Annotated in this window: 41 protein-coding genes, 2 tRNA genes and 1 other RNA gene (1 of these 44 running past the window's edge); 18 read left to right on the top strand and 26 right to left on the bottom strand. The window is 69.2% G+C overall.

Translation table 11 applies throughout. From position 1 onward, the window contains the following. The 4 genes from ACYVLP_RS01595 to ACYVLP_RS01580 form a co-directional block, all read left to right on the top strand. On the top strand, positions 1 to 733 hold the 3' portion of the coding sequence (locus tag ACYVLP_RS01595) for a glycosyltransferase family 2 protein (RefSeq protein ID WP_460625587.1). It extends 158 nt beyond the left edge of the window; 733 of the gene's 891 nt are visible here — the last part of the coding sequence; its start codon lies off the left edge, out of view; its stop codon occupies positions 731 to 733. Between the two features lie 19 nt (positions 734 to 752). After that, on the top strand, positions 753 to 1,652 hold the full coding sequence (locus tag ACYVLP_RS01590; protein ID WP_460625586.1) for a glycosyltransferase family 2 protein: 900 nt from the start codon (positions 753 to 755) through the stop codon (positions 1,650 to 1,652). 151 nt (positions 1,653 to 1,803) lie between these two features. Beyond that, a complete protein-coding gene (locus ACYVLP_RS01585; protein WP_460625585.1) occupies positions 1,804 to 3,474 on the top strand; it encodes a hypothetical protein in 1,671 nt (556 codons plus the stop codon). Positions 3,475 to 3,476: 2 nt separating this feature from the next. Further along, complete coding sequence (locus ACYVLP_RS01580) at positions 3,477 to 6,218, top strand: O-antigen ligase family protein (protein WP_460625584.1); 2,742 nt, start codon at positions 3,477 to 3,479, stop codon at positions 6,216 to 6,218. Between the two features lie 93 nt (positions 6,219 to 6,311). Here the strand turns inward: ACYVLP_RS01580 and ACYVLP_RS01575 are convergent, their stop codons facing one another. The 5 genes from ACYVLP_RS01575 to ACYVLP_RS01555 all read right to left on the bottom strand — a co-directional run bounded on the left by ACYVLP_RS01575 (position 6,312) and on the right by ACYVLP_RS01555 (position 14,872). Next, entirely contained in the window at positions 6,312 to 8,114 is a 1,803-nt protein-coding gene (locus ACYVLP_RS01575) for a WecB/TagA/CpsF family glycosyltransferase (protein WP_460625583.1), read from the bottom strand. A gap of 14 nt (positions 8,115 to 8,128) precedes the next feature. Continuing rightward, complete coding sequence (locus ACYVLP_RS01570; RefSeq protein WP_460625582.1) at positions 8,129 to 9,115, bottom strand: endonuclease/exonuclease/phosphatase family protein; 987 nt, start codon at positions 9,113 to 9,115, stop codon at positions 8,129 to 8,131. Between the two features lie 130 nt (positions 9,116 to 9,245). Then, positions 9,246 to 10,679, bottom strand: coding sequence for a sugar transferase (locus ACYVLP_RS01565; protein ID WP_460625581.1), 1,434 nt, complete (start codon positions 10,677 to 10,679; stop codon positions 9,246 to 9,248). 671 nt (positions 10,680 to 11,350) lie between these two features. Then, on the bottom strand, positions 11,351 to 12,250 hold the full coding sequence (locus ACYVLP_RS01560; RefSeq protein WP_460625580.1) for an ATP-binding protein: 900 nt from the start codon (positions 12,248 to 12,250) through the stop codon (positions 11,351 to 11,353). A gap of 387 nt (positions 12,251 to 12,637) precedes the next feature. Continuing rightward, positions 12,638 to 14,872 carry an MMPL family transporter gene (locus ACYVLP_RS01555; RefSeq protein ID WP_460625579.1) on the bottom strand — a complete coding sequence of 745 codons (2,235 nt, stop codon included), beginning with the start codon at positions 14,870 to 14,872 and terminating at the stop codon, positions 12,638 to 12,640. A 275-nt stretch (positions 14,873 to 15,147) separates the two neighbouring features. On the opposite strand from ACYVLP_RS01555, the gene ACYVLP_RS01550 reads away from it, so the two are divergent. Next, complete coding sequence (locus ACYVLP_RS01550; protein WP_460625578.1) at positions 15,148 to 15,627, top strand: hypothetical protein; 480 nt, start codon at positions 15,148 to 15,150, stop codon at positions 15,625 to 15,627. A gap of 459 nt (positions 15,628 to 16,086) precedes the next feature. Here the strand turns inward: ACYVLP_RS01550 and ACYVLP_RS01545 are convergent, their stop codons facing one another. From ACYVLP_RS01545 to rnpB, 8 genes are all read right to left on the bottom strand, one after another. Next, positions 16,087 to 16,422, bottom strand: a complete 336-nt coding sequence (locus ACYVLP_RS01545) for a helix-turn-helix domain-containing protein (RefSeq protein ID WP_460625577.1) — start codon at positions 16,420 to 16,422, stop codon at positions 16,087 to 16,089. A gap of 224 nt (positions 16,423 to 16,646) precedes the next feature. Continuing rightward, positions 16,647 to 21,263: an OmpL47-type beta-barrel domain-containing protein gene (locus ACYVLP_RS01540; RefSeq protein ID WP_460625576.1), complete on the bottom strand. Its 4,617-nt coding sequence runs from the start codon at positions 21,261 to 21,263 to the stop codon at positions 16,647 to 16,649. 556 nt (positions 21,264 to 21,819) lie between these two features. Further along, positions 21,820 to 22,188, bottom strand: coding sequence for a hypothetical protein (locus tag ACYVLP_RS01535; protein ID WP_460625575.1), 369 nt, complete (start codon positions 22,186 to 22,188; stop codon positions 21,820 to 21,822). 228 nt (positions 22,189 to 22,416) lie between these two features. Continuing rightward, positions 22,417 to 22,683, bottom strand: coding sequence for a hypothetical protein (locus ACYVLP_RS01530; RefSeq protein WP_460625574.1), 267 nt, complete (start codon positions 22,681 to 22,683; stop codon positions 22,417 to 22,419). Between the two features lie 285 nt (positions 22,684 to 22,968). After that, positions 22,969 to 26,262, bottom strand: coding sequence for a S8 family serine peptidase (locus ACYVLP_RS01525; protein WP_460625573.1), 3,294 nt, complete (start codon positions 26,260 to 26,262; stop codon positions 22,969 to 22,971). 407 nt (positions 26,263 to 26,669) lie between these two features. Beyond that, positions 26,670 to 29,618 carry an ATP-binding protein gene (locus ACYVLP_RS01520; RefSeq protein WP_460625572.1) on the bottom strand — a complete coding sequence of 983 codons (2,949 nt, stop codon included), beginning with the start codon at positions 29,616 to 29,618 and terminating at the stop codon, positions 26,670 to 26,672. 381 nt (positions 29,619 to 29,999) lie between these two features. Beyond that, positions 30,000 to 31,079 carry an acyltransferase family protein gene (locus ACYVLP_RS01515; RefSeq protein ID WP_460625571.1) on the bottom strand — a complete coding sequence of 360 codons (1,080 nt, stop codon included), beginning with the start codon at positions 31,077 to 31,079 and terminating at the stop codon, positions 30,000 to 30,002. Between the two features lie 253 nt (positions 31,080 to 31,332). Further along, positions 31,333 to 31,708, bottom strand: an RNA gene (gene rnpB / locus ACYVLP_RS01510) — RNase P RNA component class A. A gap of 173 nt (positions 31,709 to 31,881) precedes the next feature. Between rnpB and ACYVLP_RS01505 the strand changes: the two genes are divergently transcribed. Further along, positions 31,882 to 32,595 (top strand): hypothetical protein, encoded by a 714-nt coding sequence (locus tag ACYVLP_RS01505; protein WP_460625570.1) that lies wholly within the window; start codon positions 31,882 to 31,884, stop codon positions 32,593 to 32,595. Between the two features lie 187 nt (positions 32,596 to 32,782). Next, positions 32,783 to 33,541 (top strand): hypothetical protein, encoded by a 759-nt coding sequence (locus tag ACYVLP_RS01500; protein WP_460625569.1) that lies wholly within the window; start codon positions 32,783 to 32,785, stop codon positions 33,539 to 33,541. 95 nt (positions 33,542 to 33,636) lie between these two features. On the opposite strand, the gene ACYVLP_RS01495 is transcribed toward ACYVLP_RS01500, so the two are convergent. Next, positions 33,637 to 35,076 (bottom strand): RNB domain-containing ribonuclease, encoded by a 1,440-nt coding sequence (locus tag ACYVLP_RS01495; RefSeq protein WP_460625568.1) that lies wholly within the window; start codon positions 35,074 to 35,076, stop codon positions 33,637 to 33,639. Positions 35,077 to 35,142: 66 nt separating this feature from the next. Between ACYVLP_RS01495 and ACYVLP_RS01490 the strand changes: the two genes are divergently transcribed. Continuing rightward, positions 35,143 to 35,892: a YaaA family protein gene (locus ACYVLP_RS01490; protein ID WP_460625567.1), complete on the top strand. Its 750-nt coding sequence runs from the start codon at positions 35,143 to 35,145 to the stop codon at positions 35,890 to 35,892. 11 nt (positions 35,893 to 35,903) lie between these two features. Next, complete coding sequence (locus tag ACYVLP_RS01485; RefSeq protein ID WP_460625566.1) at positions 35,904 to 36,995, top strand: SLC13 family permease; 1,092 nt, start codon at positions 35,904 to 35,906, stop codon at positions 36,993 to 36,995. Positions 36,996 to 37,004: 9 nt separating this feature from the next. Here the strand turns inward: ACYVLP_RS01485 and ACYVLP_RS01480 are convergent, their stop codons facing one another. The 8 genes from ACYVLP_RS01480 to ACYVLP_RS01445 all read right to left on the bottom strand — a co-directional run bounded on the left by ACYVLP_RS01480 (position 37,005) and on the right by ACYVLP_RS01445 (position 42,422). Beyond that, the gene (locus ACYVLP_RS01480; protein WP_460625565.1) at positions 37,005 to 38,273 is read right to left on the bottom strand and encodes an O-succinylhomoserine sulfhydrylase; all 1,269 of its coding nucleotides are present in this window, start codon (positions 38,271 to 38,273) and stop codon (positions 37,005 to 37,007) included. Continuing rightward, a complete protein-coding gene (locus ACYVLP_RS01475; protein ID WP_460625564.1) occupies positions 38,270 to 38,683 on the bottom strand; it encodes a rhodanese-like domain-containing protein in 414 nt (137 codons plus the stop codon). Before ACYVLP_RS01475 ends, ACYVLP_RS01480 begins: the two co-directional genes overlap by 4 nt. A 23-nt stretch (positions 38,684 to 38,706) precedes the next feature. After that, on the bottom strand, positions 38,707 to 39,663 hold the full coding sequence (locus tag ACYVLP_RS01470; protein WP_460625563.1) for a reverse transcriptase-like protein: 957 nt from the start codon (positions 39,661 to 39,663) through the stop codon (positions 38,707 to 38,709). Beyond that, positions 39,660 to 40,469 carry a zinc ribbon domain-containing protein gene (locus tag ACYVLP_RS01465; RefSeq protein WP_460625562.1) on the bottom strand — a complete coding sequence of 270 codons (810 nt, stop codon included), beginning with the start codon at positions 40,467 to 40,469 and terminating at the stop codon, positions 39,660 to 39,662. Before ACYVLP_RS01465 ends, ACYVLP_RS01470 begins: the two co-directional genes overlap by 4 nt. Next, complete coding sequence (locus ACYVLP_RS01460) at positions 40,397 to 41,278, bottom strand: Nif3-like dinuclear metal center hexameric protein (protein ID WP_460625561.1); 882 nt, start codon at positions 41,276 to 41,278, stop codon at positions 40,397 to 40,399. Before ACYVLP_RS01460 ends, ACYVLP_RS01465 begins: the two co-directional genes overlap by 73 nt. A gap of 1 nt (position 41,279) precedes the next feature. Then, a tRNA-Val gene (locus ACYVLP_RS01455) sits at positions 41,280 to 41,352 on the bottom strand. A gap of 35 nt (positions 41,353 to 41,387) precedes the next feature. After that, positions 41,388 to 41,903 carry a peroxiredoxin gene (locus ACYVLP_RS01450; protein WP_452267956.1) on the bottom strand — a complete coding sequence of 172 codons (516 nt, stop codon included), beginning with the start codon at positions 41,901 to 41,903 and terminating at the stop codon, positions 41,388 to 41,390. A 102-nt stretch (positions 41,904 to 42,005) separates the two neighbouring features. Continuing rightward, positions 42,006 to 42,422 (bottom strand): DUF3052 domain-containing protein, encoded by a 417-nt coding sequence (locus ACYVLP_RS01445; RefSeq protein ID WP_460625560.1) that lies wholly within the window; start codon positions 42,420 to 42,422, stop codon positions 42,006 to 42,008. Between the two features lie 280 nt (positions 42,423 to 42,702). Here ACYVLP_RS01445 and aceE point away from each other — a divergent pair, with 280 nt between their 5' ends. The 8 genes from aceE (at position 42,703) to fabF (ending at position 53,932) form a co-directional block, all read left to right on the top strand. Next, entirely contained in the window at positions 42,703 to 45,474 is a 2,772-nt protein-coding gene (aceE, locus tag ACYVLP_RS01440; protein WP_460625559.1) for a pyruvate dehydrogenase (acetyl-transferring), homodimeric type, read from the top strand. 171 nt (positions 45,475 to 45,645) lie between these two features. Continuing rightward, a complete protein-coding gene (gene argG / locus ACYVLP_RS01435) occupies positions 45,646 to 47,070 on the top strand; it encodes an argininosuccinate synthase (protein WP_460625558.1) in 1,425 nt (474 codons plus the stop codon). A gap of 83 nt (positions 47,071 to 47,153) precedes the next feature. After that, positions 47,154 to 48,611 carry an N-acetylmuramoyl-L-alanine amidase gene (locus ACYVLP_RS01430; protein ID WP_460625557.1) on the top strand — a complete coding sequence of 486 codons (1,458 nt, stop codon included), beginning with the start codon at positions 47,154 to 47,156 and terminating at the stop codon, positions 48,609 to 48,611. A 136-nt stretch (positions 48,612 to 48,747) separates the two neighbouring features. Further along, complete coding sequence (locus tag ACYVLP_RS01425; RefSeq protein WP_460625556.1) at positions 48,748 to 49,926, top strand: PucR family transcriptional regulator; 1,179 nt, start codon at positions 48,748 to 48,750, stop codon at positions 49,924 to 49,926. A 143-nt stretch (positions 49,927 to 50,069) separates the two neighbouring features. After that, complete coding sequence (locus tag ACYVLP_RS01420) at positions 50,070 to 51,002, top strand: ACP S-malonyltransferase (RefSeq protein WP_460625555.1); 933 nt, start codon at positions 50,070 to 50,072, stop codon at positions 51,000 to 51,002. A 217-nt stretch (positions 51,003 to 51,219) separates the two neighbouring features. Next, positions 51,220 to 52,191, top strand: a complete 972-nt coding sequence (locus ACYVLP_RS01415) for a beta-ketoacyl-ACP synthase III (RefSeq protein WP_460625919.1) — start codon at positions 51,220 to 51,222, stop codon at positions 52,189 to 52,191. A 90-nt stretch (positions 52,192 to 52,281) separates the two neighbouring features. Next, complete coding sequence (locus ACYVLP_RS01410; protein WP_452267965.1) at positions 52,282 to 52,530, top strand: acyl carrier protein; 249 nt, start codon at positions 52,282 to 52,284, stop codon at positions 52,528 to 52,530. A gap of 151 nt (positions 52,531 to 52,681) precedes the next feature. Then, positions 52,682 to 53,932, top strand: coding sequence for a beta-ketoacyl-ACP synthase II (gene fabF / locus ACYVLP_RS01405; protein ID WP_460625554.1), 1,251 nt, complete (start codon positions 52,682 to 52,684; stop codon positions 53,930 to 53,932). Positions 53,933 to 54,010: 78 nt separating this feature from the next. Here the strand turns inward: fabF and ACYVLP_RS01400 are convergent, their stop codons facing one another. The 4 genes from ACYVLP_RS01400 to ACYVLP_RS01385 form a co-directional block, all read right to left on the bottom strand. After that, positions 54,011 to 55,219, bottom strand: coding sequence for an RtcB family protein (locus tag ACYVLP_RS01400; RefSeq protein ID WP_460625553.1), 1,209 nt, complete (start codon positions 55,217 to 55,219; stop codon positions 54,011 to 54,013). A gap of 37 nt (positions 55,220 to 55,256) precedes the next feature. Next, positions 55,257 to 55,646 carry a WhiB family transcriptional regulator gene (locus ACYVLP_RS01395; protein ID WP_460625552.1) on the bottom strand — a complete coding sequence of 130 codons (390 nt, stop codon included), beginning with the start codon at positions 55,644 to 55,646 and terminating at the stop codon, positions 55,257 to 55,259. Positions 55,647 to 56,286: 640 nt separating this feature from the next. Continuing rightward, complete coding sequence (locus tag ACYVLP_RS01390; protein ID WP_460625551.1) at positions 56,287 to 56,802, bottom strand: DUF3145 domain-containing protein; 516 nt, start codon at positions 56,800 to 56,802, stop codon at positions 56,287 to 56,289. A gap of 234 nt (positions 56,803 to 57,036) precedes the next feature. Further along, positions 57,037 to 57,378, bottom strand: a complete 342-nt coding sequence (locus ACYVLP_RS01385; protein WP_460625550.1) for a bifunctional 3-phenylpropionate/cinnamic acid dioxygenase ferredoxin subunit — start codon at positions 57,376 to 57,378, stop codon at positions 57,037 to 57,039. A gap of 126 nt (positions 57,379 to 57,504) precedes the next feature. Between ACYVLP_RS01385 and ACYVLP_RS01380 the strand changes: the two genes are divergently transcribed. Further along, positions 57,505 to 57,581 (top strand) — tRNA-Ile (locus ACYVLP_RS01380). Positions 57,582 to 57,671 lie beyond the last annotated feature (90 nt).

Here is a 57,671-nt window from a genome sequence, read left to right as displayed (position 1 = left end):
GCTCCAGACGGCGCTGGACCACCAGCCGCCAGGGCTCGACCTCATGGTCATCGACGCCACGGCACGCAGGGGGCCTGCGCATGCGCGCAATCGTGGGGCCGCCGAGGCACGCGGAGCCTGGATCGCCTTCTGCGACAGTGACGACGTCGTGGCGCCGAGCTGGCTGGCCGAGCTGTGGCAGGCTCGTCACGGCGGCGGGCTGGTCACCGGTCCGTGTGATGTCACGCTGCTGAACGAGCCCGCCCTGCAGCTGGCGCGGGGCGGCCCCGAGTACGGTGCGACGCTCCTCGACGGACCCTGTGAGTTCCTGCCCTTCGCCCCGTCGTGCAACCTCTTCGTCAGCCGAGAGACGTTCGAGAGGCTCGGCGGGTGGGACGAGGGCCTGGCCTACTGTGAGGACGTCGACTTCAGCTGGCGAGCCCAGCTCCGCGGAACGCACCTGCATTTCGCGGACGAGGCCGTCGTCCACTACCGATACCGGAAGTCCGTCTGGGGCGTGTTCACCCAGATGCGCCGGTACAAGGCAGCCGAGGTCCGGTTGTACCTTCGCTACCGGTCGTCCGGGGCTCGTCGGGCCGGCCCTGGCCAGGCGGTCGGCCAGTACTGGTGGATCGTCAGCCGCGGCCCTTACCTCGTCCTTGGACTCCGGCGCCGGATGCTCTGGTGGGCCGTCGCCGGCACGATCGTCGGTCGGGCGCAGGGCAGTCTCCGTCACCGGGTCCTCTACCTATGAATCGGCAAGGGGGTCACGTATGACTCGTGTATCTGTAGGACTGCCCGTCTACAACGCGGCCGCCTACTTGGACCAGGCCCTGGAGAGCCTTCTGGCGCAGACGCATGCGGACCTCGAAATCATCGTCAGTGACAACGGTTCGACCGACGCGACCCCCAGCATCTGCCGCCGCTTCGCCGCGGCCGATGACCGAGTCCGGTATGTCCGACACGACGCGAACCGCGGCGCCGCGTTCAACCACAACTTCGTCTTCCACGAGGCGAGCGCACCGTACTTCCGCTGGTTCGCCTATGACGACGTGCTCGAGCCGCGATGCATCGAGGCGTGCGCCGCGTTGCTCGACGCGGCACCCGAGGTCGTCCTGGCATGGCCACAGACGACGGTTATCGACGAGACGGGCGCGGTGAGGTGCGACTACCGCACGGACCTGCCCTTCGACAACGCGACCCCGGCCACCCGGCTGCGCAGCCTGTTGGGGCACCGCACGAGCGAGACGCTGCTGCACATGTGCTATCCCGTGTACGGCCTCATGCGGCGCGACGTGCTCGGGTCGACTCATCTGATGGCGGCGACGCCGAGCGCCGACACGATTCTGCTCGTCGAGCTCGCTCTTCGCGGTCCGTGGGCGCAGGTCCCTGAGCGGCTCTTCCTCCACCGGCGCCACGCGGCCTCGTCGATGGTCGGCACCACGCCGGAGCAGGTCGCCGCGTACTACGACCCGCGCGCCGGCGCAGTATTTCCCATGCCGCAGACAAGGCTGGCTCAAGGTTATGCACGTGCCGTGCTCTCGACCCCCCTTCCCGCACAGGACCGCGCCCGCTGTCTCGGAGTGGTCGCACAGTGGTTGCGACGGGACAAGCAGGGGCGAATCATTCTGGGAGAGTGGAAAATTCGGATGAAACAGGCAATTGCATCTTGAGACAGAAAGGGTGCATGCGGGCTCATTGGTGCATGAATTGCGACCCAAAAGAATCCGTCCGGCAAATGTCCCAGAACTGACTCTTGGGCGACGGTCGCGCAGTTACCCTTCAAACAACCGACAGCCGGGGGCCTGAAGGGAGTTGACCCGCGTGGATGCACTCGACGTCGTCATGGTGTGCGTCAAGAGGTGGTGGGTCATGCTGCCGGTCCTCCTCCTGACGGCTGCAGCCGGCGCCGGCCTCGTCCGCCAGCAGCACCCCGTCTACCACGCGTTCGGCAGCTATGCGCTGGTGTTCACGCATGGAGAGGCGATCTCCCCCACCAAGCCGGATCCACGCAACGCCAACCCGCTCGGCTCCAACAACGGAGTCCTGGTGGGCGAGGCGCTGATCGCCGACTTCATGTCGGCGGCGACTCAGGTAGCGCTGGGCGGCGTGGGCAACACGGGAGCCGCGCCGGACCAGCCCGAGAGCAAGAGCCTCTTCTCAGTTCTGCTGCCGCAGCAGGGAACCAGCGTGTATGCCGTTCAGACCTACGGCCCGAACGAGGCGGGGGTGCGCTCGGTTGTCGATGCCGTGCTGGCGGCCGCCCCAGGCAAGGCGGCCGGCATCCAGCAGAGGGCCGGAGCACCTGAGGTGTCGCAGTACACGACGTTCGTGACGTCACGGACGCAGGTGGAGCTGCTGCCCCCACCCTCGACGATGAAGCTGCTCGTCGCGGTCGGCGCTGTGGGTCTCACGGCCGGAGCAGCACTGTCGATCGTCGTCGACCGCTTGATCCAGCGTCGGAAGCGCAAGGTGACGCTGCGAGGTCCGCGACGGCGTCGCCTCCGTCTTCCGCGGCGCTGGGGCGGACGCCACTCGCAGGGTCTCGCTGCTCCGGCGCCTGTGGAGGTTGCTGTCAGCTCAGGGTCGAGCGCCGTTCCCGAGGCGCCGGGCGGCAGTCCGGTGGGACCGCCGGCAGAAGTCAGCAGCGACAACGGCGTTCGCCTCGAGGAGTGGTGGGCGAAGCTCGACAGGCCCGGCGCAGACCAGTCATCGGTGAGCGAGGCACCGCCGGCCGTCGACCAGCTCGCGAAGTTCGAGGAAGCACCCGTCGACCAGCCCTCGAAGCTCGAGGAAGCACCCGTCGACCAGCCCTCGAAGCTCGAGGAAGCACCCGTCGGCCAGCCCTCGAAGCTCGAGGCAGCACCCGTCGACGAGCCCGCGGACGAGCCCGATGACCTGGAGGAGGACTACTGGAACCCCGTTGCGTCCGAGGTCGGGCAGGCCACGGCCGAGGAGCCCGATCCTGAGTCCCCCGCGGCCGTCGGCGAGGCTGACGAGGCCGCCGAGGCCGACAAGACCCAACCGTCCGGGCCGCCCACGGCCGCGGAGGACGAGACTCAACAGCCAGCGAGGGCCGAGCAGCCCGCGACGGCCGAGCAGCCCGCGACGCCCGAGCAGCCCGAGGTCACGGTGCACGAGGCCGACGGGCAGGCCGCCGTCGCCAACGGACACCGCACCCGACCCGCTGCCCGGGTGCGCTCGAAGGCGGCAGGCCAGCTCAATGGCGATCACCAGGCCGCATCGGCCCCGGCTCAACCGCCGCTCAACGGTCACCGCGCGGAGGAGCCTGCGGAGCCACCGCAGGCCGTCCCCGCCGCGCCTGCCCCGGCGAAGCCGTCGCCACCCCGCCGACGCACTCGCACGCGCTCTGCTCCGAAGCCGCCGACCGCGGAGGTCGCCACGCCGGTCGCCACTCAGGTCGCCGAAGAGGCGACGGATGAAGGCGGGGCGGAGCAGGACCGCAGAGGCGACCCGGTCTCGTCCGCTCGCTAGCCATGAAGCTGGCCCGATTCCGGCACCACGCCGTGGTGGCGGTCCTGCTTGTCGTCATCGGCATTGCAGCCGTCGGGCTCATCGCCTCGCCGTTCGCACGCAATCCCTTGGTGCCCTTGGGTGCCGCCTTGGGCATCTCGTTCATTCTCGTGCTCAGTGCGATCTCCCTGTCACGGCGCGACCCGGTGTCCGTGCTGACGGTCATGCTCACGGCACTGTTCCTGATCCCGGGTGGATACGTCATCGTGGGCCCCCTCAAGTCGGTGGGAAACCCCGCGGAGCTGATCGGCCTGCTGGCGCTGGCGCTCTGGGGTGCCGGCCGGGTCCTCGGGCTGCTACCCGCCCGTTCGGGTCACCCGGTCCGGTGGCTGCTCCTGGCCTGGGCGATGACCACGGGCATGGCGTTTGCGGCCGGCATGCTCCGTGTCCTCGCGCCGGAGGAGAGCAACGGCGCGGTCCGCGCGCTCTTCCCGCTCGCGGCCGTCATGGGCATCGCCTTGTTCGCCGTGGACGGGCTGCGTTCGCGGGAGATGGTCGAACGCACCCTTTTCCGGCTCGTGGTGCTCGCGGGCTTGTCGGCCCTGATCGGGATCGTGGAGTTCGGCCTGGGCCTCGAGTACCGCACAGCGATGCAGCTGCCCGGGCTCACATCGGACACCGACGACTATGTCGACACGCGGGCCGGGTTCGTACGCGTTCAGGGCGGGGCGTCCCATCCCATCGAGTACGCCGTCGTGCTCGTGGCAGTGGCGCCGATCGCACTGCACTTCGCCCTCAACGCGACTGGTCGGTCGCGCCGGGCCGCAGCCTGGCTGGCGTTCGTCGCGATCCTCGCCGTCATCCCGATGACCGTGTCCCGGTCGGGGATCGTCGCCCTGTTGGTTGCGCTGGGCGTGTATGCCGTGCAGCTGAGCCCGCGTCAGAGGCTGAACGGCGTGCTTGCCGGCGTGGTCGGGCTCGTGCTGTTCCGAGCGGCGGTGCCCGGCATCCTCGGCACGCTCGAGTACTTCCTCTTCGCCGGCTCGTCGGACTCCAGCATCACGGCGCGCACTGACGACTACGACCGGATTCCCGCGCTGATCTCTGGCCACGAGCTGCTCGGGCGCGGCTTTGGCACCTTCGGTCCCACGCAGTACTTCTACGTGGACAACCAGTACATCCTGACCCTGCTTGAGGGCGGCTTCGTTTCCTTGGCGGTGCTGGTCGCCATCTTCGTGGTCGGCATGAGTCTGGCACGCGGCTACCGCAAGCGGTCGACCGAGGAAGCCGAACGGGGCCTCGGGCAGGCCTTGGCGGCGTCAATTGCGGCCGTGGCGATCTCGGCGGCAACGTTCGACGAGTTCTCCTTCCGGCAGACGTTCTTCACTTTCGCGCTCGTCCTGGGCTGCGCCGGCGCCCTGTGGGGCATCGCCAGGGCTCGCGAGGAGGCGAGCACAGTGGGACCAGCTCATCAAGGTGGGAGCTCGACCCCAGCCGTTGCACTCGCCTCGACAAGCGCAGCGGCCTTGACGGGCGACCGACCCCGATCCACCGTCGCGACGCACGACCGGGGTGACTTGTCGTCGACGATCGCCCGGCCCGACCATACCGCGCCGGCCGTGCCTTCTGTGGTGTTCGCGTTCGCGTACCACACGTGGGCCGATGCGGTGCGGCGCGACTTCTCGTGGTCTGCAGACCAGATGGCGCGGCACCTTCTGGCAGACGACCGCGTGCCATCTGTAGTGGTGTCAGACCCGTTGCGCAGCCGGCTCGCACGCATGCGGCGGCGGGACATCGAGCCGGACCGCGGTTTTCCCGACGACCCCTCGCGTACGCTCGTCCGGCCGCTGCGGTGGCGACGAGGCGACACCACAGGCATGTCCACGGCGACGGCATACAGTGCGTTCGACTGGTGGCTGGGCGGCCAGGTGACGGATCCTGCTTCCTCCGTGCTCGTCACGTGTCATCCGGTTCATGCTGCGGTCGCTGACCGCACCCGATGGCGCGACGTCGTGTACTACGCGTGGGATGACTGGCTCGAGTACCCGCCCTTCGAGCCGTCTCGGCGCCTGTATGCGTGGAGCTATGCGCAGATGGCGCGTCGTGACGTCCACGTCATCGGCGTCAGCAAGGCGGTGGTCGGGCACGTCGGATCTCACCGGACGACCGTGGTGCCCAACGGAATTGCCCCAGGCGACTTCCATGCACTCCCGCCAGTTCCGTCCTGGTTCAGCGAGCTCGACAGGCCCGTCGCGTTCTACGCGGGCGCGCTCGAGCGTCGGGTTGATGTCGACGTGCTGCGACGCGCGGCTCGCGACCTGCCTGACTGGACCCTGGTCCTGGTCGGGCCGATGCACGAGCCCGACCTGTTCCGGGCCTTGTCGGACGAGCCCAACGTGCAGATCAGACCCCCTGTGCCGCGGAGCCAGGCGCTCGCCATGGCCGCCGCGTCCGAGGTCTGCCTGATACCACACCGGGAGACTCCGATGTCGCGGGCGATGAGCCCCCTCAAGCTCTACGAATACCTCGGCGCAGGAAGACCGGTCGTTGCGAGCGACCTGCCGCCGCTGCGCGATGTGAGCGACCGGTGCCTCATCGTCTCCCCCGGTGATCCAATAGCGCCCGCCATCCTGCAGGCGGCCGACCTGCCGCGGCAGACCGAGGCGGAGCGGAGCGAGTTCTACGCCAGCCACTCCTGGGCCCAGAGGTATGCCGTGTGGAGGAGCGCCGTGCTGGGCGTGGACTTCCCAGCATTCACGGGCTGATCCGGGCGAGTGGCGGCCCTGTCCGCACGCGTCCCTCGCACGCGGTGCCCGGCGGATGGTTCAATGCCGCCGGCGCAGCACCTGCCGAGTGGCTCATCCCACGAGTTCACGTTCCCGGTTCTGACCGCCCGGCAAGCTGGCCCATGATGACCGGCGTGCAACGGCCGCGAGTGCTCGCCGGTCGCCTTGGCGCACCGATCGGAGAACATAGTGCAGCTCCACCGCCGCTCGGAAAGCCACAGATGCCGCGTGCCCATGGTGACGTTCGTAGTCGCGAACACGGTTGACGGCCATGAGGGCGCCCAGGTCCGACGGCCCGCCAGACCCCCCGCCGACGTGCTTCACTGATGCGCCTGGGACGAACTCGATGGCAAAGCCGGTGCTGCGGACGCGGCGCGCGTAGTCAACCTCCTCGGAGTAGAGGAAGAAGCTCTCGTCCCAGGATCCCACCTCACGGTCACAGTCGCTGGCAACCATCCAGCATGCCCCGCTGGCCCAGTCGACAGTGCCACCTGTCACGTACGCGGCATCCGACCGTACTGTATCGCTGAGCATGGCCGGCCTTGTCCTCCAATGGCTTCCGAAGGCGGCCTCGCCCACGGCTCGCATCACCGTCGGCTCACGGTGCAGGGACTGGTAGACGCTTCCATCCGGGTTGAAGATCGTCGGGACACACACCCCGACATCACGCTCGGAGAGCGCCTGTGCGAGTCGGGTCAGTGACCCCTGGCCGAGGACGAGATCCGGGTTGAGAATCGCCAGAGCGTCGATCCCATCGGGAAGCGAGCGCCTCGCCACATTGATGCCGCCGGCAAATCCAAGGTTGCCGCCGGTCTCGATCAGCGTTACGTCCGGTCGGGAGGCAAGGATTCGAGTGCCGTCGGTCGAGCCGTTGTCGACGACGACGGTGACCACGTCGAGCCCGGGCGCGGCGTGGGGCACCGAATCCAGAAGGCGGGCGATATCTCTCTCGTTGTTGTGGGTGACGACAACCACCGCGACCCGTTGCACGTCTCGTGGCGAGTGGTGCGGCTCGGGAAGGTGCGTCGACGGACGATGGGCAAGACGCAGGGCCGTTGGCGGGCCCTGGACCAGGTAGCGACGTGCGAGTCGTCGCGGTTCGCGTGCCAGCCGATAGGCCCACTCGAGCCCCCGCTCCTGCAGGGCCGCCGGCGCCCGATGGTCCACTCCCGCAACGAAGCCCGCCGCAGCACCGAATGCGAGGAGGACTCGTGCCTTCGTTCGCGCGGCATAGGCCTGGATCCACCGTTCCTGAAAGGGCTTGCCCAGCCCGACCACGAGGATCTGCACCTTGGCGCGCGCCACGTCGTCCGCGAGTCCGACGCTCCGCTGCGGATCGTCGATCTGAGATCGCGACGGAGCCCAGTAGCCACCAACCTTGAGACTCGGAAGCAGGGACTGGAGGCGTGCGGCGAGGGCGTCATGCATCTCGTTGGTGCCGCCGAGGAAGCCGACCGTGACTCCCATGGCGGCTGCGCTCGTGAGGATCGGAAGGAGCAGGTCAGCGCCGGCCAGTCGGGGCCATCGATGTCCTGTGACCCGCCGAGCCTTGGCGAGCAGTGGCACGCCATCGGCCAGGACCAGCCATCTGAGGTCGGGCCCGTCGTGCAGTACTCCGCTCAACTCGGAACGCGCCCGCGAGAAAGTGTAGATATGGTCCAGATTTGCCGAAGCGATGGCGAGTGCCGGTTTCTTTGACGATTGTACTGCTTCGGTCAGGATGTCGAATACATCCGTTTCCTCGCACAGGTCGACTGAAACCCCGCCAAGAGTGCGTCGTGACATCACCATGCCAGTTCTCCTCTCCCCGCCCCCCGGGGAAACTGCCCGTGCCGACAGTTTGACATCGCCGGTCGCAGTGCGCGGGAAATTCAAGAATTGAGAGACGCTTAGGCTCGGCCGACCTGAACCACCAGTCCAAGGTGGTCTGATCCCCGGACCTGCACGGTGCGAAGGCCGCTTACGTCCAGGCCTCGGGACACCAGGACGTGGTCTATCTGTACGAGCGGCGGCACCCCAATCCCCCACTGCCGCTTGGCTGCTCCCGCAGGCCACGTAGGCTGATAGCCCCCATTGACCTGGTCCACACCATCTTGGAAGCCTAGGTCGAGAATGCGCCGGAAGGGGGCGTTGTTCGGAGTTGCGTTGAAGTCTCCCGCCAGGACCACGGACGCTTTTGTGTCAGCTCCGTACGTCGCGCCCAAAAAAGACTCCATCACGGCATACTCCTGCGTCCATGAGTCTCCTTGGTAGGGGGGCGTCATATGGACTGCAACGAGGTCGAACCCGCCTAATTCATGCGCGTCCACGCGAACGAGCCGTGAATCGGCCCCATCGGATATTCGCGCCAATTCGATCAACGGGTACGTGCTGAGAATGACCGTCCCGTCCGGGCCATCCGGATGAATGCCGACCTGGTACGCGTAGCGGTCGAGAAGATCGGTACGGCGCAGGGCTGCGAGCTGGTTGGGCGGCAGGTCGCTCAGGACGACGACCTCGGCTCCGCTGGAGCGCGCTAGCTGGGCCAGCGCGCCCGCATCGCCATACTCGAAATTTTGCGCTAGCACCACAACCTGCGGTCCAGACGGACTGGCAGTGTCTCCAAGGAAGAGTGGTGCGAGCCACACAAGGTGCGCGACGAGCAGCGCTGACCCCGCCGCCGCGGCGCACGCCGCCGCCCGAGCCCCAGATCTGCGCTTGCCCTGGACGATCCACGCGGCACCGGACGCGGTGATCGTCACCAACGCGATGGGAATGCTCGCGGGCGCCAGGGCGGCCAGCTCGATGAGGCGCGGCTGGCTCGGGTCGGCGCAGCGCAGGACGGTCAGGGCAGCGGCGAGGACGAGGCTGGCCGCCGCGACAGCCCACAGCACCACCGACGCCCAGCGTCTCGTCGGGGGAATACGCGCGGCCTCAGGAGTCAAGACCGTCTCGCTCCTCTCGGTCGGTGTGGGTGCTGAGACGTGTGCCTCGGCCTGGCGTGATCCGGTGCGTCCGGCCCCGTGTTCAGTAGGCCCCGCGTGAAGCAACGACAGCGCGGATGGTCCTGAGGAGGATCGACAGGTCTTGCACGATCGACCAGTTGTCGACGTAGTCGAGATCCAGGCGCACTGCGTCGTCCCACGCCAGGTCGCTGCGACCAGAGACCTGCCACAGGCCGGTCATTCCGGGTCGGACGCGGAGGCGCCGCTTCATGTCCGGCGCGTACTGGCGAACCTCCGACGGCAGTGCAGGACGCGGTCCGACCAGGCTCATGTGGCCGGTGATGACGTTGACCAGCTGGGGCAGCTCGTCGATCGAGTAGCGCCGGATCACCCTGCCTACGGTGGTGATTCGCGGGTCCCCTTGCGCCTTGAAGAGGACGCCATCGGTGTGGTTGAGATGCGTGACAGCGCTGAGCCGAGCCTCGGCGTCGACCGTCATGCTCCGGAACTTCAGGCATTCGAAGAGCTCGCCGTCGCGCCCGACGCGGGTCTGGCGGAAGAGGACCGGTCCCCTGTCCTGCACCTTGATGGTGAGCGCCACGACGAGCAGGAACGGCGAGGACAGCACGAGCAGCAGGCAGCCTCCCAGCACGTCGAACATCCGCTTCAGGCCGCGGGAGGCGGCAAGGCCCTGCGGCTGCTCGACGTGCACGAGGGGCAGGCCCCCGACGGGCCGCATCGCGATTCGGCCGGAGGAGATGTCGCTGAGGCTCGGCACAACCGCCATCTGCACGTGGTGACCCTCGAGGTCCCACGCAATGCGGCGGAAGTCCACGGGCGACGGAAACGCTCCCTCCGTGAAGACGACGAGGTCAGCCGCCGCGGCGAGCACGGATGCAGCTGTCCGCGTTGTGTCGCCGAGGACGCGCACACCGAGTGGGGTGCTGCTGCCTGCCTGATCGGCGGGCGTCAGGGCGCCGATGATGCTGTAGCCGAGGCGCGACTCGCGCCTGAGCACCGTGACGACGTCGTCCACATGACCGGCCGACCCGCAGACCACCACGCGCGTCATCAGATGTCCTCGGGCGCGGACACGGTGCACGAGACCACGGGCGCACCACCGCCACAGCAACAACAGCGGCAACCCGATGCTGAAGAGAAGAACGAAGAACCCACGGGAAAGGTCGAACTTCGTCACGTAGCTCATGATCCCGATCGCACCAGCCGTGAGCGCAGCAGACGATCCGACCCGGGCATACTCGCGAGTGCCTACTCCGACATACATGCTCGCGTACGTCCCCATGAAGTAGTTGACCAGCATCCAGCCGGCAATGATCCAGACGCCGACCGACTGCGCCACCGCGTTGAGGTCGCTGGCGGCTGAGAAGATCTCGAGGCTCATGCGTCCGGCCGCGGCCAGCACCATCGACGTGGCGATGACAACGAGGTCGCCGGCGGCGATCCCCCACTGCAGCAGGCGAACACCCCGGGACCGCTCGCTCAGAGGCTGGGTCACCGGACGCGCGCTCAACCCTAGAAGTACAGCCCCCCGCTCGCGCACGGGCTGCGCCATATGTCCCCCACCCCTGCACCCAGCGAAGGGCGCACTCCCTCGTCGAGAACCACCCCCAGTAGCCTGTTGCGAGTATGCACGGGGTAGCCGGATCGCGTCGACGAAGGCAGAAAAGTGGTGGGGTTTGCGCGAATTAGTCTGCGGTGGTGCGTAATTCGGCTGTTATGTACTCCGCTTGTTGGCGTAACGACGGGATCTCAGTTCGTGATGTGAGGAGTGGAGGGGCACCACGCTGACCCCCTCTCCCGAGAGTGGTGCCTCTCCGCTTCACCGCTCGGCGAATCCGCGCGCTCGTGGAGCGCCACGCCCATGACCCACCTCGCTGGCGAGAGCCTGGACCGGCACACGAAGAAAACAGGCGTGCCCGGGACCAACGATGTGGTCCCGGGCACCTGTCGACCGGTCCGACTGGCGCAAGGCTGACATACCGGTCTCGGCTTTGCGGTTTGGTCGTCGCGCCTCGCGTCCCCACCCGACGCCCACATCGAGGTCGCAATCTCCTCCCGTTCCTCCCCGCCGCCGAAGTCACTGTGCCTCCAACCGGGCTGGAATGCTGAGTTTTCCAACAATTCACAGTGTTGAGCCGGTGAGGAATTGTGCTACCAATAACCGGATCACACCGATTCGAGCACGAACCACACGGTCATCCCGACTGCGTCCAGTTCCGAGCCCCACCTCGTCGAGAGCGCGTCCACGAGCTGAAGCCCACGACCGTGCACAGCGAGCGGGTCCTCGGTGAAGTTGCGTGGATCGACGACCACGGTCGAGCCGCCGTCGCGGACGGTTGTGGTGAGCACACCGCGGTCAAGCACGACACGGAGCTCGCAGCCGGCATCGGTGTGGATGATCGCGTTGGTCACCAGCTCGCTGAGGCACAGGATCGCGCTGTAGATCGTGGCCTCGCCGACACCCCACGACGCGAGGGTGCTCCGGACGAAATGGCGCGCGGGGGCGACTGCCCGAGGGTCCCCGGCAACGGAGTACGTGGCCGAGCGCGCGCCGAGCGGCATCGGCTCATCCTCGAGGGATCTGCTGGCATGGGCGGTCGCACGCTGCACGCGGCGCAGGGCGGCGCCCAGCCTCGCGCCGAGATCCTCGAGCTCGCTCAGCTGTGCGCTGTCGAAGCGCTGCGGTGCGTCGAAGAACAGCGCGAATCCGCCCTGGACGTGGCCGGCAGCGAAGATCGGCAGCGCCGCGAGCGCGCGGGTCTTCGGGGGCTGGCGGTCGGTGAAAGCACGATAGCGGTCGGCCAGGTCCTCCAATGAGCCCACCACCGCCTCGCCGGTGCGCACGGAGTGGTTCAGCGGGACATCCTCGTATGCGTCGACCTCGCACCAGTCGACGCTGCGTCGGTTGTCGCGGTCGCTCGCGCAGAAGAGCAGCCGGCGTCCACCACCTTCGGCCAAAGCCAGCCCTGCCCGATGGACGCCGGGCACCTGGCCGAGCCGCGCCAGCGCGGACCGTACCCACGTGTCCCCGTCGGGGACCGGTCTGCTCGCGACCGTGTGCGCCACCTCGCCAGGATAGGTCGGCGCCCGACTCACAGGACCTTCTGCGGGCCATTTGCGGACCGCGGACAGCCCGCCGTGACCAATCCGCCGGTCGGAGCGCAGGGGTCGCGAGCGTGCCGCTCGGATGTGCCGGGGCTGGAGGCTTGCGACCCGGTCGGTTCCGATGGTGATTTCTCTGCGCCCCTGTCATAAGCCAAGCCAGAGTGCTGAGTCTCTGGGCGAAGTTTCGTGCGCATTCCCCACTATTCAGGCAAGGCACTTTATTCACCGTCTTGGCTCTCGAGGCGGGCCGAGTGAGCCGGATGTGGCGAGGCACATCGCTTCTGGGTGGCGCGGACTCGGGCAGCCGGCCCTTCGGGTCGTGGCGAGCGGGATCCCGGTCCTGCAGCATCACGATCCTCGGCCCGAGGCAGTCGAGGGTCGGCTCGCGGGTGTGCGCTTGGTCCGGGCACCGTGGAGCTTTCGCGGCCAGGCGCTGAAGCTGCCCAAGAGCGTGAGGAGCGCGGGAACCAGGACGGTGCGCACGACCAGTGCGTCGATGAGGACCCCCAGGCCCATGACGAACGCCAGCTCGCGGAACTGCCGGAGCGGCACCAGTGCAAGCATCGCGAAGCTCGCCGCCAGCGTGATGCCGGCCGCGGTGATCGCGCCGGACGTCTCTGGGACGCGCTCCGCCATGGCCTTTCGCAAGGACGTGTGGTTGGCGCGAGTCCAGACGTGGCCGACGCCGTAGATGTTGTAGTCGGACCCGAGCGAGAGGAGCAGCACCGAGGCAGCGAACGGCACGTAGAACGCCACCCCGTCGTGGCCCAGCCGATCTTGGAAGACCAGCGTCAGACAACCCAGCGAGGCGGCGAGGGCAAGCACGCTGGAGGCCAGCAGCAACAGTGGTGCGACGACAGCACGCAGGAAGACCATCAGCAAGGCCAGGTTCACCAACAGCACCGCGATCGCGATGCGGAGTAGGTCGGCGTTGGTGGCTGCCACGAGCTCGCTGGCCACCGCTGTGTCGCCGGCCAAACCGTAGCGCGCCCCCTCCAGCCCGGCCCGCTGCAGCAGGACGGGCATGGCCTCCGACACATCGTTCAGGTCATGGATCGCTGTGGCGCCGAGGGGGTCCTTGTCGAGGATGACGAGGAAGCGAGCGGCGTCGCCCGCGCGGGTCACGAGGGCGCCCCGCACCAGGTTGTCGGGCAGCGCGCTGGGGCTCAGCACGCCGGCGACACCCGGCTGTTGCTGTAGCTCGCGGCCGAGTCGGGCGAGCTTCTGCTGGTCACTGCCGATCTCGGCGCCCTGCAGCAGCAGCTCGGTCGGCGCGACGATACCGGGCGCGAAACCCGAAGCCGCCGCCTGCGCTGCCGTGCGCGGTTCACTGTCGGCGGGGAGCGCGGCGATGAAGGACACTCCCAGACGGAGGCGGTCCACGCCGGCGCCCAGGACCACGAGGCCGACTACACAGGCGCCGCCGAGGACCAGTGCCACCACTCGGACGGTGAGCACTCGCGCCGCGGCCCGCGCCACGTGAGGAGCGCTTGCTCCCCCGGGCCGGGTGGGCCAGTACAGGACGCGGCCCAGGATCGCGAGCAGTGCCGGCAACAGGGTCACCGAGACGACCACCGCGGTCAGCACCGACAGCGCGAGCACGGGTCCGAAGGCGCGGAAGTAACCCGCCTGCGCGACGAGCATCGCCGCGCTGCCAGCCGCGACCGCGATCCCGGCGACCAGCACTATCCGACCGGTCTGCGCGGCGGAGGTCTTGGCCGCCGTCAGCTTGTCCAGGCCGGCGTCGAGACCGGTACGCATGCTGGACAGGAAGAAGATCGCGTAGTCCGTCACGATGCCCAGCACGAGCGCGAGCACCAGCGGTTTGAGCTGCTCAGGCACCCCGCCCTGCACGAACCCGCCCACATAGTCGGTGACCCGGACAGCCAGGAAGTACGACGCGGCCGCAGTCACCAGCGCCACCAGCGGAGCGACGACCGATCTGAACTTCACGGCGACGACCCCTATGACGACCACCAGCGTGGCGCACTCGAGCAACGGCAGGTGACCGTAGAGGATCTCGGACTGGGCGACCTGCGCCGGGACCGTCCCCGTGACCCCGACGAGATGGTCGTCTGGCTGGTTCACGTGCTGACGGCCGAACGTTTCCGCCGCGGCGACTTCGTCGGCCAGGCTCGTACCCGGCTTGGTGAGAACGTAGCTCAGAGCTGTGGTGCCCTGCTCTGAGGAAGACGGAAAGACCGCCTCCGAATTGGCGATCGGAAGGACCCCGGCTATGGGACCGACGTCGCCGACGGTTCCCTTGGCCACCGCCACCGCTCGCTCCACCACTCGCTGCTGCGCCGCGTGCGACAGACCGTGCTCGTCGCGTTGCACCAGCACGGTTCGGGACAGGATCGGGAACCCGAAGGCCTTGGCAGACGCGGTCTCCGTCGCGATGGCGTGGCTGTTCGGAGGCGCGAACGCGCCCAGGTCCGCGCCGGCCGTGGTGGCGGGTAGCCACAGGGCGGCTGCGATCGCGGCCGTGACCCAGCCCAGCACGACGCACCAGCGGAGCTTGATCACGAGCCAGGCGTACATCCTGGCAAGTGAGCCGACCTCGGACTTGCGCCACGACCTCATAGACCCGCCTTCTGCATGAAGAAGAAGTACCCCGGTTCCCGGTTTTGCTCACCCAAGGGGAAACCGGCCAGGTTCGGATGACTCCGGCAGCGTTGCGGCTGCGGCGCGGTCGATGCGGGCAGTCCCGTCGAGCCTTGGCGACCTTGGCGCTGCCTGCCAGTCTCCTGTGATCTTCCTGATGGGCGTATCGCGAAACGTGCTGCGCCCACAGTGGTTTGGGAGCCGTCGGCTCCGCTCCGGGGGGACTTCGCAAGACCTGCAGCAAGGAGAGTCACATGAGACTCGGCATCAGGGCCGTCTGCGCCACAGCTACGGCCACGTCGCTTCTGCTCCTCGGGGCCGTATCGGCAACCGCCGGCGGCAACGGGGCGACCACCTTCACCGACAACGAGCACGGAGTCGTGGACGTGTTCCACGACGCCAACCCGTGCACTGGTGACCTCGGCACCATCAGCGCAGTCGAGAACCAGATCTTCCACGGCACTATCAGCAAGACCGGCTCGTGGTTCACGGGGACGGTCGAGGGCCAGTTCACCTTCACACCGGACGACCCGTCGAAGACGTCGTACACCGGGCACTTCACCAACTGGTTCGGCGACGAGAACAACCTGCGTAACGGCGTCGAACACAGCACCTTCAACGTCAACGCGACCGGCAGCGACGGCTCGCACCTGCAGTTCCACGACAACGCCCAGGCCACGCTGAACGCCAACGGCACGGTGACCGTGTCGTTCGACCACATGTCCTGCGGCTGACCCGGACAACACAGCACCGCGACGTGCGGCATACGGCGAGCCCCCAACTCACCCGGGAGTGGGGGCTCGCTTTGTCCCCTCGCGGCTTACCGCAGCTTCACCTCGTCGAGCAGGCTGTGGTCAACAGGAACGTGGGGGCGCCGATGAGCACCGCCCCCAGGGTCGCTACGACGATCACCCGTCGGCTCTTCTTTGGGCCTGGGGCGCCGCCGGGGCCCGACAGCGGGCAGGCTGAAGCGCCAGCGACATAGTCGTCAGCTGTGGCGCCGTAGGGTTGAGGTGCGGCGCGCTCGGAGGGCTCGGGGACGCTTCCGGCGTAGCTCGCCCACGGATCACTCATAGTGCCAAGGGTGCACCGGCAGGCGGGCCGACGTGGCCAGGACGAGTCAATGACGGGCAGTGATCTCAGCGACAGGGGTATTCCCGCAGCGGCGGGCGCAGGCTGGCCCTTCGCGATGCTTACTCCCGCGGCGTCGAGATCGCGGCCAAGAGCCGGCTCACGGCCCTCGCCCGCTCGGGCTCGGGGAGCTCATGAAGCCAGAGAGCGACGGCCTCCACGACCAGCCGCACGTCAGACGGCAGATCGGGATCGGAAGGCACGTCAGTGTCGCCCAGGTCGAGTGCCCCTCGGACGATCAGGAGGGTCTCTGCCCTCACTGGCTTCGCCTTCTCGATTGAGTAGACCGTGCCCAGACCGACCCCAGCCTCTTTGGCGAGGCGGCCCTGAGACCAGCCCTTTTCCATCCGGGCACCGACGATGCGTCGAGCCTCAGAAACACGCCAATCGGTGCTCATCGGCCCATGATGCCCCGCTTTGGCCGGCAGCCGCATCTCCCCTCGGCGACGTACAAGACGCCCCGGACACCGGCCCAAGGGAAGCGCCTCGTCGGCCGTCAGCGCCCGACCATCTGATCCGGCCAGCTCGGCTACGACTTCAGGAAAAGGCGGTCCCGTGCCGTTGCCGGCACGGGACCACCTCGACCGTCAACGCAACGGTCTCTGGTCGATCGGGCCGCCTGTCATCGGAGCCCGATGTTGACGTAGTACGTCTGGCCGTCGTCCAGCTGGACGCCGATCCGCCAGTAGGACCCGCCTGCCGACCCGGTCTTCCAGTTGTACATGTACTGCTTCTCGGTCGAGTCGAACTTGTAGTCGCTGCCGCTGTCGGCGGCAGCGGTGTAGACCGACTCGTCCACCGGTGCGGACGTTCCGCTCCCCTTCACCGGGGTCAGCCAGCCCAGCGCCTCGACCGACTGGACGACCGTGCCATCGGCCTTCTTGAGCTGCAGCTTGGTCGGAACCGTGCTACCCGCCTTGAAGATGCTGGTGGACGTCCCCACTTGGTGAGCCGTGTCGTTGATCGGCTGGAGGAACCCGTCGAAGCGGTAGATCACCCGGTAGGTGCCCGTCATCGTCGAGAAGTTGCCCGCCTTGTCGGTGGCCGTGGCCGTGTAGCTGAAAGTTCCCACGCCGTTGGCCTTGCCGCCGGTGACGGTGACTGCACAAGAGGCGATCCCGGAGTAGCTGTCCGTGGCGTAGCACGTCGCCGGTGGAACGGCGCCGAGGGTGTAGGTCTTCCCGCCGACGTTGACGTCTCCGGGCAGCAGGGTCGGGTTCTCGGTGTCGATCTTGATCCCGTCCACGGTGGCGCTGGCGGTGTTGCCGGCTCGGTCGCTGACCGGACCCGTGGCCTGGTTCGTGCCGTTGGCGGTCAGCTGCACTGGGTCGGCACAGGTAGCAACGCCTGAGAGCGCGTCGGCGCACGTGAAGGTCACCGTGACCGGCCCGTTGTACCAACCGCTCGCCGTCAGGTGCCCGCTCGTGATCGCGCCCGTGATGGTCGGGACGGTCTTGTCGAGCCTGACGACGACCGAGTCGCTGCCGACGTTGCCGGCGGTGTCGGTGGCCGTGCCGGTGACGCTCTTCCCGCTTGTCTCCGTCGAGACGGTGACCGGCGCCGAGACTTTGGCGACACCTGAGCCCTGGTCATCGTCCTTCGCGCTGAAGGTCACCGTCACGTCGGACTTGTTCCACTCGTCGGCGTTGGGAGCTGGTGAGAGGTCGTGGCTCACCGTCGGGGCGATGTTGTCCCACTCGAGGGCGACGTTGTTCTTCGCCTCGGCGTTCCCGGCGTTGTCCACGGCCCAGTAGGCCAACGTGGCCGAGCCGCTCCCGTCAAGAGGTACGGTCACAGTCCTGGTGGCACCCGACGCGACCTGTTCGGCCCCATTGTCGACCTTGTAGTGGATCTCCTTGACGCCGGACAGGCCCGTCTGGTCGGTGGCTGTGAGCACCACATCGGCGGTCGAACCGGTGCACCAGCCGTTCACCATGGTGCACAGGTTGTTGCTCGACGTCGTGGGGGCGGTCCCGTCGATGTTGATTCCGCCGACGGTCTTCGCGGCGCTCGAGTTGCCCGCCATGTCCGTCGCCGTGTCGCTCGTCACGCTCTGGTTCGCGCCATTGCCCTTGAGCAGCCTGCTCGTCGGGCAGGTCGCCACTCCGGACAGGCTGTCGGTGCACTTGAAGTCGACGGTGACCTCGCCGCTGTACCAGCCGGCCGCGTTGGGCGTGGTCGTGGGAGCCCCGGTGATGACTGGAGGGGTCCGGTCGATCTTGATGCCGGTGAGCAAGGCTGGGTCACTGACGTTGCCCGCCTTGTCGGTGATCGTGACCGGACCGGCGCCGAGGTCGGCGCCTTCGCCGGTGATGCTGCTGGGTGCCGGCTGGCTGCCAGGGTCGATGCCAGAGAGTGCGTCGTTCCCGACCCAGGTCACCGGCACGTCGGCCTTGTACCACCCGGCGCCGTTGGGGGCGGGAGCGATGCCGACGAGCGTCGGCTTCGTCCTGTCGATGTTGATACCGGTGACGTCCGTGCCGGAGTGGTTACCCGCGACATCGACGGCGTCGCCGTGAACGCCCTGGGCCGCACCCTCGTTCTTGAGGGTCGTGTCTCCGGCGCAGCCGGCAACCCCCGTCTGCACACCCGACCCGCTGTCGGTGCACGCGAACTTGACGTCGACATCGGTGTTGTTCCAGCCGAAGGTGTTGGCCGCCGGCGTGGCCGTGCCCGTGATCGTGGGCGCGATCGTGTCGACGTTGATCGTGAACGTCTGCTTCTGCTCGCTGTTGCCGGCCGCGTCGATGCTCCAGACCTCGACGGAGTGGCTGCCGTTGGAGAGGTCCTGGCTGAACGGCTGACCGTAGGTCAGCGCATTGCCGCCGTCGATCGTGTAGTACGTTGCGGCGACGCCGGATCCGCCGTCGTGCGCGTCGAACGCGAACGGTATGCCGCTGACGACGAACCAGCCGCTTACGGGCGAGATCGGGTTGATCACCTTCGTGACCGGGGCAGTCGTGTCGATCTTGACCGTGATGGGCGCCCCGGCCGACTCGACGTTGCCGGCAACGTCCTTGCTCCAGAAGGCGATGTGGTGCACCCCGTCCACACCAACGGTGAACGGTGCGTGGTAGGTCTGCGTCGGACCCTCGTCAACCGTGTAGTAGGTCTCTGCGATCCCGGAGAGGTTGTCGTGGCCGGTGAGGGTGACGCTCACGGCGTGGCCGTACCATCCGCTGATCTCCGTGCCCGCGACCGCGGCCGTCGTCGTCGGCGTGGTGCGGTCGATCTTGATGCCGCCGACAGTCTTCGTCGTCTTGTTGCCGGCGACATCGGTGCAGCTGGCGCTCGACGACAAGCTGGCGCCTTCGCCCGTCACCGTGTCGTCGGCTGGCGGCGTGGCGACCTTCGACAGCGTGTCGGTGCACGACCAGTCAACCGCGACGTCACCCGTGTGCCAGCCGTCGGCGAACGATGCCGACAGCGCCGGAGGGGTCTTGTCGACGTTGATGCCCGTCACACCGTCCGAGGCCGAGTTGCCGGCCGCGTCGTGCACGGTGGCGCTGGCGCTCTGGTCTGCGCCTTCGCCCAGGACCTGGTTGGCGGGTGCGCCGACGACGCCGGAGAGCGCGTCGCCGACAGTGAACGTGACGGTGACGTCGTCCTTGTACCAGCCCGCGTCGTTCTTGTCGCCCACGGCGTTCGCCGTGATGGTCGGCGGAGTCTTGTCGATCCAGATGCTCGCGCTGTTGCTTGCGGAGTTGCCCGCTGCGTCCGCTGCGTTGCCGGGGACGACGAACTTGCCGTCGGCGTCCTTGGTCACGGGAGCGGTGCAGTCAGCGATCCCGGAACCGCCCTTGTCGTCACAGACGAAAGTGACGGTGATGCCCTTGTTGGTCCAGCTGCCATCGGTGTAGGACGAGGGGTCGAAAATGTGGCCGATGGTCGGCGCGGTCTTGTCGATCTTCACGTGCACCGTGGTGGGTGCCTCGACGTTGCCTGCGTTGTCGGTGCTGAAGAAGGTGACCGTGTGGTCGCCCTCGTCGGTGAGGCTGAAGGCTGTGCCCGTCTGGGTCGCGCCGCCGTCGACGCTGTAGGACGTCGACGCAACCTGCGAAAGGTTGTCGGTCGGGGTCAGGGTGAGGTTGACCTGGCCGTTGACCCACTGGTTGGAGTTTCCGCCGATCGATGTGCTCGGGGCGGTCCGGTCGATCTTGACCGGGGGCGAGCTGTTGGCCGTTGTAGTCAGGCCCGCGCCGTTCTGCACTGTGACCGTGCTGATGAGACCCTCGCCCGAACCGGTGATGGTCGTGTCTCCGGGCGGGTTCGGAATGCCGGACTGTGGGTCGGCCGCGGTCCAGTGCACCGTGACGTCGCCCTTGTACCAGCCCTGCGGATTCGGTTGAGTCGTCGGAGCGCCCGACAGGGTCGGCGGCGTCGTGTCACCTGCCGGAGCCGTGGACGACGCCGTGCCTGTGTTGCCCGCGGCGTCGGTGGCGGTGCCGGTCACGGTGACGCCCGGGTTCACGGTCTTCGAGTTCGTCGAGGTCCCGTCGGCCAGGCACGAGGTGACTCCGGATCCGCCTGCGTCGTTACAGGTGAAGGTCACCGTTGTCGTGCCGTTGGCGTTCTGAGTCTGCGTCGCGGTGATCGTCGGGGCCGACTTGTCGAGGTGCACCGTCACGGATCCGGGCGCGCTGGCGTTTCCGACCCGGTCGAGCTGCGCCTGCGTGGTCTTTGTGACGTCACCGTTGGTCGTGACCGAGTCAGTCTGGAACGGCTGCCCGGCCGCGACACCCGAGCCGGCGTCGGTGGCCGTCCACGTCACCGTGACGTCTGACCTGTTCCATCCGGCGGCATTGGGGGTCGGGGTGAGCTGGGCGCTCACCGTCGGGCCGGTGTTGTCGAGGGCATACGAGGCCTGACCCGTGCGGGTCATGCCCGTGCACTTGGGCTGACCGTTGAAGTCGGGAGAGGCTGCAACCACGACGGCCTGAGCCCCTTCACCCCCCGGGGCTGTCAGGGTGAACGTCCAGTTCGACGTCGCCGAGGACGAGGTCTGAATCAGCGGAGTCGCCGGACCCGTGACCTCGACGCACTTCGTGTCCGGGCTGGTGACGACGGTCAGGGCCAGCGTGGCGCCCTGCCTGGCGTAGAGCGTCTGCCCGACGAGCGCAGTGCCTGCACCTCCCGTCAAGGTGGCACTCGTGACGGTCGACGCGAGCGCCGGCACCAAGTTGATGCCACCCGCCACGACGGCCGCGACCGACGCTCCCCCGAGCAGTCGCCGAGCCACCCGCCTGTTCTTGTCTCGCTGGCTGCGAGACCGACGCGTCTCCATCGACGCCCCCCTCTGGAAGTTCATCCCAGGTCCCCTCGTGAATGCACCGTGCGTGATGCTGCTCCGTGCCGCCCTCCGCGACATCCCCGAACGGTACGGGCGCTTTGCGGACCGCGTGGGCGATTCACAATTTCCGGGGAGGAGGTCCTCCGCCGCCGCTCCGGGCGGTCACGTGGCGGGCCGCTCAGCAGCCGTATGCCGTCGCAGCGTGCGGCGCCTGCACACGGCCCAACGCCGTCCGGAGCAGGAACCACAGCGCGCAGGCTGAACGCCAGTGGCGTAGCACGGATCACGTGTTTCGACATTCCCGACTGGGGCCGAGGGCTATTCCCGGATCTCCAGGCGATCCCTTCTACGATATGAACGCACCACGGAACTCGGTTTCGATGAAGTCGCCGAACAGCGGCCTTGGGCCTGCTATGCCCGGCCTTCACGGATGTGGACGACTAGTAGCGAGCCCGACGGCGATCAACGTACGCCGTGTCCATCGTCACGCCGCGAAATGGCCGCCTCAACCGTCTGTGTCTGACTGAGCGCCACGATTCCCGCGGCCGCTGAACCCGAAACGCCTCCCGCGGGCCGCCACTGGCTCACCGTTCATCGACTCCGTCACGGGCATGCTGTCCGGGTCCGGCGTGCCTTTGTCGAGAACCGGCTCAGCTGCCGGAGCAGGCTGCGCCATGAACTCCACCAGCATCGCCATCACGTCCTGGGTGAGGCTGGGCGCTACGGCGTCGGCAACGATCTGGGCCAGATGCCTGCGGACGGGCGTCTCCTTGTGGCCACAGATACACGAGGTGGCCGTCCTCGAGGCCATGCCGTGCCCTTCGAGCGCATCGGCAGCTGTGCCAAGCATGTCGTCTGTGATGAGGTGCCGCATGACGTCCCCTTTCGCACACGGTGGTAACACCAGCGTAGGTCAGACGAGGTCGCGCCAGAAGGCGTGCCGGAGTCGCCTTCGGATTCGCGATGCTTTCGCGAGCGCAGTCATGCCCCGCGGACTTCGAGTCGTCTTCAACGCCGGGAGCGACAGCGCCCGCGCCCAGAGGGCCCGATGAGGCGGGCCTCGTACCCGCGCGGCCCGTCGCGCGACGGGCGGCCCTGCGCACTAAGGGATGCCGCGCGGCCTCTCCTCGAGGGGGTCCGCGGAGACGGCGAGCGGGGCTACGCCGGTGAGGTGCGTGAGGATGGCGTTCCATCCCGACATGTCTCGTGCAGCGTGGGCGAGACCTGCGACGGTGACCGGTATTGCGACGATGGTGCTTCCATCGTCTGGGTGGGTGATCACGGTGCCGGCGATCTTGTCGAGCACCCGCGCTTCGGCTTCTTCGGGGAGCAGTCCCTCGAAGGTGAACCGGATGGCGTACGCGGGCATGACGTTCATGGTGTCACGCCACTTCGTGCTCGACCGTGAGCTGACCGCCTCAGAGTCCATGCACCTCCCAAGGAGCCATGCGGCGCCCAGACGGCTGGACCGACCCGGGCGACGGCGTCGGGCCGGCCGAGCGCCGCCGAGGCGTCACTGGCGGGTGCACTTCCTCTTCGGCGACCAACCGGAACCAGCGTTGCCGGGATGCTGGCAACGCTGGTTCGGTGGTCGCCGGACTTGGGATCGCGACGGCGGCGTCCCCGGGCCGGGGTGCGGCCCGGGGACTGTCTGCTACTGGAAGCGGTACGCGCGGATGATCGTCTGCCGCACGTTGTTGCCAGCGGTGTCGGTCGCCGACGCCCGCAGGGAGACAAAGCCGCTGCCCGCTGGGTGCTGCACCGACGCCACCGCTGTCTCGCCGCGCCGGTCGACGACCAGTTGCTGCCAGGTCTGGCCGTCGTCGAAAGACGCCTCGACGGTCAGCTTCTGGGTCTTTGCGGGGGCCGCGCCGACCTGCCGGTCCAGCGAGATCGGCACTGTGAACGACTGGCCGGCGGGGGCTGTGTTGTCGATGTCGAGGTCCGGCGAGAAACGGACCGCAGTCATCGGCAGATGCACCAGCTCGCCGTCGGCCACGTGCGCCGACTCGAACGTCCACTGCGCGTCGACCAGCGTGGAAAGGGTAAAGGCCGGGTCGCTCCGGAACACCGCATGGACACGGTAGTTGCCGGACTCGGCCGGGACCTGGAAGGCGTCATTGAACCACGACGACTGCCCGACCAGTGTCCCGTTCCGATAGACCGTGAGGTCAACCTTGCCGCTCCTCGGGAAGCGGAAGCCCTCATGCCCACTGCCGTCCCCATGCAAGGGCCCCGGTCCACCCATCGTGTCGCCCCAGTAGCGCGTGGCGAACTGCTGGTCGAACTCCGGCTCCGGGAACACTGGCCCCTCGACACCGTTCGCCCATTTCACGTCGTACACCCGTCCGGGCTTGTACGACGTCCAGTCCGACTCGTAGCGCGTATATCCCGACTGGCTGCTGGAGATGAGCCACTCGGCTTTCTGGTCCTGGTTGTAGTACTCGACAACGGTGCGCGGAACGTCGTAACTGAGCGTCAACGGCCTGTTCCTGCCGTCATTGCTGTTCCACACCGGCGAATTGCCTGGCGCCCGGGCCACCGCGACCCGACCCACCCGGACGCCGGAGACGTCCGACCCGATCTGCGACCGCACCGTGGCGAAATCGTTGGCGCGGAGGGCTTTCGCCTTTCCAGCCATCATCTGGCCGCGCTCGTAGAAGTAGACCTGATAGACCGCCGGACTGTTGATCAGCGACTTGGCCCATGTTCCCGAGACGTACGAGACGAAGCCTGTCGCCTTCGTGCTGCCGCTCGCCGGACCGGTCCGGATGCGGGCGAGGTCCATATTCATCAGAACGTCGTACGGGTCATTGGAACCCCAGATCTGCGGCGCCTGCGTGCGGTACGTCCAACCGACCTCGGTGTGCCCTGGCACCACCGACGGGTCCGGCACCGTGATCGTCACCGGTTTGGCGGAGCGCGCGTCCATCGTGACCGTGCGATCCGCATCGAGCCTGACCGCCGGATCGACGAGCGAGGTGATCGCCACGTCATCGTCAGGGCCGGTGAGCAGGTACGACTGGGCGACGTACCGGCCCGCCCACAACCGCACCTTGGCGCTGTCGCCGGTGTGTGCGATCGCCCTGATCGTCTGCCGGTCGATGTCCGTCAGCACGGTGACCCACCGTGCGTCATCGCCGGTTGCGCCCGGTGTGCGCACGGTCAGCGTGTGCCGCGCCCTGTCCAACGCGATCGGCGTCTGGACACGCACTGTGTCCGAGGACGCCGTGATCTCCCCGCCGTAGGGCTGGTCCGGCAAGTCCGCCCCCGGCGCGACCGTCACGGTCACCGTTGCGTTCCCGCCGGCCGGCACCGTCACCGTCGAGGCACTCAACGTGAAGAGCCCGTCCGGCGCGTTCGAGCGCAGCGCCAGGTTCAGCGTCACGTCCGTCGCGCTGCCGTTGGCGTATGTAACGATGCGATCCTGACTTGTCGTCCCGCGGTCGAAGCCGAGGCTGACCGGATCGGACGTGACCTTCTGGTCGATTACGCGCGAGACATCGACCAGGCCGGCGCCCCGATCGTACGGCCCGCCGTTGTCGCTCGGCGCGGCCGCCGACATCAGAGTGGCCTTGAGCTGGCGAGCGCTCCACTGCGGATGTTCCTGTGCCAGCAGCGCGGCGGCACCGGCGACGTGCGGGGTGGCCATCGACGTGCCGCTCAGTTGGGTGTACGCCTCGTTGCCGGGCAGAGGCGGGAAGGCGCCCGCCGACGAGCGGGCCGCCACGATCGCGACACCTGGGGCGGAGATGTCCGGTTTGACGGCGGCGTCGGTCGTCGTCGGCCCGCGGCTGGAGAATTCTGCGAGCTCATTCGTCTTGGACACCGCGCCCACCGTGAGTGCGTCCTCGGCGCTACCGGGTGAGTTGATGGTGCCCTCGTCGGGCCCGCTGTTGCCCGCCGCGATGACGAAGAGGGTTCCGTACTGCGCAGTCAGGTCGTGGACAGCAGCCTCGAGCGGGTCGACGCCCGGGGTGTCCTCGCCGCCCAGGCTCATGTTGGCGACCTGCGCACCCTGCTCGGCCGCCCACTGCATGCCCGCCAAGATCGACGACTCGGGGCAACCCTCCATCCCGCACACCTTCGCGCTGAGCAGCGTCACGCCCGGGGCCACACCCTTGTACCGGCCGTCGGACGCGGCGCCTGTTCCGGCGATCGTGGAGGCGACATGCGTGCCATGGCCCACGTAGTCGGTGAGATCGCCGGAGTCGGTGAAGTCGACCGCCTTGGCGACCTTGCCCGCCAGGTCCGGATGCTGCTGGTCGACACCGGTGTCGATCACGGCGACCTTCACGCCCGTCCCGGTCAGTCCGGCCTGCCACGCCGCAGAGGCGCCGATCATGGGCACGCTCACGTCCAGCGTCGGCTTGCGCAGCCCGTCCAGCCAGACCTTGGTGACGCCGGAACGCAGCTCCCCCGCATTGGTGAGGCTCTTCCAGAGCTCCGCGGGCTTGTCCCGATCCTGCCGGTATGCCGTCACGCCGGCCAGCCGCTGCGTCAGCCGCGCGCCCGTGAGCTGAGCGCTGCCTTGGATCAGCAGGGGAAGCGTTCGGCGGGTGTCGTCGTATCCGAAGCTCAGCAGCGTGGACACGTCGAACAGACGCTCGTCGAGGCGGCCGCTGGCGAGGAGACCAGCAGCGTCGGCGGGGATCACCCGCACGTGGCCACCTGCGCTCGCGGTGACGAACGGGACCTTCTCGCGACCCGCGGCCGGCTCGACGTCCACCACGGACTGCCCGTGGCGGCTGCTCACCCGCACTGTGTCACCGGTGATCAGGGTGACCGCCCGTGTCTGCGTGTCGCCGGTCGGAGCAGTCCCCGCGGCGTTTGCGATCGGGGCAACGGCGGGCTGTTGGGTTTGCCCGGCGGCGGGGCCGCTGGGCAGCGCGGCCCACGCCACAACACCCGCCGCGGCCAGCACCGACTTGATTCGGATTAATCGCATGGTTCTCCTAGATGTCACTGCGCCGGTCGGCGCATTGCGGCAGGCTGAAGGGAAGATCGAACCTTGCGACCTGTGCTGCTCGGGTCGAGCAGGCCGAGGTCACTGCGCCCCAATCGACCGTCATTCCATAAGGGGCTACAAGGGTTCGTATGGACCATCCGACGTGAGACCCTCGTCCAGCTCAGATCCGAGATCTGAGCTCTCAGGGCTGAGATCTGAGATCGGAACCGACAGACCCGGCTCAGCCGGGGGCTGTTCAGATCGCAGCTCGCGAGTCACCCGTGACGTTCGCCGTTGCGGCGAAGCTCGCTGCTCGTCAACCATGTGGTCATGCTGTCGGCCCACCCATGACGGTCGCGAGTGTCCACATGGACCATTCTTTACAGGGCCGGGTGTGGCATTCCTGCTCAGCGCTCGGAGTCGGCCGCCAGCATGCCGGCCTCAGCGGCCGCCATCGCCAGCGCCGTGCGCGAGGAGACGTCCAGCTTCCGCATCGCCGACGACAGGTGGCGGTGCACCGTCCGCGGGCTGATGAACAGGGTCTCGGCGACTTGCTTGTTGGTCAGCCCGCGAGCAACGAGCGCAATCACCTCTACCTCACGAGGTGACGGCTGATCGCCATAGCCGCGTCGGCCACGACGCCACGTGCGCGCGACCTCGACGCCGTGTTGTCGCAGAACGTGAGCTACCCGATCGGCGTCCCATCGGGCGCCCAGCTCGTTGAGGCGCTGCTGGACATCGGACAGCACCGTCACACCCTTGTCCTGCTCATCAGTGGCCAGTAGGCACAGTCCGTGCCGCTCGAGGGCCAACAGCTCGTCGTACGGCCGCGGCAGCTCCGCCAATGAGACTGCCGCGTCCGCGAACAGTCCTGCCGCCGCGACCAGATCGCCGTTCGCCTCAGCGAGGATCGCCCGGCACCTAACTAGGGCGGCAGCAGCAGAAGGGGCATCCCGGCCTGCCACCCAGTACGCGAAGTCATCGACCAGCTCCGCGGCTTGGCTCAGATCACCGACACCGACAAGGGCATCGATGTGGACGGGTGCCACGTCGCTTGCTTGCAGCCAGATCCCTTTGCGCTTGATTGCTTCCATTGGCGCGGCAGTGACCCGTACCGCCTCACGCATGGCGCCATCGGCCAGACACAACCTGCCCAGCGCCACTGCTGACAAGGTCGTCGGATCGTCCAGGGTGCCGGTGGCGTGCTCCAACACCTGACGCGCACGCCGCTCTGCCGCGTCTCGGTTCCCGACAGCCACCTCCAGCATCGCCTGGACCGAACCGGCCGCCAGGCGAACGAGTGGATGAGTCTCCTCGTCGTCGCCTATTCCCGACAGGATCTCGTCCAGGCCGCTCCACGCCCCCGTGTACCAGTCCAGCAGCGCCAGATGGAATCTCGCAAACTCCGCCACCCGCTCGAATCCGGCCTCGCCTGCGGACCCAAGGACCTCCTCCAGCCGCTGGCGAGCCTCGGCGTACCGCCCCCAGTGGATGGCGCGGTGAGCGACATTGAACAGCCCCCGCAGCAGCTGCCGCCGTTCGCCCACGGTGCCCGCGGACCGTGGAAGCTCCCCAGCAGCCTGCCATCCGGCTTCCTCACCCAGGCTGAGCAAGCCTGTCACGCGGTCGATCGCCAGCGCTCGCCGCTCCGCAGGTGACTCAACTCGCGGAATCAGACGTGTTGCCTGCTCCAGCCACTCAAGATGCCGTTCCGCCGGCCAGGACCGTTTCGACTCGGGATCGGCAAGAAACAGCATTGCCTTGGCCGCGCGCTCTGGCCGGGACCCCAGCTCGCCCACCGCGGTCTCGAGGTGGGCGTGGGCCGCCTCGAACTCGCCCACCTGGAACAGCATCCAGCCCAGCAGCACCCGAACTTCACCCCGCTCAACGTCAGGAACGTCGTGATCGGCAAGGATTCCTGCGAGTGTGTCCCGGACCACGCCTTCCATACCGCCCAAGGGAGTGAGCCGATTTACCGCCACCTCGCCCAGCCGGCGAGCCAACCGCAGCCGCCGATCGGGTGGGTGCGCGACGCTGGTGAGCAGCTCATGCAGCAGTGCCACAGCCGTACGCTCATCACCGGAGTCGAGGGCCAGCTCTGCGGCGGCTTCCGCGTAGTGGCTCCATTGCTCGGTTTCGCCGGCCTCATGGAAGTGATGAGCCAGTCGTACGACGGGCTTCGGCTCGAGCCGCTGAAGGCTCTCGGCCGCTCGTCGGTGCAGTGCCCACCGCTCGGAGGCTGGGATCGCCTCTCCGATCGCCAGCGCATCCAAGACATGTCTAAACGCCAGCCGGCCGCTGCCGACCTCGCGCAGCAGCCCCGAGGCAAGCGCGGCAGCCACCCCGCGCCTGGCCGCGGGCTCATCTAGGTCGGCCACGCTGGTCAGCAGTGCCTCATCCGTGGGTTCGGCCAGGATCGCCGCTGCCTGCAAGACAGTCCTGCCCTCAGGAGGAAGCCTGCTGGCGCGCTCGAGGACGGAGTCGCGCAGCGTCGGCGGTACGTTCAGCTTGTCGAGGGCCTTTCGGGTCCACGAGTCGTGTTGGCGGACGATGTCGTGGCGGTCCCGAAGCATCCAGATCGTTTCCTCCACCGCCAGCGGGAGCCCGTCGGTACGTTCATGCAGGAAGACCGCGAACTGCTCCGAGACCGCGTCGGTGTCCAACATCGACCCCACCAGCTGACGCGTGTCAGCAACACTCAACGGCTTGAGCTCGATCCGGACCCGCGCAGCCCCCAGCGGCCGTGACGTCAGCCGCAACAGCAGCGACCCGTGTGGCACCTCGGCCGGTCTGTAGGTGACCACGACCGACATGTCGAAGTCCCCGGACGCGGTGAGGATGAGGAGCCACTCCAGCGTTGCGGCGTCCGCCCAATGAGCGTCTTCCACCGCCAACACGTCGACACCGAGCCGGTCGACCAGCTCGCACAGCGCGCCGAGCAGCCGGTGCCTAGTCTCGGCCGGATCATCCAACGGCTCCAACGCGGGCGGCAGCTGGTCGGCCCATTCCGGGAACAACGGTCGCAACGCCCCAGCCAACGGACTCACCTCGAGGTCACCAAGCCGGGGACGCAGCCGCCGCAGCCCATCAACCACCGGCCCCAACGGGAACGGCTCGATCGTCGGGGGACACGTCACCATGAGCACCGTCAGGTCGGCCAAGTCCGGCGACCGCAGACACTCCCGAAGGAGCCGGCTCTTCCCGATCCCCGCCTCCCCCTCCACGAAGGCCATCGCTGGTGGATCGGCCAGAGCGCCGACGAGAAGCTCGAGCTCGGCGGCCCGCCCCACCAGGGCGGGCGAGGCCGCCAGCCTCTCCGGTCGAGCCATCACTGTAACCGCCGTGTCCGTCATCATCGCCTGAGCCAGGCCGTCCCTCTCAGGTGCATGATCGTCTCACGGCAGGACTCTCCAGGATTTGTGACGCTGTGCCAACCCGACCGCTCCGGAAGGTCCAGCCCGGCCGTGCCGACCTCCTACGCATACGACAGATGGTTCCGCCGCAACGGCGCCCGCCACGCCGACGTCCTCCCCCAGCTGCCGCAGCACGCCGAGCATGTCTCCAGACAGCGGCTGCGCCGCCGGGACCTACGTGAGCGCGAACGCGTGATCCACGGCCACGCACGTCGCGAACGCGAGCCGCAGAAAGTTGAGCGCTCCGCCCCAACCAACCCCCGGGCTCGGTCGACGCCTCGCCCGTCGGCGCGTGCCGGCTCGACACGGCCACGGTCGACTCGATCAGCTCTCACCCGACGCCGCTGATGCAACCGGCGGACGCTGTCGTCTCGCTCGTCCCAGCGTGACTGGCCGCGACTCCAACACGGGTCGCTCGACCAGCACCCACGACAACGACGCGATCGCCAGTGACACCACAGTCACAACCACAAATGGCGCCGGCATGCCGTAGCGCAGCACGAGCGCCACCACGAGCGCGTGGAACAGGTAAACGCCATACGACACGCGCCCGACGTACCGCAGCGGCCCCAACTGCAGCGCCGCCACGGTGGGTCCCCTGCGGGACATCTCGAGACACCTGGCGACGAGCACCGCGGACGCGACCACGGTCATCGGCAGAAGTGCCAGTATGCCGTTGGACCATAGGAAGCAGGCGCCGAACACGGCCACCGCGGCGGCAGTCAGGCCGCGGCCGGCCCAGCCGTCCGGGAAGCGCCACCCCCGGGCAACCTCGAACGCCAGCGCGCACCCGACCAGCAGCCCGTCGGCGCGTGTGAACGGGCTGAACGACCCGAACGACCACGCCCCACTCAGACAAGCCGCCAGACGGAGCACCGCAACAGCCACGGCTACCCACGCCAACACGATCGCCGGGCGACGCAGTCGGACCACGAACGGCAGCAGCAGCGGCCACAGCAAGTAGAACTGCTCCTCCATTGCCAATGACCAGGTGTGCGTCAGCGACGATCCCTCGCCCATCGCAGCCTGGAAGTTCGTCACATAGCCGGCGGCCAGGAACACGGGGACCAGTGTCTGCCCGGACGCGACCCTCACGGCCGCGTCGAAGAACAGCAGCACGGCCAAGGCCGGCAGGAGCCGCCGAGCTCGGCGCACGTAGAACGTCTTGAGTCCGACCGGCCTGCCGTCGGCGACGTGGCCGCGCAGCAGGATCGACGTGATCAAGTACCCCGACAGCACGAAGAACAGGGTCACGCCCGCGGCACCAAGGGGCTGATTCTGCGGCTCGCCGGTGTGTGCAGCGATGACCAGCAGGATCGCGCAGGCGCGGAGCCCGTCGAGTGCCGGGATGCGCTGGGAACTAGGACATGCACGCCCGGCGTCGCTCCCGGCTCCCCCTGGCATGCGGTCGAGTGTGCCCGACCTGCCCGGACCTGTCCTGCGAACCGCCTAACCGCCGCGACCGACGGAGGGAGCCCGCCGTGCCAGCACACCACTCATCCCCGCTCGGAGCCACTGAAGCCCCCAGAGGTCTGGGTCGCGTTCATCGCCGCCCTCGACGCGCTCGCCATCGCGGCCGTCAACGCACCCCATCCCGAATGCTCCCCGACGTTTGCGCAGGTCAGCGCCCATTTCCCGCATGGCTAGGAACGGGTGGTGGATGAGTCGGCCGATACGCCGGGTTCTGTCCCGCACCGCCGTTGCCAGCGGTGCGGTGGCGGCCATCCATCTAGGCCGGTCATTGCTGACCGGCTCGAGCGTCCTACCCGCGCACTCGACCGGGCCGGTCTCGAACGTGCGCTGTCTGGACTTGCTCCGGGTGGGGTTTACCGAGCCGTCCCAGTCGCCTGGGACGCTGGTGGTCTCTTACACCACCGTTTCACCCTTACCGGCTGCCGAAGCAGCGGCGGTCTGTTCTCTGTGGCACTGTCCCGCGGGTCACCCCGGGTGGCTGTTGGCCACCACCCTGCCCTGTGGAGCCCGGACGTTCCTCGGCAGGGCCGAGGCCCTGACGCGACCGCCTGGCCGACTCATCCACGCGACAGCATAAGGCCCCGTATGCCGTCCGGCCGAGTCCGTCCACCAGCGTGAGCGCCCGAAGGCCAGGCCCACGTGACGCGGGTCACAGTTGCTCGACGACGTCAACGATCACGGGCGGTTGTTCGTCAGGCAGGCGAGAACTCGATCGCAACCGACGCTCAGGACTATGACGACCAACCAAACTGAAGACCAGACCGAAACCGAACCCGGAACCAGAGCGAAGCTGCTCGATCTCTCCCTGACCCAGCTGCTGGGTGGCTCGATGGCGGCTGCCACCGCCGCGGCGCTGGGCTCTCGCCTCGGTGTCATGGGCACGATCGTCGGCGCGGCCGTGGGCAGCGTCGTGACGGCCGTTGCCGCGAGCATCTATACGAGCTCGATGTCGCGGGCGCACCGGGCCGTCGTCGCGGCGCGCGCCTACAACCGGGGGCCCGGAGAGGCGCCACGCCTGCAACGGTGGCGGCGGCCCGACCAGGCCGCGACCCGGCGCATCCTCGTGACGACGGGGGCGATCTTCGCCATCGCGGCGGCGTTCCTCACCGGGCTCCAGCTCGCGACCGGTGCACCCGTCACCGGCACGAACCTCGGCAGCCGCTCGGTAGTCGCCGGCACCGTCGATCGATCGCCGAGTACCGACGACCAGACCGGTGGCCAGCCGGCGACAGACACGCCGACCTCCACCGGCACGCCCACGCCGGCGGCGCCAGGCGGCACGGCCACCACGGCACCGGTGGCACCCCCAGCCCCCGCTGAGACCGCATCGGGCAGTCCTCAGACCACAGCGCCCGCGCAGGGAGCGTCCGAGACGGCCACTCCCCCGGCCACCCCACTCGCGTCGACGCCGGCAAACGGCGCCGAGACCACCCCAGCCGGCCGCTGACCCGTCTGCCCGGCTGGCCGGGCACCCCACGTCGCAGGATGGCCCGACGGACCGCCACGAAGGGGTCGCAGGCCGGCGAGCTGAGCCCACCCGCGCCGTTCGTGGCGGTCCGTCGGGCACCCTGCCGGGCCCACGGCATACGGCAGAGTCGGCACACACGGTGACCAGGCGGGTGGACACTTCCACCATGGACGACCCGAGCATCGCCGAGCGACCGGTCGACCCGTCAGCGACGTCGCCCGGCCCCACACCACCCCCGCCGCCCGCCGTGCGCGCCCAGCTGCTCGCGACCGAGCACTGGGGGCTGCTCGCCTCGCGGAGCACCACGCAGGCAGAGGTCCTGACCAGGATCGCCATCTTCCTCACCATGGTCTCGGCCGGCCTGGTCAGCATCGGGCTGCTCGGTCAGGTGACCCGGTTCGCGGACTGGTTCCCGGTGGCAGCCCTGGCCGTGTTGGCCTTCCTCTCGCTCGTTGGGCTGATGACCCAGGTGCGGGTGCACAACGCGTCGGAGGAGGACCTCATGTACGTCGTCGCGATGAACCGGCTGCGCGGCGCGTATGCGGACCTCGACCCTGGCGTCGAACGGTACTTCCTCGCCTCCGTCGACGACGACGAGGGGGGCATGGCGCAGACGTACTCCTTCATGCGCAAGCGGACCGTCAGCCACGCGATCGGCAGCTCCGGCCTGCTCATCACCATCGTCACCGGGCTCATGCTCGGAATGCTGACGGGCGGCATCGTCGCGGTGGCCGGCGGCACGAACGGGCAAGCGATCGCAGTCGGCTGCGTCGTCGGCGTGGCCAACGTGGCAGGCATGACCGTCTACGGGATGTGGGCGTATGCCGTCGCGTGGCGGCACCATGTGCCGCTGCGGGGCGCTGCCCCTGCCGGGCGGGTGCGCCCCATCGCTCCGGACCGCACGCGGAGCCATCCCCAGGCCTGACACTCGGGGCCGGGGCCCCGATCATCGAGGGTGGCCGAGGGGTAACGGCTCCTAGCACTGGGGTCCCCGGTGCACGGGGAACTGCTGTGGCAGGGTCAGACGAGCGAGAGCGCGAGGGTGCCGGTGCTGATGTCGACCGTGTCGACGCGCACGCGCACGGCGGAGCCCGCAGACGCACGGCCCTGCGCCTTCGCGAGCACCGCGGCGTCCGTGAGCTGGACGACCACGCCGCCCTTGTCGTTCTCGTCCACGACCACGGCGTCAAGGGTCTGCCCGACGCGGTCGACCAGCTCGGCGGCCTCGACCGCATCCGTGCACGCCCGCTCCACACCGTTCGCCCGTCGGTCCGATGCGGACATGATGGTGGGGAGCGTCGTCAGCGCCTCGCGCGCCCAGGTGGGCACGTCCGTCCCGGCCGACAGGGCCTCGCAGATCGCGAGACCGAAGCGGTCGACGAGCCGTCGCAGCGGGGCGGTGACGTGCGCGTAGGGGTTCGCCACAGCGGCGTGCATGGGTTGCTCCGGCACGGTGCCGTCGAAGGGTGTGTAGCCCGCGCCGCGGAAGAGGGTGGTGGCCTCGTGGATCAGCGCGAGGTGCCTGGGGTTCTCGTGGTCGAGCGTGCGCAGGAACTCGCCGTACGCCATGCCGTCCTGCCACGGGACTCCCGCGGCCGCGGCCTGCCGCCGGAACCGCGCCAGGTCGCGCGGGTCGGGCGGGGGCATGGTGCGTAGGACGCCGACCCGACCCTTGAGCATGAGATCGGCTGCCCCCATGCCGGTGAGCAGCGAGATCTGTGCGTTCCAGTCCTCGGAGGGAAGGAGCGGCCGGAACAGGATGGTGAAGCCTCCCGAATGGTCCTCCTTGACCTCCTGCTCCGGCATCGGCAGCGTGGCTCCCCCGCGACGCCGCTCGAGCAGGACCCGCTTCTCGCCGACCTCCTTCAGCAGGCGCAGGCACTCCTCGGCGGACCCGTCGTCGACGACCCGCTGGACCTCGTCGTAGTCGTAGCGGCGGACGCTGCGGACCATCGCGCGGTAGACCTCGACGGCGGTGCCCTCGCCGTCGGCCGCGAGCGTCATGTCCCAGACGAAGGCGGGCCGTACCTGGCCCGGAAGCAGGCTCGCGGCTCCCTCGCTCAGCTCCGTGGGGTGCAGCTGGACACGCTCGTCGGGACAGTAGACGGTCTGCCCCCGACGACGAGCCTCGGCGTCCACGGCGCCGCCCACCCGGACGAACGCCGGGACGTCAGCGATGGCGTAACGGACGCGATAGCCGTCGCCCTGGCGCTCGATGTACATCGCCTGGTCGAGGTCCATCGACGACGCCGGGTCGATCGTGATGAAGGGAACCGCCGTCTCGTCCCGGTCGGGCAGCGCGGCTGCCGCGGCTGCCTGTCCGGCCTCCGCGAGCACGTCGGCCGGGAACTGCTCCGGGAGGTCGAACTCCCTACGGATCGCGTCGAACCGGGCCACCAGCTCCTGCGCGGTGTCGCCCGGCTGCGGTGCCGGGCGGAAGACGATGTGTCGCGAAGGCATGGCGCAACCCTACGCACCGAACCCGCCCGTTGCGTGGGCGTCAGGGCCGCTCCCTAGGCTGGGCGCGTGCTCATCCTGCTTCCGCCGTCCGAGGGCAAGTCGCAACGCCGCCTTGGCGCCTCGCTCGACCTCTCGGACCTGTCGTTTCCCGAGCTGACGCCGATGCGCGAGTCTGTCATCGGCGCGGCGACCCAGGTGAGCGCCCGCCCTGACGCGTTCGAGGTGCTTCGAGTCAGCCCCAACCTCATGGAGGACGTCGCCCGCAACACCAGGCTGCTCAGCGCCGCGACCGCTCCCGCCGGCCACGTCTACTCCGGCGTCCTCTACGACGCGTTCGGCTTCGACTCCCTCGACGCCCCCTCGCGGCGCCGCGCGCTGCGCCGCGTCGTCATCGTGTCGGCGCTGTTCGGCGCGGTCCGGCTGGGAGACCGCATCCCGGCATACCGCCTGCACCTGTGCGTGCACCTGCCCGGCATCGGGCCGCTCGCCGCCGCCTGGCGGACAGAGCTCGCGCCGGTCCTCGAGCGCGAGGCCGGCCGTCGCCTCATCGTCGACTGCCGCTCCTCGACGTATGCCGCCGCGTGGGCTCCCAGGGGCGCTCTCGCCGAGCGCCGGGTGCTGATCACCGTGCCCGGTGCGTCGCACATGGCCAAGCACACGCGTGGCCTGGTGACCCGTCGTCTCGTCCAGGCACCGGAACGGCCGAACCACCCTGAGGACCTCGCCGACCTGCTCGCCGACACCTTCGACGTAGCCCTCACCGAGCCGCCCCGGCCCGGTCATGCCTGGCAGCTCGCGACCACGGTCCGAGCCTGAGCGACCGGCTGATGCCTGACCTCGCCCTGCTCCTCGAGAGGGTCGGACCGATCCTCGTCTTCCTCGTGGCGATCACGGTCGTCGCCGAGGTCGCCGACCTCGCGGGCGTCTTCGACGAAGCAGCCCATTACGCGGCGCGTGTCGCGCGGGGGCACACCGTCGTGCTGTGGCTGCTCGTCGTGGCGCTGGCTGTCGCCTGCACCATCGTCCTGAGCTTGGACACCACCGCCGTGCTGCTCACCCCGGTCGCCATTACCGTGGCCCGGCAGGTCGGTGCGCCGCCGCTGCCGTTCGCCATGACGACGCTCTGGCTGGCCAACACTGCCTCCCTGCTCCTGCCCGTCTCCAACCTGACGAACCTCCTTGCGCTGCATCCGTTCTCACAGCTCGGGATCGGCACGCTGTCGTACGTCCGGCTCATGGCGGCTCCCGCAGCCGCGGCCATCGTCGGAACGGTTCTCGTGCTGTGGGCGATCCATGGCCGGCGCCTGAGGCTCCGCTACGACACACCACCACGCGCCGAGCCACATGACCGCGTCCTCATGCGGTTCGCCGCGGCGGTATGCATCCTGCTCGGGCCCCTTTTCGTGCTTGGGGTCCAGCCGGCGCTCGCGTCCGTCCCGGCCGCCCTGCTGCTGCTCGGGGCGACCGCCCGGCGGGCTCCGGAGCTCCTGCGCCGGGTGTCGGTGCCGTGGCTGGGGGTCCTCGGAATGTGCGTCTTGTTCGTCGTCGTCGACGTGGCCCTGCGGCACGGGCTCGAACCGCTCGTTCGAGCGCTGGTCGGCCACGGCACGAGCGCCCCGGACCTGCTGCGCGTCAGCACCGTCGGGACGGTCTCCGCCAACGCGCTCAACAACCTGCCGGCCTACCTCGCGCTCGAGCCGGCGGTGACTGACGCGCCGTCACGCCTGGCTGCCCTGCTCGTCGGCGTGAACGTCGGACCGCTGGTGACGCCCTGGGCCTCCGTGGCGACGCTACTGTGGGCGCATCGCTGCCGGTCGGCCGGGCTCGAGGTCAGGGCGGGCTACCTCGCTGCCACTGGGCTGCTCTGCTGCGCGGTCGCCGTCGCCGGTGCCACCCTTGCCCTTGCCGTGACGGCCTGACCCTCGGGCTCAGCCCAGGGCACGACGCAGGTCGTCGACGATGTCGCGGACGTCCTCGAGGCCCACGGACACGCGCAGCACCCCGTCGGTGATCCCGACCGCTGCGCGGGCCTCGGGAGTGAGCCGGCGGTGGGTCGTGGTGGCCGGGTGGGTGATCAGCGACTTCGAGTCACCGAGGTTGTTGGAGATGTCGATGACCTCCAGGGCGTTCATCACGGCGAAGGCCTGGTCCTTGCCGCCGTCGAGCTCGAACGTCACGACGGTGCCACCGGCGAGCATCTGCCGCTTGGCAAGGTCGTGCTGGGGATGCGACTCGAGGAAGGGGTGGACGACCCGAGTCACTCTCGGGTGCTGCTCGAGGAACCGCGCCACCTCGAGGGCGCTGTCGGCCATCCGTTCGACCCGCAGCGACATGGTCTCGAGGCCCTTGACGAGGACCCAGGCGTTGAACGGCGACATCGACGGGCCGGTGTGCCGCATGAGGTTCTGGACCGGGCCGTCGATGAACTCCTTCGGTCCGAGCACGGCACCGCCGAGGGTTCTCCCCTGGCCGTCGATGTGCTTGGTCGCGGAGTAGACGACGATGTCCGCACCGAAGTCGAGCGGCTTGCTGAAGACCGGCGTGCCGAAGACGTTGTCGACCACGACCTTGGCGCCCGCGGCGTGGGCGAGCTCGGTCACGGCGGCGATGTCGACGAGCTCCTGCATCGGGTTGCTCGGCGTCTCGAAGAAGACCGCGGTCGTCGGTGTGGCAAGGGCCTCGCGCCACTGCTCGAGGTCGGGACCGTCGACGAAGACCGTCTCGACACCCCAGCGGGGCAGGATCTCATCGAGGATGACGAAGCACGAGCCGAACAGCGCCCGAGACGACACGACCAGGTCGCCCTGGCCCAGCAGGGCGGCGAGCGCGACGAAGACCGCCGCCATGCCGGAGCCGGTGGCGAAGCACGCCTCGGCCCCCTCGATGCGGCGCAGCCGTTCCTCGAACATCGTCACGGTCGGATTGCCGTAGCGCGAGTAGACGAAGCGGTCGATGTCGCCCTTGAACGCCGCTTCGGCGTCCTCCGCGGTGTCGTAGACGAAGCCGGAGGTCAGGTAGAGGGCCTCGGCAGTCTCCTCGAACCCACTGCGCGCCAAGCCTCCTCGCACGGCGAGCGTGTCTGGGCGCCAGCCGGCGGTCCGATCGGCGGTCCCGTCGCTGGTCCGATCCCCGATGCGGTCGGTGGACTGCTCGGCGGGCGCGTCCGTGGCGGGGTCCCCCCCGGTCGGCGTGCTCATCCCTGCACCCACGGCAGACCCGCGACCTTCCAGCCGGAGACGGTCCGGTGCCGCTGAGCGTCGTGCGGACCCTCGAAACCCTCGAGCACGTTGCGCGAGTCGACCCATCCCGCTGCCGTGGCGAGCTCGGCCGCTGCCACGGAGCGAACGCCCGAGCGGCAGATGAAGTAGAGGTGCCGCTCCTTGCCGATGCCTGCCGCCTCGAGGTCGGACGCGAAGGACTCGTTGACGGCGCCGTCCGGGAAGCGCTGCCACTCCACACGGACGACGTCCTTGCCGATCGGGCCGAGGTCCGGCAGGCCGACGTAGGCCCATTCCGCGCTCGTGCGCACGTCGACGAGGACCGCGTCGGGCTCGTCGCGCAGGGCGTCCCAGGCCTGCTGGGGGGTTACATCACCGGCGTACGTCATTCTCCGAATATGGCACAGCGTCGTCAGGCGAGATGGTCCGTCCGGTTGGTGAAAGCGACCGAGGCGGACCCGTCCTCCCACACCTCGACCGCGGTGAGGCTGCCAGGTGCGGTTGCCACGGCCCAGAAGCGCTCGCGGGGCGTGCCGAGCACGTCGGTGAGCACCGTGAGGACCGCTCGCCGCGTCGTGACGACGATGACCGTGCCGCCCGTCTCCACCACCGCGTGGTATGCCGTCAGCACCCTCTCGTCGACACCCTCGCCGGGTGCCGTGCCGGCCCACTCGCGCGACCGCTCGACCTCGGACCCGAGCGCGGCGGCGAGCTCGGACGCAACCCGGTCGGCGATCTCGTCTTGAGTCGTGATGACTCGTGCCGAGCCGAGCGGCAGCCGCCTCGCGGCGGTCGTGATCCGGTCCGCGACGCCCGCGTGGTCCGGGACCTGGACCAGCAACAGCCGGAGTGGCCGCGCAGGTCGCGAACCCGCGTCGGAACTGGGCTCAGCCACAGCTGTGGTGGCGGAGTGGACGCGGCGGACCGTCTTGCCGTCCATGGCGTCGTTGCTCAGGGCGTCAGCGGCCTTGTTCTGGGCGCGCGGGATCCACTCGAAACCGACCGAGCCACCTGCCTCGACGAGGCCGGCGCACAGCTCATTCGCCTCCGAGGCGAGGCGTCGCATGTCCTCGTGCTTGATCTTCCACCGACCCGACATCTGCTCGACGACGAGCTTGGAGTCCATGCGCACCTGCACCTGCGCGCCCGGGTCGATCTCGGCGGCGGCCTGCAGCCCGGCGATCAGCCCGGAGTACTCGGCCACGTTGTTGCTCTGCTGGCCGAGCGGCTTGGCGAGCTCGACGAGCACCGCTCCGGTCTGGGCGTCGCGGACGACCGCTCCGTAGCCGGCCACACCCGGGTTGCCGCGCGACCCGCCGTCGGCCTCGACGACGAGCCGGCGGCCCGCCTTTCGAGACGTCCTGCTCACAGACCGGACTCGCCCGTGCGGATCATGATCCTGCGGCACTCCTCGCATCGCACGACCTCGTCCTCGGCCGAACGCCGAATACGGTCGATGTCGACGTTGTTCAGCTCGAGCCGGCAGCCGCCGCACCGGCGCTGCCGGATCTCTGCCGCCGCGATCCCGCCGCTCGTGGCCCTGATCTTCTCGTAGAGCGTGAACAGCTCTTCACCGACACCCGCCACGATGTCGGGTCGACCGGAGCCGACCTTCGCCTCTTCGGCCCCCAGCTCGGCCAGCGCCTGGTCGCGCTCCACCTCGAGCTGGCCGACCCGTTCGGACAGGTCGGTGCGCTTGGTGTCGAGCTCGGTGACCCGGGTGCTGAGCGACTCCGCCCGCTCCATGACCTCGATCTCGACGTCTTCGAGCTCGGCCTGTCTCCGCGCCAGCGAGGTCAGCTCGTGCTGGAGCGCCTGAAGGTCTTTCGCTGAGCCCTGTCCTGCGTCGAGGCGAGCCTGGTTGCGGGCCGCGCGGTCCCGCACCAGCTGGACGTCCTGCTCCGACTTCGCGAGCTCCCGCTGGACGTCGTCGGCCGCGGTCCGCGCGTTGACGATCTCGGTGTCCAGCGCGCTCAGCTCGCTCCTCGCAGCCTCGAGCGCCGGGCCCTGCGGGAGCCTCGCCCGTGCGTGGGCGATCTGGTCGAGGCGGGTGTCGATCGCCTGCAGGTCGAGCAGGCGCCACTGGCGGGACGGATCGGCTTTCAGGACACACCTCCGGGTTGGGTCGCCGGGCTGTCGGGCCCGGCGGCGTTCGCACCGACGACGAAGGTCCACGGCTCGGTGCGAATCTCAGACACTCTCGTGTCGACCCTAGTCGCTGCCGGGTGTCGCTCAGCGAGGACAGCGAGAAGGCGGTCGCGGGCGCTGGCGAGCCACAGCGACTCGGTCGCCCAGTGCCCGGCGTCGACGAGGTACGGCGGGCCGTCGCGGGTCTCCTCGCGCGCCTCCAGCACCGGGTGGTGGCGCAGGTCTGCCGTGACGTAGACATCGGCGCCGCAGGCCCGCGCCTCGGGGAACCGGTCGTCGCCCGAGCCACCGAGCACGGCCACGGTACGCACCGCACCCGCCGGGTCGCCGCTCACGCGGATCCCACCGGCCGTGGGCGGCAGCACGGCCGCGAGCAGGTCGGCGAACTCCCTCAGTGACATGGTCTCCGGCAGCTCGCCCACCCGACCCAGCGGCTGCCCGTCCTCGACGGACAGGGCCCGCTGTGCGGTGAGCCCGAGCGTGCTGGCGATGACCGAGGAGACTCCGGGCTCGGCGACGTCGGCGTTGGTGTGGGCCACGTAGAGGGCGACGCCGGATGCGATGAGGCCAGTCACCGAGGCACCCTTGGCGGTCGTCGTCGCGACCGAGCTCACGCCTCTGAGCAGGAGCGGGTGATGCGTCACGAGCAGGTCGGTCTGCGCGTGTGCAGCCTCGCGGATCACCGCCAGCGTCGGGTCCACGGCAAGAAGGATGCGGCGCACCGGCTGTTCCAGGTCGCCCGTGACGAGCCCCACCCGGTCCCAGCCGGCCGCGGTCTCGGGCGGGTAGAGCGACTCCAGGGCTGCGACCACGTCTCGCAGCAGCAGGTCATCCACGTGGGCCCGGCCGGGATCGAACCGACGACACCCGCGGTGTAAACGCGGTGCTCTACCAACTGAGCTACAGGCCCCGTCGCGCACGCGAACGGCGCGCGGCAGGCGGCGGTCAGCCTACGGCATACCCCTCGTGCTTGCGCAGCGTCGCGAGCGCCTCGCGGTACGGCGTGAAGTCGCGGCCCTGCCCGATCGCGCGCACGTCGGTCCACACGACGCGTCCCTGCTTGTCCAGCAGGAACGTCCCGCGGCGGGCGAAGCCCTCGCCCTCGTCGAACACGCCATAGCTGCGCGCCACATCGCCGTGGGGCCAGAAGTCGGACAACAGCGGGAAGAAGTGGCCCTCCGCGTCGGCCCATGCGCGCAGCGTGTACATCGAGTCGCACGAGATCGCGAAGACCTGGACGTCGTCGGTCTGAAAGTCCTCGAGGGTGTCGCGGATCTCGCGCAGCTCGCCGCGGCAGATGCCGGAGAAGGCAGCCGGGTAGAACACGACGACGGCCATCTTGGCGTCACGCACCGAGGACAGGCTCACGTCCGCGCCGTACTGGTCGACGAGGGTGAAGTCGGGAGCGGTCTCACCAACGGCCAGCGGGGCGGACGCGTGGACCGAGTGCGCGTTCGTCATGCCGCCAGTGTGACACCTGGCGTGCGAGCCCGCCGTCGCCGTCCACAGGGGCGGGAACCGACCCGGAGCGAGGCGAAGGGGCGACCCAGCCAGGAACTCCCGTCAGCGGCGAGGTCCCTTCGGGGGCATGAGCCGGGTAGCAGCCCACTCTGGCGCGACGTTCACCTGGCCGCCGGTGACGAGCCCGGCGGTCGACGCGGCATCCTCGACATCGCTGGCCTGGACGTGCCCGGGCCGGCCGGACTTCGGCGTGAGCAGCACGATGAAGCCTGAGTCGAAGAGCTTGGTCAGGCCGTCCACCATGAGGTCGACGAGGTCCTCGTCGCCGTCGCGGTACCAGATGACCACGCCGTCGGCGCCGTCGTTGAACTCCTCGTCCTCGAGCTCGCTGCCGATGACGTCCTCGAGCGCGAACCGCAGGTCGTCGTCGACGTCGTCGTCATAGCCGAACTCCTGGATGACCTGCCCCTTGGCAAATCCGAGCTTGCTGAAGGACGCCGCTCCCGCGGTCGTACTCACTGTCACCGGTCCTTTCTGTCGTGGCCCTGCGGCCCCACGCTACGTACCCACCTGCACCGCGTGGCCGCGGTGCCACGCCTTGATATGTGCTGGCTCCGACGGTACCGCGAGAGCCCCTCCGACGTGGTGCATCCAGGCGTCGCCGCTCCGTACCAGGTCGGCACCTGGCCCGTGCTGGACCCGAGTGTGACGGCCACCACGGATTGGTAGAGGATGGGTGGGAGCAGCGCCGTCGCCCATCGGCTGCGAGCGCCGCGACCCACGAGAAAGGACGCACGACGTGGCTTCCGAGGCCGGCCCGATCCTCAACGGCATCCCCAGTCAGCTCCCGGACATCGACCCGGACGAGACGCAGGAGTGGCTCGACTCGCTCGACGCGGTGCTCGATGCCCAGGGCCGCACCCGGGCCCGCTACATCATGCTCAAGCTGATCGAGCGTGCCCGGCAGCAGCAGGTCGGCGTCCCGTCGCTGACGGCGACCGACTACATCAACACGATCCCGCCGGAGCGGGAGCCGTGGTTCCCCGGCGACGAGGACGTGGAGCGCGAGTTCCGCCGCTACATCCGGTGGAACGCCGCGATCATGGTGCACCGCGCCCAGCGGCCGGGCATCGGCGTCGGCGGCCACATCTCGACCTATGCCAGCGCCGCGACGCTCTACGAGGTGGGCATGAACCACTTCTTCCGCGGCAAGGACCACCCGGGCGGTGGCGACCAGGTCTACTTCCAGGGCCACGCCTCTCCCGGGATGTACGCCCGTTCGTTCCTCGAGGGCCACCTGACCGAGGCCGACCTCGACGGGTTCCGCCAGGAGAAGAGCCACATCGTCGACGGGCGCATCGCCGCGGTCCCGTCGTACCCGCACCCCCGCCTGCTGCCGGACTACTGGGAGTTCCCGACGGTCTCGATGGGCATCGGGCCGATGAACGCCATCTACCAGGCCCAGTTCAACAAGTACCTCCACAACCGCGGCATCAAGGACACGAGCGAGCAGCACGTGTGGGCGTTCCTCGGTGACGGCGAGATGGACGAGCCCGAGTCGCGCGGCCTGCTCCAGCTCGCGGCCAACGAGGAGCTGGACAACCTCACGTTCGTCATCAACTGCAACCTGCAGCGGCTCGACGGGCCGGTCCGCGGCAACGGCAAGATCATCCAGGAGCTCGAGGCGTTCTTCCGCGGCGCCGGCTGGAACGTCATCAAGGTCGTCTGGGGTCGTGGGTGGGACCCGCTCCTGGCCGCCGACCGCGACGGCGCGCTCGTGCACATCATGAACCAGACGAGCGACGGCGACTACCAGACCTTCCGCGCCAACGACGGCAAGTACGTCCGCGACCACTTCTTCGGGCGCGACCCGCGCACCGCCAAGATGGTGGAGAGCTGGACCGACGACCAGATCTGGTGGGACCTCAAGCGCGGCGGCCATGACTACCGCAAGGTCTTCGCGGCATACAAGGCGGCGATGGAGCACACCGGCCAGCCGACCGTGATCCTGGCCAAGACGATCAAGGGCTACGGCCTCGGATCCCACTTCGCGGGGCGCAACGCGACCCACCAGATGAAGAAGATGACGCTGGAGGACCTCAAGGCCTTCCGCGACGGGCTGCGCATCCCGATCTCTGACGAGCAGCTCGAGGCCGACCCGTACCGTCCGCCCTACTACCACCCGGGCCCGGACAACGAGGTCATCAGGTACTCCGTCGACCGGCGCAGCAAGCTCGGCGGCACGCTGCCGCAGCGCCGCGTCCGGTTCGAGCCGGTCAAGCTGCCTGGCGACGACGCGTACGCCCAGGTGAAGAAGGGCTCGGGCAAGCAGGAGGTCGCCACCACGATGGCGTTCGTCCGCCTGCTCAAGGACCTCCTGCGTGACAAGGAGTTCGGCAAGCGGATCGTGCCGATCATCCCGGACGAGGCGCGCACGTTCGGCATGGACGCGTTCTTCCCGACGATCAAGATCTACAACCCGAACGGCCAGAACTACACGCCGGTTGACGCCGAGCTCATGCTCGCCTACCGCGAGAACGAGCAGGGCCAGATCCTGCACCTGGGCATCAACGAGGCAGGCTCGCTGGCGGCATTCACCGCGGCGGGCACGTCGTACGCCACGCACGGCCAGCCGATGATCCCGATCTACGTCTTCTACTCGATGTTCGGGTTCCAGCGCACGGGTGACTCGATCTGGGCGGCGGCGGACCAGATGAGCCGCGGCTTCCTGATCGGCGCGACGGCAGGGCGCACGACGCTCACCGGCGAGGGCCTGCAGCACGCCGACGGCCACAGCCCGCTGCTGGCCTCGAGCAACCCGGCTGTCGTGCACTACGACCCGGCTTACGCCTACGAGATCGCCCACATCATGCAGGACGGTCTGCGCCGGATGTACGGCGAAGGGATGACTCCCGAGGAGTCCAACCTCATCTACTACCTGACGGTCTACAACGAGCCGATCGTGCAGCCGGCCGAGCCGGAGAACGTCGACGTCGAGGGCCTGCTCAAGGGCATGTACAAGCTCAAGGCTGCCGACACCGAAGGCTGGCAGCACACGCCTGCTCGGGCACAGATCCTCGCTTCGGGTGTCGGGGTGCCATGGGCCCTGGAAGCCCAACAGCTGCTCGCGGACGACTGGGGCGTCGCCGCCGACGTATGGTCGGTGACGTCGTGGAACGAGCTGCGGCGTGACGGCCTCGCGGCCGACGAGCGCGAGTTCCTGGCACCGGACGGGCCGCCGATCGTCCCGTGGGTCACCCAGTGCCTCAAGGACACCGAGGGCCCGGTCGTCGCCGTGTCGGACTACATGCGCGCGGTCCAGGACCAGATCGAGCCCTGGGTTCCGGGGACCTTCGCCTCGCTGGGCGCCGACGGCTTCGGCTTCTCCGACACCCGCCCGGCGGCGCGCCGCTTCTTCCACATCGACGGCCCGTCGGTCGCGGTGCGGACGCTGCAGCTGCTCGCCAAGGACGGCAAGGTCGACGCCGACGTCCCCGCCAAGGCGGCCGACAAGTACCGCCTCGACGACGTCACGGCCGGCACGTCCGGCAACGCCGGCGGCGAGAGCTGACCTCAGGCCCTCAGAGCCGCCCTGGACCACTCACCGCCTCGGCAGCTGGTCAGTGACGTCGCAGCACTGCGACGTCACTGACCATCCCGGGCGCTGCCAAGAGAGATGCACCGCGATGTAGGCGAGACAGCGGGTGGATAGGTATGCGTGACTGTGCATATACTTGCAGCCGTGTCCAAGGTACTGACCTCCATCCCTGTCGGTGAACGAGTCGGGATCGCCTTCTCCGGCGGCCTCGACACCTCCGTGGCTGTCGCCTGGATGCGCGAGAAGGGCGCGGTGCCGTGCACCTACACCGCGGACCTCGGCCAGTACGACGAGCCCGACATCGACTCGGTCCCCGACCGCGCCGGGCAGTACGGCGCGGAGCTCTCGCGCCTCGTGGACTGCAAGACGGCGCTCGTGGAGGAAGGCCTGTCGGCGATCGCGTGCGGCGCGTTCCACATCCGCAGCGGCGGCAAGACCTACTTCAACACCACCCCCCTGGGCCGCGTCGTCACGGGCACTCTGCTCGTGCGCGCCATGCAGCAGGACGGGGTCTCGATCTGGGGCGACGGCTCGACCTTCAAGGGCAACGACATCGAGCGGTTCTACCGCTACGGCCTCATGGCCAACCCGGAGCTGCGGATCTACAAGCCGTGGCTCGACGCTGACTTCGTCTCCGAGCTCGGTGGGCGTCACGAGATGTCCGAGTGGCTGACGGCGCGCAGCCTTCCGTACCGCGCCTCGGCCGAGAAGGCGTACTCCACCGATGCCAACATCTGGGGCGCCACGCACGAAGCAAAGACGCTGGAGTTCCTCGACGAGTCGATGGAGGTCGTCGAGCCGATCATGGGCATCCGATTCTGGGACCCGGCCGTCACGGTCGAGGCCGAGGACGTCACGGTGCGGTGGGAGCGGGGCCGCCCGGTCGCGATCAACGGCCGCGAGTTCCCCGATGCCGTCTCGCTCGTCATGGAGGCCAATGCCATCGGTGGACGCCACGGCCTCGGCATGAGCGACCAGATCGAGAACCGCATCATCGAGGCGAAGTCGCGCGGCATCTACGAGGCGCCGGCCATGGCTCTGCTGCACCTCACCTACGAGCGGCTCCTCAACGCGATCCACAACGAAGACACCATCGCCAACTACCACGCCGAAGGCCGTCGGCTGGGCCGCCTTCTCTACGAAGGCCGCTGGCTTGACCCGCAGTCGCTCATGCTTCGCGAGTCGCTCCAGCGGTGGGTCGCCTCCGCCGTCACCGGAGAGGTCACGTTGCGGCTGCGACGTGGCGACGACTGGTCCGTCGTCAACACGACCGGGCCGGCCTTCAGCTACCACCCCGAGAAGCTCTCGATGGAGCGCACCGAGGACGCGGCGTTCGGCCCCGTCGACCGGATCGGCCAGCTGACGATGCGCAACCTCGACATCGCCGACTCGCGCGCCAAGCTGGAGCTGTATGCCGGTCAGGGCCTGCTCGGCTCCCGCGCGGCCGAGCTCGTGGGCGAGCTCGCCCCAGGCGGCGCCACCGCCATCGCGGCCAACCCCGCCGCCGCCGACGTCGACAGCACCGACGACGCTCTCGACCGCGCCGCGATGGAGTTCGGCACCGACTGATCCAACTGTTCACCCTCCCAAGGGTGCGGACACGTGCCGCAAATGGTACAAACGAACCCGCACACGAACTGGGGAGGTTCCGCATGCGGCGTCGCTCGCTGCCCGCTGTCATCATGCTCGTCTCGACCTGCGTCGCCCTACCGGCCGGTCCGGCCGGTGCCAAGCAGGTGGATGACTGGCGGCTCGACTCCAGGCCGGCCGTCGGCTCGTCGACAGTCCAGTCACCGTCGGCCACCCAGTCGACCGCGCAACAGGCGTCGGGAGGACTGGCCCGCGTCAAGCCGACTCCGGTCAGGCCGACCACGGTCACGGTCGGCATCCCGGTCGCCAAGTCGGGCTCGACCAGCGCAGGCGCGAGCAGCTCTGGCCCGAAGCCGTCTACGAGCGCTCGTCCGGGCTCGGTCGTCGCAGCCGAGCTGACCCGCGAGGGCACCGGCTTCGACGTGGCAGGGGTGACCTTCTCGGGCCCGGCCCCCAAGGGCCTCACGGTCGAGGCGCGCACACGCTCGTCCCGCGGATGGAGCAGCTGGACGGAGCTCGACGTCGAGCCGGACGAGGGGCCGGACGCCAGGTCCGCCGAAGGCCGTCGAGCGGTCCACGGGACGTCGCCGCTCGTCGCAGCGCAGTCGAACGGCATCCAGGTGCGAGTCCTCACCACCAGCGGTGACGCCCCGCGCGACCTGAATGCGGCTCTCGTGGACGGGGGGTCGTCCGCTGCAGATGCGACCATGGCCGGCATCGCGACGGCCAACCCGTCGAGCGCCCGCACCGCCCTCTCTGCGACGTCTGCAACGTCAGGCACGTCAGGCACCGCAAGCGGTTCGGTGCTTCGACCCGCCATCATCACCCGGGCCCAGTGGGGCGCCGACGAGTCGATGCGTCCGTGCACTCCCGAAGCGTTGACCGGCTATCAGGCCGCCGTCGTGCACCACACGGTCGACTCCAACACCTACACCGCCGAGCAGGCCGCCAGCGTCATCCGCGGCATCTACGCGTACCACACTCAGAAGCTGCTCTGGTGCGACATCGGGTACCAGTTCCTCGTCGACCGGTTCGGCCGTGTCTACGAGGGCCGTGTCGGAGGCCTCGACGGCTTCGTGCTCGGCGCCCAGGCCGGCGGCTTCAACAGCACCACCTTCGGCGTGTCCGTCATGGGCGACTTCACCACGATCGCCTTCCCCCCGGCTGTCCTCACCGCGGTCTCGGACGTCATCGCCTGGCAGGCGGACCGGGCCGGCTTCGACCCGTCGATGCCCGTCGTGCTGACGAGCGGCGGCAGCACTCGCTACCCCGTGGGCACTGTCATCACGGTGCCTCGCGTGATGGGTCATCGTGACCTGTCGGCGACCGAGTGCCCGGGCGACCGGGCCTACCCGCAGGTTCCCGCGATCCGATCGCAGGCGGCCGCCTCGTGGCTGGCCGGCCAGGGGCCGAGGTATGTCGCGGCCACGGCCCAGCGCATCGCCGGGACGCTGCAGGTCCAGGGCCCGACGGGGACCCCGTCGACGCCTCCGCGCCAGCCCACCCGGACCACGCGCTGACCCCCTCCGAGGGTCCTCGGTGACCTCGTCACCGAGGACCCTCGGAAGCGCCGGCGACCCGTCGGACCCAGCTCGCTCCGGGCCGGTTGTCGACGGCATACAAACCGTTTGCCGCTGGCGCCCCTAGGCTGGCGCCGTGAGCCCCCGACGCCAGCGGCCCAGCGAGGCGACGACGCGTGCGGTCGAACGCAGCTCGGGTGAGCTGGCGACGCTCGCTTCGCGCCGCATGGAGGAGAACCTTCGCTGGTATCGCGGCCTCTCCGCCGAGGACCGCTCCCAGGTCGGCCTCGTCGCGCAAGCGGGCATCTCGCAGTTCATCGCATGGTTCCGCCAGGAGGAGGGACACGCCCCCTCGGCGATCTCGATCTTCGCCAACGCACCACAGGAGCTGACCCGCACGGTGAGCCTCCGGCAGACCCTTGACCTGGTCCGGACGGTCGTCGAGGTCGTCGAGTCGAGAGTGGAGAGCCTCGCCGGGCCGGGTGACGAGCAGCTGCTGCGTGAGTCGGTGCTCCGCTTCTCTCGCGAGATCGCGTTCGCCGCCGCCGAGGTGTATGCCGGTGCGGCCGAGGCGCGAGGAGCCTGGGATGCCCGCCTCGAAGCGCTCGTGGTCGACGCGGTCCTCAGGGGCGAGGCGGACGACTCGATGCAGTCGCGGGCCAGCGCACTCGGCTGGGGCGATGTGTCTCACGTGACCTTCGTCGTGGGCAGCACTCCCCCGGGACGTGGCAGCGCGGTGCCGGCCGTCGACGAGCTGCGCCGTTCGGTGCGGCAGCACGATGTCGAGGCCCTGGCGATCGTGCAGCGGTCCCGACTCATCGCCATCCTGGGCGGCACCCGCGCGGTGCTGCCGATCGTCGATGCCGTCGCCGACTGCTTCGGTCCCGGCCCGATCGTGGTGGGGCCGACCGTGCCCCACCTGTTCGCGGCCGGGAGGTCCGCCCGCTCGGCCCTGTCCGGACTCTCCGCAGCGGCCGCGTGGCCCGGCGCGCCACGGATCGTGGAGTCGGACTCACTCCTGCCCGAGCGCGCTCTCGCGGGCGACCCGCCGGCGCGGAGAATCCTCGTCGAGCGGATCCATCGCCCCCTGGCCGCACCCTCCCAGGCTCCCCTGCTGGCCACCGCGACGGCATACCTCGACAGTGGCGGCTCGCTGGAGGCCACGGCTCGTGCCCTGTTCGTGCACCCGAACACGGTGCGCTACCGGCTCGGGCGGATCGCCGACGTGACGGGCTACGACCTCACCGCTCCGAGAGAGGCCTGGGCGGCCCGGATTGCACTGGCCGTCGGCCGGCTCGGCTCGAGCTCGCCGTGACGGGGACCACACCCGGCGCGTGACCTCCGCCACACGAATGCCGACCTGCCGCTAGGATTTGGAGGATTTCTCCAAACTATCGACCCGGACTTCGTGCCAATCGGTGGCGGGGTCCCCGACAGTAACCGGGAAAGGTTGGACACGTGCTAGCGATCGTCTGCCCTGGACAGGGCTCACAGACACCCGGCTTCCTCACCCCGTGGCTTGAGCTCGACGGGGTGCGTGACCACCTCGGCGCGTACGGCGAAGCCGCCGGCCTCGACCTCGTGGCCCACGGCACCGAGTCCGACGCGGACACGATCAAGGACACCGCGGTGGCCCAGCCGCTCATCGTCGCGGCCGGCCTCGTCACTGCCGGGGTCCTGTTCCCCGATGCCTCTGCGCTCGCCGGCACCAAGGCGGCGCTCGCCGGGCACTCGGTCGGCGAGCTCACGGCGGCTGCCCTCGCGGGCGTCGTCACAGCCGACCAGGCGATGTCCCTGGTGGCCACCCGTGGCCGCGCTATGGCCGAGGCCAGCGCGGTGACCCCGACGGGCATGGCAGCGGTGCTCGGCGGCGACCCCGACGAGGTCGTCGCCAGCCTCGACCGTCGCGGCCTCACGCCCGCCAACATGAACGGCGCAGGGCAGATCGTTGCCGCGGGCACGATGGACCAGATCGCCGAGCTGCGCGCCGAGCCGCCGGCCAAGGCCCGCGTCATCCCGCTGCAGGTCGCCGGTGCGTTCCACACCCGCCACATGGCCCCAGCAGTCGAGGCGCTCGGCTCCGCCGCTGCGGACATCACCCCCGGCGACCCCACGCTGACGCTGCTGTCCAACGCCGACGGCCAGGCCGTCTCGTCCGGCGCCGACGCCGTCGCCCGGCTCGTCCGGCAGGTCAGCAACCCGGTGCGCTGGGACCTGTGCATGCAGACCCTCCAGCAGCTCGGCGTGACCGCCGTGCTCGAGCTCGCGCCCGCCGGCACCCTCGTCGGACTGGCCAAGCGCGCGATGACCGGCGTGGAGACGCTGGCCGTGAAGAAACCCGACGACCTCGAGTCGGCCCACTCCCTCATCGCAGCCCACACCGGCGGATGACTGGCGCCAGGACACCAACTGGCGGCACGCTCGTGTCATGGCCCCCGACGGACGGCCACCCCGCCCGCTCCCCCGGCCTGAACCATCTGCCCCGACTCCGACCCACTGACCCCCACCAGCGAGAAGGCCCCACGTGACAACCTCCAGTGGCATCGCACCTGTTCCCAAGGGCACCGGCACCCTCGTCGACTACGGCGCGTCGCGGCACTCGCGCATCATGGGCGTCGGCGCCTACCGCCCGGCCCGCGTCGTCATGAACGCCGAGATCGTCGACCAGATCGACTCGAGCGACGAGTGGATCCGCGAGCGCTCCGGCATCGTCAGCCGCCATTTCGCCGCGGAGGACGAGTCGGTCATCGACATGGCCGAGCACGCCGCCAGGCAGGCGCTCGAGCATGCCGGCATCGCACCCGACCAGGTCGGCTTCATCCTCATGGCGACCGTGACGCACCCCTACCAGACCCCGGCGGCTGCGCCGGAGCTGGCCTCGCGTCTCGGCTCCACGGCGCCGGCGATGGACATCTCCGCGGCCTGCGCGGGCTACTGCTACGGCGTGGCCGTGGCGAGCGACATGGTCAAGGGCGGCTCCGCCGACTATGTCCTGGTCATCGGAGTCGAGAAGCTCAGCGACTTCACCGACCCCTACGACCGCGGCACCGCGTTCATCTTCGGTGACGGCGCCGGCGCGTGCGTGATCGGCCCGAGCGACACCCCGGGCATCGGCCCGACCGTGTGGGGCTCCGACGGCACGCAGCGCGACGCGATCACGCAGAAGCAGGCCTGGACGGAGGTCCGCGAGTCGTGGAAGGCCGCGCAGGCGGACAAGAGCGTCTGGCCCGCGATCGGTATGGCCGGCCAGACCGTCTTCCGCTGGGCTGTCTGGGGCATGGCTCCCGTTGCGCAGCAGGCCATCGACAAGGCCGGCATCAAGGCCGACGACCTCGACGCCTTCATCCCGCACCAGGCGAACATCCGGATCATCGACGCCATGGTCAAGCAGCTCAAGCTGCCGGCCGACATCCCCGTGGCGCGCGACATCGTGACGACCGCCAACACCTCGGCGGCCTCGATCCCGATCGCGACCACCCGCATGCTCGCCGAGAAGGAGATCCCGAGCGGCGGCCTCGCGCTGCAGATCGGGTTCGGCGCCGGGCTGGTGTATGCCGCCCAGGTCGTCGTGCTCCCCTGACCCTCCCAGCTCCCGCCGCCCCGACGGGTCAATCGGGGCATCGGAAACGAACATCCGCCACGGATGCCACCCACAACAAGGAGTAGACAGATGGCTCAGTCCGAGCAGGAGATCCTCGAGGGTCTCGCCGACATCGTCAACGAGGAGACCGGACTCGACACCGCGTCCGTCGAGATGGACAAGTCCTTCACCGAGGACCTCGACATCGACTCTCTCTCGATGATGACGATCGTCGTCAACGCCGAGGAGAAGTTCGGCGTGCGGATCCCCGACAGCGAGGTCAAGAACCTCAAGACCGTTCGCGACGCCGTCAGCTACATCGCCGGCGCGCAGGCCTGACCCCCTGCGACCCTCGGGCCAACGCCCGGACCCGGCGCCCGCCACGATCGGGCGCCGGGCAGGGCGGCCGACCGGACGGCATACCCCGTCGGACGGCCGACCAGCATCACCAGCACCACCACAACCAACTCGACTCAAGGAGCACGTCACCATGACGAGCAAGCGCGACCAACGCGTCGTGGTCACCGGTCTCGGCGCCACCACGCCCATCGGGGGCACCGCCACGGAGACGTGGGAGGCCCTGCTCGCCGGGCGTTCCGGCGCCCGCACGATGGACTTCGACTGGGTCTCCAAGTACGAGCTCCCCGTCACCTTCGCGGCGATGATCGCCACGAGGCCCGAGGAGGTGCTGACCAGGGTCGAGACCCGGCGCCTCGACCCGTCGAGCCAGTACGCCCTCATCGCCGCACGTGAGGCGTGGGCCGACGCCGGCGCCCCCGAGGTCGACCCCGAGCGCCTCGGCGCCGCGGTGGGCTCAGGCATCGGTGGCGTCTGGACGCTCCTCGACCAGTGGGACGTCCTCAAGGAGAAGGGGCCCCGCCGGGTGTACCCGCTTGCGGTGCCGATGCTGATGCCCAACGGTCCCGTGGCCGCGGTCTCCCTCGACCTGGGCGCCCGCGCTGGCGCCCACACGACCGTGAGCGCGTGTGCGTCCGGCGCTGAGAGCATGGGCTACGCCATCGACATGATCCGCACTGGTCGTGCGGACGTCGTCGTCGCAGGAGGCACCGAGGCGGCCGTGCACCCGCTGCCGATCTCCGGCTTCGCCGCGATGCAGGCGCTGTCCACTCGCAACGACGACCCCGAGAAGGCGTCACGGCCCTACGACACCGAGCGCGACGGGTTCGTCCTCGGCGAGGGCGCGGCCATCATCGTGCTCGAGTCCGAGGAGCACGCCAGGGCGCGCGGCGCGCGGATCTATGCCGAGCTCGCGAGCGTGGGCATGTCGGCCGACGCGCACCACATCACGGCTCCCGAGCCCAATGGCTCTGGCGCTGCGCGCGCGATGAAGTATGCCGTCGAGCTGGCGGACCTGTCGCTCGAGGACATCGTGCACATCAACGCGCACGCAACCTCCACGCCGGTCGGCGACGTCGCCGAGTACAACGCGATCAGGCGTGCGTTCGGCGACCACACCGAGAACATGTCGGTGACGGCGACCAAGTCGATGACGGGCCACCTGCTCGGCGCGGCCGGGGCTCTCGAGTGCGTCATCACGATCCAGTCGATCCACAACCGGCTCGTCCCGGCCACGATCAACCTGGACAGCCAGGACCCCGAGATCCCGCTCAACGTCGTGTCCGGCGAGCCGCTGAAGCTGCCCGCCGGCGACATCGCGGCGCTCAACAACTCGTTCGGCTTCGGTGGCCACAACGTCGCCCTCGCCGTCCGCAGCTACTGACGCTACAGACGCAGCACCGCACAGCGAGGCGTGCTCGCTCGACCGGGAGGCTCCCGGCCGAGCGGGCACGCTGTCGTCTCAGCCCTTGACGCACATGAGGGTCGTGAGCCGGTTGACGACCTCGACCAGCGGGCTCGGCCCGCTCGCCTGGGCCTCGATCACCGACTCGAGGTCCTTGTATGCCGCGGGGATCTCGTCGATGACCCCGGCGTCCTTTCGGCACTCGACACCGGCGGTCTGGGCACGCAGGTCGTCGACGGTGAACTGCCGCTTCGCCGCGTTCCGCGACATCCGGCGACCGGCTCCGTGGCTCGCCGAGCAGAACGAGTCCTCGTTGCCGAGGCCACGCACGACGTAGGACCCGGTCCCCATCGACCCCGGGATCAGGCCGAGGTCGCCCAGGCCCGCGCGAATGGCGCCCTTGCGGGTGACCACCACGTCGACGCCCTCGTAGGACTCCTGCGCGACGTAGTTGTGGTGGCACCGCACCGGCTCGTCGAAGACCACGTGCGGGAAGACGGAGCTCACGACCTCGCGGATCGTCGCCATCATGACCTCACGGTTGAGCAGCGCGTACTCCTGGGCCCAGTAGAGGTCGTGCAGGTATGCCGCCATCTCGTCCGTGCCGGCGAGGAAGACCGCGAGGTCACGGTCAGGCAGCCCGAGGTTGTGCTCGAGCGACTTCGCCGTCGCGATATGCCGCTCCGCGAGCTCCTTGCCGATGTTGCGCGACCCGGAGTGCAGCATGAGCCAGATGCGGCCGGTCTCGTCCGAGCACACCTCCGCGAAGTGGTTGCCGGATCCCAGCGAACCGCACTGCGCTGCAGCGCGCCCCTCCCGGTCGGCCACCTGAGGTGCACGCAGCTGGCCGAACCGGTCCATGAGCGTCGCGAAGCGCTTGGCGAGTCCCACCTCGCGCCGGAGGACGGGGGCTGTCCCGTCGTGCGCGTTCCAGCCCACCGGCAGGACGGCCTCGACAGCCGACCGCAGCGCGGCCAGGTCGTCGGGCAGGTCCTCGACCGTGAGGCTCGTGCGCACGCCGGTCATGCCGCAGCCGATGTCGACGCCGACGGCGGCCGGCGACACGGCGTCGCGCATGGCGATGACCGAGCCGACGGTGGCGCCCTTCCCGAGGTGGACGTCGGGCATCACCCGCAGGCCGTGGACCCACGGCAGGCGGCTGATGTTCCGGAGCTGCTCGAGGGCCGCGGGCTCGACCGAGGCCGGGTCGGCCCACATCAGGGTCGATGCCTGCGCGCCGGGGAGCGCGACAGGGAAGGTGGTCATGGTCCTGATCCTTTCGTGTGTGGTCGGTGATGGGGTCCTAGGCGGTTCGGGCGTGCTCGTGAGGGGACGGGCGGACGTTGCCTGGCAGGTCCGTGGTCGGCCGGCCCTTGGCGAGGAGCTGGCCTCCCCAGACGCCCCACTCCCGCCGCTCCCGTGCCACCGCGAGGCAGGCCGCGGTGAGCGGACACGCACGGCAGATGGCCTTGGCGGCCTCCTCGTCGGCCACCGTCGCCGGCCAGAAGAGCTCTGCGTCCTCGTCCGCGCACCGCGGGACCTGTCCCGCGGGCACGAACGGATGCGACGTAGCCGCGGAGTACGCGAAGCCGTCGATGCCGACGCTGCCGACGCTCCCGCCGGGTCCCGGGCTCGGCCGCATGGACAGCTGGCCCAGGGATCGGCTGTGGAGGTTGGTTCGGATGCGCGTCATGCAGCAAGCTCCTCTCGGATAGCGGTCGAGATCGTGGGGCGACATCGGTCGGTGGGTGGCGGACAGTGGCGGGCGGGCGGCCTCCTTCCCGGTCTGACCGGCGCGCAGTACCCATGAGAAACCGCCCCTACCGAACGTCCGGTGGGGCGGCTGCGCGACGTGCGAGCGAAGCTCGCGGGCTCAGGTCAGCGCAGGTCTCCCCGCCGGGACTCGTCCGATGTTGCCTTCTGGCCGCAGGAGGCCGAAGCCCTCCTGCTTGCTGGGATAGGCGACATCGGCGAGGCGACCACATCGCTTCGCTTTCAAGTCGAGTCCCGTTGCCATGACAGGCCTTTCGGTGAGATCTGGGTGGTGGGCGCGGCGTGGACACCGACCCACAGGCCATCGTGTCAGGTGGGACCCATTGGTGCCCAATAGTTTTCCGCCTCCGTATGCCGTCGCCCTCACGGCCCTGTGGACGTGGCCTCACTCGACGGTCGAGTGAGCGCGTCGTCCCACCGGTCGCATGGGCGACGAGCGGGCTCAGCCCGGGTCGGAGCCGGTCGGCACGGGTGCGACGAGGGCCCGGGCGCACGAACCGCCCGGGCCCTCGTCGTCCCGTCCGCCACGCTGGAGGTCGCAGCCGACGAGACGCTGAGAGTCAGCCCACCTTGTGCAGCCAGCGCACGGAGGCCCCGTCGCCGGCATACCGGAAGACCTCGAGCTCCTCGTCCCAGGGGACGCCGAGAAGCAGGTCGAGCTCGTCCTGGAGAGCCTCGACGTCGCCCCGTGTGCGCAGCACCGCCTCACGGAGCCGGTCCTCCTGGACCACCGCGTCCCCGGAGGCGGAGGTCATCGTGTGGTGGATGCCAAGACGCGGTGTGTACGACCAGCGCGCGCCGTCACAGCCCGGCGAGGGCTCCTCGGTCACCTCGTACCGAAGGCCGTCCCAGCCGCGCAGGGCGCTGGCGAGATCGGCACCGGTGCCCGGCGCACCTGTCCAGGCCAGCTCGCTGCGCAGCATCCGCGGAGCCACGGGCTGCGGGATCCAGTCCAGCGCGACGCGTTGGTCGAGGACGGCCTCTATCGCCCACGTGATGTGCGGGCACAGCGCCGCTGGGGCCCCGTGTATGAACACAACCCCACGTGTGGTGGTGCGCGACATCGCGACAGACATCCGGGACCTCCTGAAGTTGCAGGGACGTCTTCCCCAACGCCTGCGATTTCGTGGGTCCGTGTGCTGTCGGTGCCGTGATGCAGTTGTGCTCACCGAGGTGAGCGCTCGTCCATTGTGCACCACCGGTCACACCGGCACCAGCATTTCGGGGGCAATCGTCCGAGCACGCCGGCGCTCCACCCGGCACGGGGCGCGGTGCGTGTGGCATCGTTCGAGTGGTGCCGGAGAGCCTGGTCAGCCTTCGGGTGTGACCCCCGGGAAGAGGTAGACCTCGCCGTCGCGCACCTCGATCTTGTGCGCTGCGACCGGCTGCGTCGCGGGCAGACACATCGGCTGGCCGTTGCGCAGGCAGAACCGCGTCGCGTGCAACGGGCACTCGACCTCACCTGCCTCGACCCAGCCCTCGGCGAGCGACGCATCCTCATGCGAGCAGGTGTCGTCCAGCGCGTAGTACGTGCCGTCGTCGTCGCGGAAGAGCGAGATGGGCTCGTCCGTGCCGGTCAGGGTGGTCTCCAGTGCAAGCGCCTCGCCGGGCTCGACGTCGTCGACCGCGGCAACGCGGATGCCGTCACTCATGCATGCGTCCTTCGGCTCACAGGGTTGTTGCTCCGTTGCGAGCCTAGAGGGGTCGACAGCGGCGGCACGCACCGGTCGATAGACTCCGAGCCGTCCTCGCGGCCGACCTCGGTCGCGCGAGGTCCCGGGGCAGTAGCTCAGCCGGTCAGAGCAGCGGACTCATAATCCGTCGGTCCAGGGTTCAAGCCCCTGCTGCCCCACCAGAGTTTGTGTATGACTCCGCCTGATGCTTGACGTTTGGGCTTCGGTTGATGCCTGACAGTGTTTCGGCTGATGCTTGACAGTTGCTTCGG

Source organism: Intrasporangium mesophilum (genome assembly GCF_054783095.1).
The sequence above is the reverse complement of the archived record's forward strand: the minus strand, read 5'-3'. Positions and strand labels throughout refer to the sequence as shown.

Coding starts and splice junctions, on each gene's coding strand:
- ACYVLP_RS01535 (WP_460625575.1), bottom strand. CDS start 22,188: ATGCGGCACCTCATCACAGACGACATGCTTGGCACAGCTGCCGATGCG.
- ACYVLP_RS01555 (WP_460625579.1), bottom strand. CDS start 14,872: ATGAGGTCGTGGCGCAAGTCCGAGGTCGGCTCACTTGCCAGGATGTAC.
- ACYVLP_RS01395 (WP_460625552.1), bottom strand. CDS start 55,646: ATGACGCGCATCCGAACCAACCTCCACAGCCGATCCCTGGGCCAGCTG.
- ACYVLP_RS01410 (WP_452267965.1), top strand. CDS start 52,282: ATGGCTCAGTCCGAGCAGGAGATCCTCGAGGGTCTCGCCGACATCGTC.
- ACYVLP_RS01580 (WP_460625584.1), top strand. CDS start 3,477: ATGAAGCTGGCCCGATTCCGGCACCACGCCGTGGTGGCGGTCCTGCTT.
- ACYVLP_RS01525 (WP_460625573.1), bottom strand. CDS start 26,262: ATGCGATTAATCCGAATCAAGTCGGTGCTGGCCGCGGCGGGTGTTGTG.
- ACYVLP_RS01590 (WP_460625586.1), top strand. CDS start 753: ATGACTCGTGTATCTGTAGGACTGCCCGTCTACAACGCGGCCGCCTAC.
- ACYVLP_RS01545 (WP_460625577.1), bottom strand. CDS start 16,422: ATGAGCACCGATTGGCGTGTTTCTGAGGCTCGACGCATCGTCGGTGCC.
- fabF (WP_460625554.1), top strand. CDS start 52,682: ATGACGAGCAAGCGCGACCAACGCGTCGTGGTCACCGGTCTCGGCGCC.
- ACYVLP_RS01430 (WP_460625557.1), top strand. CDS start 47,154: ATGCGGCGTCGCTCGCTGCCCGCTGTCATCATGCTCGTCTCGACCTGC.
- ACYVLP_RS01500 (WP_460625569.1), top strand. CDS start 32,783: ATGGACGACCCGAGCATCGCCGAGCGACCGGTCGACCCGTCAGCGACG.
- ACYVLP_RS01485 (WP_460625566.1), top strand. CDS start 35,904: ATGCCTGACCTCGCCCTGCTCCTCGAGAGGGTCGGACCGATCCTCGTC.
- ACYVLP_RS01515 (WP_460625571.1), bottom strand. CDS start 31,079: ATGCCAGGGGGAGCCGGGAGCGACGCCGGGCGTGCATGTCCTAGTTCC.
- ACYVLP_RS01415 (WP_460625919.1), top strand. CDS start 51,220: ATGGGCGTCGGCGCCTACCGCCCGGCCCGCGTCGTCATGAACGCCGAG.
- ACYVLP_RS01385 (WP_460625550.1), bottom strand. CDS start 57,378: ATGAGTGACGGCATCCGCGTTGCCGCGGTCGACGACGTCGAGCCCGGC.
- ACYVLP_RS01480 (WP_460625565.1), bottom strand. CDS start 38,273: ATGAGCACGCCGACCGGGGGGGACCCCGCCACGGACGCGCCCGCCGAG.
- ACYVLP_RS01530 (WP_460625574.1), bottom strand. CDS start 22,683: ATGCCCGCGTACGCCATCCGGTTCACCTTCGAGGGACTGCTCCCCGAA.
- ACYVLP_RS01450 (WP_452267956.1), bottom strand. CDS start 41,903: ATGACGAACGCGCACTCGGTCCACGCGTCCGCCCCGCTGGCCGTTGGT.
- ACYVLP_RS01550 (WP_460625578.1), top strand. CDS start 15,148: ATGAGACTCGGCATCAGGGCCGTCTGCGCCACAGCTACGGCCACGTCG.
- ACYVLP_RS01475 (WP_460625564.1), bottom strand. CDS start 38,683: ATGACGTACGCCGGTGATGTAACCCCCCAGCAGGCCTGGGACGCCCTG.
- ACYVLP_RS01505 (WP_460625570.1), top strand. CDS start 31,882: ATGACGACCAACCAAACTGAAGACCAGACCGAAACCGAACCCGGAACC.
- ACYVLP_RS01495 (WP_460625568.1), bottom strand. CDS start 35,076: ATGCCTTCGCGACACATCGTCTTCCGCCCGGCACCGCAGCCGGGCGAC.
- ACYVLP_RS01400 (WP_460625553.1), bottom strand. CDS start 55,219: ATGACCACCTTCCCTGTCGCGCTCCCCGGCGCGCAGGCATCGACCCTG.
- ACYVLP_RS01520 (WP_460625572.1), bottom strand. CDS start 29,618: ATGATGACGGACACGGCGGTTACAGTGATGGCTCGACCGGAGAGGCTG.
- ACYVLP_RS01390 (WP_460625551.1), bottom strand. CDS start 56,802: ATGTCTGTCGCGATGTCGCGCACCACCACACGTGGGGTTGTGTTCATA.